This window comes from Psychrobacter sp. I-STPA10, from assembly GCF_021012795.1.
Taxonomy (GTDB): Bacteria; Pseudomonadota; Gammaproteobacteria; order Pseudomonadales; family Moraxellaceae; genus Psychrobacter.
The window spans coordinates 1-57,671 of the sequence record NZ_VFYU01000027.1 but is presented as its reverse complement, the minus strand read 5'-3'; the positions used below and the strand labels follow the sequence as shown (position 1 = coordinate 57,671).

The following is a 57,671-nucleotide window of genomic DNA, read 5'->3' as shown; positions in this document are numbered from 1 at the left end:
AGCCTTCCATTTCATCTTGCTCGGTTTGTCCAAGCTCATGGTCAAAGCCGAGTAGGTGCAAAATGCCATGTACCAATAGATGAGTTAAATGCTGCTCGGTGGTTTTGCCTTGTTCGTCAGCTTGTGTTATCAAAACATCATGACAAATAATTAACTCGCCAAGTGGCAATTCTGGCATGACCTCAATGAGTGAAGTTGGTAAATCACTGGGATAAGATAAAATATTAGTGGCGTAGTCTTTGCCCCGAGCATCTAAGTTTAGCTGTCTGCCTTCTTGCATATCGGTGATATAAATATCTAACACTTTATCTTTGCTTTGCCAAATTTCACTATCCAAATCTGCATAATCAGGCAGGGTTAACCCTGTGTTTATTAGCTCAGAGATATAGACCAGTGTGGTTTGGGCAATGGGGGTGATAAAGTTATCTGTATAATACTGTGCTATCACATCATCACAAATGCCATCAGCGTGGCTGACGCTGATGGCAAGGGTTGGTTGTGGCGTTAAAGGTGCGTTCATAAACCTCATTTTACATCAAATGGCTATTATAAAATTGCGTCGCTTGGTTTAGATTTTATCATTTTCAGCTTGTTTGCGTGCTTGCTCTTCAAGTCGAGCTTGTTTGCGAGCCTCTTTGATTGCCTCTTGCTGCTCATCAAAGACATCATAAGCTTCAACGATTTTTTGTACTAACTGATGACGTACCACATCTTTTGAGTCAAACTTGGTGATGTGAATCTCTTCAATCTTACCCAAAATTTGCAGCGCTTGCGCTAAGCCAGATTTATGTCCACGTGGCAAATCCACCTGAGTGATATCGCCGGTAATTACTGCTCGTGAGCCAAAGCCTAAGCGAGTTAAAAACATCTTCATCTGCTCTGGTGTGGTGTTTTGCGCTTCGTCCAAAATCACAAATGAGTTGTTTAATGTACGACCACGCATATAGGCAAGTGGCGCAACTTCGATGATTTGACGCTCAAGTAGTTTACCCACTTTTTCAAAGCCAAGCATCTCATAAAGGGCATCATATAAAGGACGCAAATAAGGGTCGATTTTTTGAGTTAAATCACCCGGTAAAAAGCCCAGTTTTTCACCTGCTTCCACCGCAGGACGTACCAATAAGATACGCTCGATTTCATTACGCTCGAGCATATCAACGGCACAGGCAACGGCAAGATAAGTTTTACCAGTACCCGCAGGACCAACACCAAAAGACACATCTGAGCTTAAAATGCGTTTCACATAGTGCTGTTGGTTACCACCACGAGGCACAATTTTACCTTTACGAGTACGCAGGCTAATGGGTGTATAGTTATGCGAATTATCTTCGCCGTCTACTCCTTCTACGCCATCTACGTTGTCATTATCTGCAAGTTGTGCTTCTAGTGCCTCACGGGCTTCAGTAACACGAGACATGCTAGATTGAATGATTAAATGCAACTCTTCTGGGGTAATGTGCGTTGCTGTCAGTGCTTCATCTGCCAGTTTGTTTAAAATGTTTTCGCCACGCTCTACCGCCGTCAAGTCACCTGATAAGGTGAATTTGTGCTGACGTTGGTTAATGGTAATATCCAAACGGTCTTGGATATATTTAAGGTGATTATTGTATTCACCCAGCAGGGTTTTTAGTTGTGATGAAGTTAAAAAGTCTAGATTTACTTTACGAGTAATGGTATCAGTCAATTGAATATCCTTTTGTTGGTGAGCCTTTTTTATCATATAACAGGCTTGTGACCATTTATGTCAATGTTTTTGTATTTTTGCTGACATTGCTGTGGTTGCAATGGTTATTTCATGTTGTTGTAGATAGTTATATTTGGGGGTATATCACAAAAGTTAAGTTAAAAGTAAATTGATTTATTAGTGTAAACCAGTGACGTATACCAGTGAGGTATAAGAGCCACACTGTCTTGTATTATGGTTATTTGTGATTAGAATTCAAGCGATGCTTGATATAACTTACGTCGTTTTTTGTAAAGGCTGATTATTTGGGCTAATGTGGCGAAGTGATAATATTTGAGTATAGGTTACTTGAGTATGGGTGATATCTGCTTGATTACTATGCGACAATATAGCAACACTGCGCTATGATAGATTGGATATATTTATAGTCTGCCTACTATAAATCCACCACGGTGTTAACCTCGCTAGATGGGTATACTATCTGCACTCGGTTGCCTTGTGGTGAACTTATATTAGATTGACTATATTAAAGATATGTAGCAAATAAAGATAGGCAGTGATAAAACTGCCAACAATATCGTGAATCGTTATTATTAATAGTTATTGATAAACAAGTGGGCTAATAAAGTGAGTAATGATATGTCTATGTCAGATATAAAATCCAGTGATAACAAAACATCAGCCGCTACTACAAATGTCTTGGATTATGCCATTAGTGACCAAAATGTGCTGATTGTTGGTGGCGGGCATGTGGGTTTATCCTTCGCCTTGTTACTAGCGCATCAGGGTATTGCCAGTACGCTGATAGAAAAAAACCGTTATCCAAGTATTAGCCCCAACGAAGATGTGAAGCGTAGCCATTATTTAGATTGCCGTAATACAGCTTTGTCACGACGTACGGTGCAGATTTATCAGCAGATTGGACTATGGGAGGCGCTACAAAGCCATGCTTGCCGTATTGATTCGGTGCAGATTAGTGAGCAAGGTAGTTTTGGTCATGCCAAGCTGAATAAAGAAGAGGAAAACGTCGAGTCGTTTGGTCAGGTGATGGAAAATGCATGGCTTGGGCGTAAGTTGTTACTGGCAGTGCAAAATAGCCCTTTAATCAATATCATTGATGGGGCAACCGTCACTGAGGTTGTTCAGTCGCAAACCGATGTGACGTTAATTTATGACAGTGAGGCAGGCAACGAGCAGCGTTTAGTGGGTAATTTATTGGTGGCGTGTGATGGGCGAGATTCAACCGTACGCAATTTGTTAGACATTGGCACAACCAACTATGATTATCAACAATGTGCCATCGTCGGTGTGGTACAAACCGACACCCCACATCAACATGCTGCCATTGAACGCTTTAGCCCAGCAGGACCTTTGGCAGTATTGCCATTAACTGATGCCGCAGGAGATGGCAACGAGCCCCATCAAGCAGGCTATCGCCGCTCGGTAGTCTGGGTATGTGCAAAAGGTGAAGAGCAGCCCTATCTTGAAGATGAAGCATTGTTTTTGCAGGCATTACAAAAGGCATTTGGTCAGCGAGCAGGGACATTTGTGAGGGCAGGTAAGCGGGGTGCTTATCCTTTAACTCGGGTATTAGCACAGCAGCAAATACACGGACGCTGTGTGATTATGGGTAATGCTGCCCACACCTTGCACCCAGTAGCAGGGCAGGGTTTTAACCTATGTATGCGTGATGCTGAGGCGTTGGCAAAAATGCTGGCAAGGCAAGTGATGCTCGGTGAAGATATTGGCGATGGTGCGATGTTGGCAAGCTATGAGCAGGCGCGCAAAAAAGACCAAAAGCGAGTGATTCGCTTTTGTGATGCGGTGGTGCATGGCTTTACTAACCCGAATCCTGCGGTCAAAATTGCGCGTAATCTGGCATTAATCGCCTTTGATAAGCTGCCTAATGTTAAGCCGTTGGTCGCTACTTATGCGATGGGATTAAAGTCTTAGTATCATGGTTTAAATAGTTTAATTAAGCTGTATAACAATTGATACTAAATAAGTAAAAAATGGATAAAGATAATAACCATGACAAATATAAATAAAGCAGTGAAAAATGACCATAGCCTCATTATTGGTGGTGGCATCGTTGGGGCAGCATTGGCACTAAAACTTGCGCAGGCAGGACATGGCGTGACCTTAATAGATGCACGTCCTAAGATGTCAGCAGAGAATTGGCAACAAAAGCTGACCCAGCGTGATGCCAGAGTGTATGCGCTTAGCCTTGCTAGTATTGAGCTATTAAAAGAAGTGGGTGCATGGCAGCTTATCTGTCACTCAGGACGTAAAGCGGATTACAATCAAATGCTGGTATGGCAAAAAGATGGTCATGGTGAGCTGCAATTTGGCGAAACTAAGGGCGTGCCGCAACTACTTGGCAGTATGGTTGAGCCAATTGTTATCGAGTATGCACTTTGGCAGCGTATGCAAGATGCGCAAATCAGCCAGAATTTGCAGGTAATACGAGGACAAAAAGTCACAGCTATGGACTGGTTGGGTAGTGAAGATGGCTATCAAATCAGCTTAGATAATGGCGAGAAAATCACTGCACCATTAGTGGTTGGGGCAGATGGTCGTGGTTCATTTGTGCGTTGTCAAGCCAGTATTACGCTCGATACATTAGATTATCATCAGACAGCCATTTGCTGCGCTATTCATACCGAAAAGCCACATCAACATATTGCCCGTCAAGCCATGTTGCCCACTGGAACATTGGCACTGTTGCCACTTGCTGATATTACTGATGAAGATAAAGCCAATCCACAACATTGGCAATCAGTGGTATGGACATTGCCCAGCAATCAAGCATTGGATATGCTAACGGCTACTGATGAGCAAATAGCTAATAACTTGGCTGCTGCCAGTGGCTATGAGCTGGGTAGTATTGAGCAAATTGAATCAGTTGCTAGCTTCCCACTGACGGCACAACAAGCCAAAAGTTATATTAAAGAGAACTTGGTATTGGTCGGAGATGCGGCGCATGGCGTGCATCCGCTGGCAGGGCAGGGGCTAAATTTGGGCTTGCTTGATGTGGTAGCTTTGTATGACTTATTACGGCAAGATTATCAGCGTAGTGGTAAACGTCTTTGGGGACACTTGCAAACTCTACAGCAATACGAGCGTCAACGTCGTCCACACAATAGTCTGATGATGCATAGCTTTTCGGCGATGAACTGGCTGTTTGCAGGTGAGTTTGCAGCACTGCGACCTGTACAACAACTACGTAGTGAAGGCATGTATCAGGTGGGACAGATTAAGCCATTGATGCGCTTGTTTACAAAAAAAGCAAGTGGATTATGATATTCGGTAGATTATTAGCAATGAAATGTTTTTTATAGTTAAAAAAATATAATATGGGATAGAAAGCTGGTGGTGGGTAGAATATAATGTACACTTGTACATAAAATAAATTGTTTAAGAAATATGAGTGGATAAATAGCCTAAATTATTATGTTTATACTTTATTTCATCAGATAGATATGTCGTTTGGACTTGTTGTTTTATTTCTTATCAATTTATTTTATGAAACTAAAACTGAAAAGAATAATCAGTATGACTTAAAGACTTTGTATCTTAAAGACATTGTATAAAGGATTATGCAGTGAACATCATATTGATGATATCTTAATAGGCGAGGTTTGTATGAACAGTTTTATGAACAGTGAACCAAGAAAGTTATCTACACAAGGCAAAATATTCTGTACTACTAAGGGTCTCAAAGCCTTAAATGAGGACAGTAAATTAAAAGGACGAGAGCGACAATACTGTTTGTTATTAAGTCGTGGTGATGACATGAGCCATTTTATTAGTGAACAGTTGCGTCAAAAGGTTGATTTAGCCCATCTTTTAGAAGAAGGCTATATTGAAATAGATGAAACAGATGAGGTGGAAATTCAGTTAAGTAAATCGTCCCCTGTAAGTTTTGCCTTGGATAATAACGATAAGGAAAAGGAAGAGGAAGAGCAAAAGCCAGAGGTTGATGCGATATTACGTCTTTTAGCTGGTAATATATAATTAATTTATTATTGGCATATATTGAGTAGTTACAATTAAATCCTTAAGATGTCTATGTATAGTAGAAGAAGGATTTAACACATGCAGCATATTTTAATTGATTATGAAAATATTCAACCAAAAAACTTTGATGGTGTTGATGTCAATAATTGCCACATTTGGTTGTTTTTAGGCGTCAATCAACAAAAAAGTTTGCCTTTAGAATTGGTGGAAACTTTATTACAATTTGACAATAAGCATGTGCATATCATAAAAATGCAAAACTCAGGTAAAAACGCTTTGGATTTTTACCTGAGTTTTTATTTGGGAAAAATATCTGAACTTGATAAACAAGCAAGTGTGTGTATTTTAGCAAAAGACAGTGGTTATGATGTGTTGGTGACCCATCTAAACAGTGTCTATGATGGTATGAATATCATACGTTTAGCAAATCCTGATAATGTTAGTGTGATTGATGAGATTGGTACAGATGTGACTACACAAGCTGTCACCAAGATTCAACAGCAAGTTATTAAAGAAGAAGGTGAACCGACATTAGATGTCATTAGTGACATTAAAAAAGAGTTAAAAGAGGACATTAGCAAGCCGTTTATTCACCACTGTTATGGCTTGGTATGTGCAGAGCTTATTAAAGAAAATGCTTTTTTGCCAACTTATAAACATAATTTATTATCTGCTATTAAAAAGTATATTTTAGCCAGTGAAATGACAAATTATGATGAAGATGAGCAGAATTATATCATTGAAGGTATTTTTGATAAGTTGGTGAATTATGGACTGATAACTATAGAGAATGGCAGTAATCAATTAACTTATCATGTAGATTCAAAGGCGATTTTAGAACTAATTGTGCAGTATGTGTTAAACAATCAAGTGAAGACGATTGATGAGTTACATAATATGATTCGACAGCGATTAAAGATATATCAACAACAAGAGGATGAAAGTAATGTTGGATTAATTATAAAGTGGTTAAAAAAAGAAGGGATTATTAAACAGAGTCAAAAAGACATATATTATCCGAGCATACAGTATGATTATGATGATTTATATGTCAATTCATTACATATCATCAAGGATATGCCAGATAAAATCAGACCTAAGAAAAAAGATAGTTTAAGGAACTTTTTAGAAAGTCGATTAAAAATTTCTGATGTGATGTTGCTTGATAAAATTCTCAAGGAGTTCATTACAAATAAGCTAATTATGGTTGCGGCAAATAATAAAATTAGCTATAACTTATAACTTACATTACCCCAATGCCGAAAATCCAACCATAAGTACAGGTGAGAAGATATTAATAATAAAACCAAAACTAATCGCTAATGGTACAACTTGCAAGCCACCTGACTGCTGAATAATCGGCAAGGTAAAATCCAAACTGGTTGCCCCACCTAGTCCCACTGCTGCTGATGGATAGCGGCGCATAAACATAGGAATACATAGCAACGCCGTAAATTCACGCAATAAATCATTAAACAGTGCCACACTGCCCCAAATTGCGCCATACGCATCGGTCATGACAATGGCGGAGAGGGAATACCAACCAAACCCTGATGACAGTGCCAAGCCTTGCGTTAATGAGACCTCATCAAACAACAATGAAAATACTCCTCCACTGAGCAGCACCGATACAGTGAAGATGATACTGGTTTGCACCCCACGTTTATTTAATAACACTTCTCGTAAGCTAATACCTGAGCCTTTTAAGCCGATACCAACCAATAATATCAGCAGCATCAGTAGGGCTGTCATGCTGTTTTCTGGTGGCATGGCAGAGGGTGCATAGACTGGTAATAGCTTACCAATGGCATAACCGATAGCGACGCATGCCACTTGAATTAGGCTGCCGCGAAAGCTGACAGGGTGCGCAAGTGTTTGTGTTTTGTTGTTGCTGTGCCAAGGGCGTAGGCGGTCAAATATCATCAGACCTGCCAATCCTGTGCCTATGGTTAATACTGCCAATACCAGTACATATAAGGCAATATTGAATACCTGTTCACTCAAGCCAGCCACTTGTGCCAGCTCAATGCCAACTAAGGTTAAAATGATATAGACCAAATAACCTAATATTTTTTCTGACCAGTGTAATAAGGTAGCATGTGTTGGTAGCACAAAGCCAAGAAACAGTGGGGTTAATACTAATACTAAGGTAATTAGACTTTGTAGGCTTTGTGCGCTTGGCATAAGAGATAACCGACTTCAAAAAAAACAGCGATTGTAGCACAAACATTCTTTATCACGCTGGTTGTGTGGCTATTTTGCTTGGCGGTTGATGGGTTGGTGTAACTATATGAGCATCAATATCAGCAGTAGCATCAACATCGTCACTAACATTGTCACTAACATTGTCACTAACATTATCAACACTGCTAATAATACTGCTTAAGGCAGTATGGTGGCTATCTGGATAATCGTGTCGATAATGTCCGCCTCGGCTCTCTAGTCGGGTTAATGCAGATTGTAGCAATAAGGTAGCAAGGGTCAGTAAGCGTTGCCAGCGTCGGGCGGCTAAATCTGCTGTATTTTTTATATCAACATGCTTTAGATAATTGGCGTTAGGGCTGATTTTGTATTGTTCTTGCCAAGCCAATATTTGCTGTTGTGCTGCTTGTAGCTGTTGTTGTGAGCGCATGATACCCATATTTGAGGTCATCAGTTGTTTGAGTGACTCAATGGGATAATGTTGTGTAGCCGTGTTATTTTTATCCGCCTCTGCTTGCCAAATACTGCTAGGCTTAGTTAAGGCTTTATTATTTTGCTTATTGGTTTGCTTATTATTGTTGCTGTGCGTGCTAATAGCAACGGCTAGAGAATCTGTTGGTGTGGTTGGGTATTGCCACTGTGCGTCTGCTTGCAAATAGCGAGATAGGTGCTGGGCAATGTTGCGACCCACCACCACACATTCAAGCAGTGAGTTACTTGCCAGACGATTGGCACCATGTAGCCCTGTATGAGCCACCTCTCCCACAGCATAAAGACTGTTGATGTCTGTTTGTCCTTGTGGGGTAGTCATCACGCCGCCACAAGTATAGTGAGCAGTGGGGGCAACAGGAATGGGGGTTGTGGTCATGTCAATGCCTAGTTTTAGGCAATGGGCATAAATATCAGGGAAGTGCTGCTGAATAAAGCTGGCTTCAAGGTGGGTAATATCAAGATATACATAGCCGAGTTGGTTATTGCTAATTTCATGAGCAATGGCTCGGGCAACGATATCACGGGGTGCAAGCTCTGCCCGTTTGTCATAATCGGGCATAAAGCGTTTGCCAGTAATAGGGCAGCGTAGCAATCCACCTTCGCCACGTACGGCTTCAGAGATTAAAAAATTACTGTCATCTTTGGCAAGTCCTGTTGGGTGAAACTGAATAAACTCTAAGTTTGCTAAGCGGCAACCTGCTTCCCATGCCATCATCATGCCATCTCCCATGGCAATTGAAGGTGCGGTAGCGCGTTTAAAAAGCTGCCCCAGTCCACCGCTGGCAAGTACGGTAGCATGGCTATAAATCGTAAAAGTAGTGTGTTTGCTATGGTCGTAGACTTCAGCCCCCAGACAAGAATTGCTACTGGGTAAGGGGTGATGTATGGTATTGCCATCAGTTTTATTGATGTTATTATTACCATTATCAGTGTGGTCATAAGGTGCACGGAGTAACCGTAGTGCCTCATGCTGGCACAGCAAGGTGATGTGATTGGCTGCCTGTGCTTGTTGATGCAAAGTGTGCATAATATGCCTACCAGTGGCATCATCGGCATGTACTACCCGTCTTTGACTGTGTCCACCTTCTTGGGTCAAATGTAGAGTGGTTGCCTGTGGCGCATGGGCAAAGCTGGCATTGCTTTGCTTAGTAGTTATGTTTTGCTCAGTGGTAAAAGGCACGCCCATAGCAGCTAGCCAGTCGATGGCATCGCTACCATGAGATAAAATTTCAGTTGTTGCCCTTTTATCACACAGTCCATCACCCGCCACTAAGGTGTCATTGACATGTTCTGCCACACTGTCTTGTTCATCAATACAAGCAGCGATGCCGCCTTGGGCATAATGGCTAGAACAAGTGCTCAAATCCTCTTTTGCCAGTATGATAATGTTGAATGTCTTGGGTAGAGACAATGCAACACTGATGCCTGCCAATCCTGCACCGATGATAAGCACATCACAATTTAAGTCATGACCTTGAATGATAGAGATAGGGTTACTAGGCATAGTTTGAGCAGTATCAATCTTATTGTGATGCAAATTGGTAGTATTGATGGTTGCTTTGGTTTGGCTCAGTGTCATCATATTTTTACCTTATCAATGGACTGGCAGACATGAAAATGATGGTGTTATTCGTGTTGCATGTTAACTTAGGCTGCACCCACTTTTTCAAACAACGGACGGTCTTTAACAATATCACCACTGGCGGCGACACGGCGTTTTTGCTGCTCGGCAAAGTCAAGCATACGCTGTAGGGGTTTGAGTGCTGCTGCTGCTAAATTCGGCTCTAAGTGAATTTCACCTGTGCCATTTTTTAGACAATCTTCAATGCCTTGTAGCCCATTCATTGCCATCCATGGACAAAAAGCACAGCTTTTACAAGTCGCACTTTCTCCTGCTGTTGGTGCTGCCAAAAACCGTTTGTGTGGTGATTGTTTTTGCATCTCATGTAAGATGCCTAAATCAGTTGCCACAATAAAGCTGGGTGCGTCCATCTCTCGGCTGGCATTTAATAGCTTGCTGGTTGAGCCAACCACATCTGCCAACGCCACCACACTATCAGGTGATTCGGGGTGTACTAATACTTTAGCGTCAGGATTCTCAGCTTTGAGCTGCTCAAGCTCGAGGGCTTTAAATTCGTTATGCACAATACATGAGCCTTGCCATAGCAGCATGTCAGCCCCAGTTTGTTTTTGGATATATTTACCCAAATGGCGGTCAGGTCCCCAGATGATTTTTTCACCTTTGGCATGTAGATGACTGACAATCTCTAATCCAACCGATGAGGTTACTACCCAGTCTGCTCGGGCTTTTACTTCTGCGCTGGTATTGGCATATACCACTACGGTACGCTCAGGGTGGGCATCACAAAAGGCACTAAATTCTTCAATGGGACAGCCCAAATCTAATGAGCATTCAGCTTCTAAATCTGCCATCAATACCGTTTTATCCATGCTTAATATTTTGGCTGATTCACCCATAAAACGTACCCCAGCAACCACAAGCGTTTGTGCAGGGTGGGCTTGACCAAAGCGTGCCATCTCTAAAGAATCACCGACACAACCACCTGTGGCAAGTGCCAACTCTTGAATAAAGGGGTCAACATAATAATGCGCAACTAAAACGGCATTATTTTGCTGTAGTAAGTGTTTTATATTTGCTTCCACGATTTGTCGCTCACTGCGGGGCAGCTCAGCAGGAATTTTTGCTTTGGCATACTCAATATCAATGACAGGCGATAAAGAATGCTCTGGAGTGAGTGTGGGCATATCATAGGGATAAGTATTGGTAGCTGAGGTTTTCGTTGCTAAGTTTTGCTTTGAAGTCGTTATTGACATAATAGGCTTCCTCTGCGGTGGCTATCGTGTGGATATGTGATAGTGGCAAATTTTTATGGTTTCTTTTTTTTAATTATGCTCATTTTGAGTTTAAATACAAGTGTTTTATTGCATTATTTTATTTTTTATCGTCATGACTATCATTACAGGTAAGCAATGCGATTTATATACTGTTCGGGTTATACTGTTTTTTTTATTATCTTTATCATTAAAATTACATAGTCATGATGGTGATAGTCACTATTATTATAAAAATCTAGTTAAATAATCTGAGAGTTCTATGAGTTTGTCTTATACCCATGCCCATTATCAAGGCAGTGGCACAACCGAAGTGGTGGCTGTCTTGGTCGCCATTACCAATGATAGCGCGCGTGTACTGACTGTTGATGAGGGGAAATTACTGCCCAATGGACCATTGATGCCCTTGCATCGCTCATTACAAGCAGGGGTACGTCAATGGGTAGAGGAGCAAACACAGCACCCACTTGGTTATATTGAGCAGTTATATACCTTTGTTGATACCAATCGCCGTAATGCCGCAGGGCATGCGTTGGTGTATGTCAGTTATTTAGGCTTGGTGCAAGAATCACAGCTAAGTCCATTATCATCACAAGCCACATGGCAAGATTGGCATGTGTATTTTCCGTGGGAGAATCATCTGAGTGGTACACCAGAGTGTATCTTGTCGCACATTGCACCTGCATTGTTACAGTGGGCGTATTCTGCCACAGATAAAGTGCAGCAAAAAAGGCGTTGCCAGCGAGTGCGTTTATGTTGGGGGATAGACTGGAATGAGGCAGTAGCAGACAGTCAGGCTGATGGCAAAATAGTGAATATAAAAGACATAAATCAACTAGATATCCGTATGACAGACTGGATTGCAGAACATGCCCTACTACGTTATGAAATGCTTTATGAAGCAGGGTTAATTCCTGAATCACCTGCCTATCAACCTAATAAATTTGCCAGAAAAATTGAGCTTTGTACCATGATTGGACAGCCGATGTATTATGACCACAGACGGGTGATTGCAACAGCCATTTCCCGTTTACGTGCCAAGATTGAATATCGTCCGCTAATATTTGGCTTGATGCCTGAGCAGTTTAGCGTCTCACAGTTACAAAAAAGTGTCGAGGCGTTATCTGGAGTGCCTCTGCATACGCAAAATTTTCGCCGCTTGATAGAGCATCAAAACTTGATTGAGCCAACAGGTCAAAGTATCAGTGCCAGTCGTGGTAGACCTGCCAAGCTGTATCGTTTCCGCTATGATATGGAGCTACAAAGCTTGCTGATGGACAGTAAGTTGCCTAAGCAAAAGTAAGGGCAAAGTTTGGTAATCATTCATTTATATAAGAATATAAGCCAATTATTTCTATAAATAGTTTGCAGAAAGGATAATATTTGCGCTATATTTACACTCATATTGAGTTTAAATGTAGCGCAAATTAGGAAGTAAGATGATGATAACCAGCGTAGTCAAACAGCCAGTTTTTGCCAGACAGCAGCCAAGTTTAGATGATGTATTGCTTACCCCATTGGTCACAATGGCGTTGCAAGAAGATTTGGGACGTCGTGGTGATGTGACTTCACAAGCGACCATACCTGCTGATAAAACTGCCAAATTAGAAATTAAAGTACGTGATGATGGTGTGATATGTGGTATGGATTTGGCTCGGCTGTCTTTTGCTTTGGTTGATGCGAACGTACAGTTTGTCGCTCATGTCGCAGATGGTGATAAAGTACAAGCAGGTGATAAATTAGCAACAGTGAGTGGCAATGCTCGTCATTTATTGACCGCTGAGCGAACGGCGCTGAATTTTATGACCCATCTAAGTGGTATTGCCACAGCAACTTGGCAAGTGGTTGATTTGGTAGCAGACTATCACGCCCAAATTACCTGTACCCGTAAGACCATCCCCGGATTACGCAGCCTACAAAAGTATGCGGTGCGCTGTGGTGGTGCGCGTAATCATCGTCTGGGCTTAGATGATGCGATATTAATCAAAGACAATCACATCGCCATTGCTGGTGATATCGCCACAGCCATGCAGCAGGCGCAAGCATTGGCTGGGCATCTGGTGCCAATAGAGATTGAGGTTGATACCCTAGAGCAGCTTGAGCAAGCATTAGCGGCAGGTGCAAAGTTGGTGCTATTGGACAATATGAATATGGATACGTTGTCACAAGCGGTTAATATGTGCCGAGGTCGAGCATTAACCGAAGCGTCAGGTGGTGTAACACCAACAACCGTTGTTGATATTGCCAAAACAGGTGTTGATTTTATTGCCATGGGTTATCTGACCCACAGCAGCAAAGCGTTGGATATTGGGTTAGATTTTATTAACTGATAAGTCAAACAGGGTATTTATTTATGCCAATTGAGATGTTGTAAAGCTAAAAAATAAATTTTTGTTAAATTTTTTAATTATAGGTTTTGTTTTCATAGGCGTGTTACTGATGCTGTGATAAAATCGCCCTTTTTTCTAGACTCAGTATTGGGGTGGTGGTGATGGACACCGAAATTATCAAAATCATTCTGGCATTTATGGTGTTGATTAACCCATTTAGTGCATTAACATTATTTTTAGACTTGACCCGTGGTTACTCTATGACCAACCGCCGTAAAGTCGCTCGTATTGCCAGTACCACTATTTTTATTACCATTGCCTTTTTTACCATTGCTGGTGAGACGCTGCTTAAAGTGTTGGGCATCTCAATAGGCTCTTTCCAAGTGGCTGGGGGTATTTTGGTATTTTTAATTGCCATTAATATGATGAATGGTGAGGGTAATCCAGTGAAGCCTGACCAAGACAACTTTGACTTTGAGCATGTGCATGAAGTGATTCCTAGTACTGCCTCAGCCGTTGTGCCATTAGCGATTCCAATGATGATAGGGCCTGGTGGTATCTCAACAGTGATTATTTATTCCTCACAAGTCAGTGGTTGGCTGCCAGTTACTTCCATCATTGTCGCTGGCTTGTTGATTAGTATCTTTTGTTATCTTTGTTTGATGGCGGCAGGGCGTATCAGTCGTTTCTTAGGGGATACTGGGCTTAATATCATGAGCCGTATCATGGGTATGTTATTGGCAGCAGTTGCCATTGAAATTATTGTCAGTGGGCTACGTACCATATTTCCAGATTTATTGTGAGTCAGGTTTTTTGTTAAGAGCTAACAAGTTAAGAACTTGTCTTTATCCTTTAGATGAATGCTTCTATATGAGTATATGAGTGTTTTTATATGAGAGCTAGATAAATGCCAGTGTGGATAGTTAAAGATATTGTAACAGGGGAGTTGTAGTGTGCGTTTTACGCACCGTTAGATAAAGGTGCATAGAATGCACCCTACGCACATCGTGTTTTTGCGTAAGTCCTAAAACATTTAAACATAGATAATTAATATGAATATTTAAATGTTAAATAATGATCAAATACAGTTTCTTATAGTCAATCTAATATAATTTCACCACAAGGTAACTGAGTGAAGATAGTACATGTAGTACATTAAGCGAGGTTAACACCGTGGTGGATTTATAATAGGCAGACTATAGTTACCATATAGTCATCACATAATTAACTCAATCCTAAATGCCAAGCCAAATATAGCATCAATATCCCGACAAGCGCATCTAATACGTTCCATGCTTTAGGCTTTGCAAATAAAGGTGATAATAATCTTGCACCATAACCCAGTGCAAAAAAGAACATCACTGAGGCGCAGATTGCACCCAGTGTAAACAGTACCTTATTTTGTGCTCCAGTAGACACCATGCCTACCAATACCAATGTGTCTAAATATACGTGAGGATTGAGCCAGGTAAAGCCAATACATAGCAGTAGTGATTTTTTTAGGCTACTGACACCTTCTCCAGAACTGTTTAGCGCATGTGACTTAGTGACACTGGCATATAAGCTCATCAGCCCATAGACCAATAAAAAAAGCGCGCCTGCTATTTTTGCCCACATGACCAGATTAGGATAACGGGCGGTAATTGCGCCAAATCCTGCCACCCCTGCCGATATCAGTATCGCATCTGAGAGTGCACAAAATAGACAGATTGCAAAGACATGTTCACGTTTTAGCCCTTGTTTTAATACAAATGCGTTTTGCGAGCCGATTGCCAGAATCAGAGAAATACTTAATGCCCAACCTGCGATAAAATCTGTCAGTATCATTGTGTTACTCGCAAATATTGTAAAAACTGTTAAGATAATATAGTTATTTACTGACAGCAAGCAGTTATTGAGTATAGGGCTAATACAAAAAAACAATGATTAATTAAATAATAACAAGTTGTTGGATATAGTCTGCCTACTATAAATCCATCACAGCGCACTGTTTTAGTTAGCGATACTTGCTGTTTTTATTTTTTATACTGAGGCGACTATAAAGAGTGCTGCTATAAAGAGGTGATATGGCCGTTAGTTTATCAAGATTATTTAAGTCATTTGCATATCCTGAAAGTAGTGGGAGTAGCCATGTTGACACTGAACAAAACGCTGAGTTATTACCACCCATTCACTATCCTAGTGCAGAGGCTGAGAGTGAAGGTCAGAATGAAGATAACTTGAGCCAAGATACCAAAGATAACAACATACAAGAGCGTGAAAATCAACAACTCAGAGCGCAGCGAGTGACGCACGCAGTGAAACTGGTTAATAATACCCAAGTACCCACGCCACTGACAGATCGCTATTTACAATTACAAAAAAACCGTCGTCACCCGAATAGACCGCCTTTTGATCCTGATACGCTGTGGACATTAAAACATGGGAAATGCCCAATTATGACTGAACTTGTTGATGTAGTAGATGAGTCTACCTTAAATGCCATGCCAATCGAAGCAGTGGCAGTTTTAGATCGTATTAACCATAAATTAAGCCGCTATCGGGAGTGGTCAACGGAGCTAAATGACAGTCAAGAAGAGTGGGTATGTGAGCGTAAATATGTGATTAATAAGCTCATTCAAGAAAGTATCCCCGAAGCACTGAACTATTATGAACAGCTATTACGTTTTAGCCCACATCGTACTAAAAATAACATTGTTCAAGGTAATATGACCGCAGGAGATTTATTGACTGACCTGTTTTTAGAGATAGATTATGAGTTAGATGAATTATTAGATGAGCTACATCAAATGGTGGTCAGTCGGCTAGCTTCTACGCATCGCTATGTTAAAAGCCGTACTCAGAACTAATTTTAGCCTAAGTTAGGATACCTACTATGTCACAATTAACTGCCATGTTTTTGATGTTTGTGTTGTATGGTCTGCTGCCTATGGCAGGACTTTATGCAGGCTATCGGGGCTTTAAAAAATTAACCCAGCCAAAGATGCTGGAGTACAAATCCATGCCTCAGCTTGGCTATATTCCCGAAAAAAGTTTGCCTGCCGATGTAAAGCTTACCTTAGAAAAAATTAACCAAAAAGGTGAAACATTGCGACTGATTTATGGGGATAGCAATAATGATGGGGTGATTGATGATAAAGACACAGTTAGTGAAACTTATGTGATGATTAATAATTTGATGCAAACGCATGTGCCACAAGCTGTTGCTGACTATCGTCGTCTGCATGATTTAGATGGTTCACGGGCAGATACCACCAAAATTAAAAATTCCAATGTAACAGGTAAAGAAGCGTTATTAGAAGTTTTAAATACTGTCAATGCACAGTTTGATGAGTTATTAGAAGCTTCCTATCATCAAGATGGTCAAAAGTTATTGGTTGCCAATCGCTACCTAAAGCAGCGTTTTGAAAATCGCACATAAAGCCCATTTTTGATTATTTAAACCATAAAACCTAAGCACACTATCATGATAATATCGCTAGGCGTGGGTCTAGTTACCCTATTAACAACGGTATATGTCGGTAAAAAAAGCTGGCAGGCATTTCATCGTATGGTGGGCATCACTCCTGGACAAATCACCTATATTGAGCCGTCAAATACGAACAAAGATGAATCAAAAGACTTAGCATATACCTCAGTTATTTGGCAGCAACTACAGTTAGATTCTCACTATTTAAAGTATTTGCCAGTGGCACAAATACAGCATTTACAGCGTATTGATACAAAAATGCAGGCGTATGATAGTTGGCAACAACCCTCACCTGATATGGCTGCCAAACAGCGCAGACCACCACCATTTGTAGCATCTAATGTGGTCACAGAAGAGACATTTTTGCTGCAAAAACTCATTGTAGAACGCTTGCCAGAAGCATTGGCTAGGTATCATTTGATTGCTAAAAGTCAGGCATTGACCACAGCAGTTAGTGCACCTGTTGAGTCATCACAACATTTAGCCGAAGCGTTGCAGGTGGTGCAGGCATTACTTGAACGTATTGAGAAGAACTTGGATAAAGTGCTGAATCAATATCAACAAGAGCAACTACAAAACTTACGTGCAATGCAGCGTTATTTGGATAGTCGAGAAGATTAATAGATACTTTTTTATTTGTGGCTTACTTTTTAAATTGGGTTCTATTTTTAGTTTGTGCATAGGCATAGTGGGGTTTAATAAATTAGGACTTACGCAAAAGTACGATATTTGTCTTAATCAAGCGGCTGGGAATTATTTACGAAGCCTCTGCAACTACGTACAGCCAGCGAGTAAATGATTCCCAGCCGCTAATAATCTATGAAACTGCGTAAGTCCTATAAATAAAGGGCTATTTTGTAAATAGCCCTTTATTTTTATTTATTATTGCTGGTATTTAGGTAGTCGATATTTTAGCGTTGTTTGTTATTAGTACGACCACCACGACGCGCTTTTAGTGGTTTTTTCTGTATGCGTTCTTTTTTACGCTTAGCCGCACCTTGTAGTCCTGTACCTTGGCGAGGACGTAGATTGACCAAATCTGTTAAATCATGAATCTCTTTTTTATCCAGTTCAATAAAACGTCCCGTGCGTAGTTCTTTGGGCAAGCTCACTGAGCCGTAACGGGTACGCAACAGGCGGCTAACCTTTAAGTCTTGTGACTCAAATAAACGGCGTACTTCACGATTGCGCCCTTCTTTGAGCTTAACGTGATACCATTTATTGACACCACTACCACCACCTTCTTGTACATCATCAAACTTTGCTAAGCCATCTTCAAGCTCGACACCTGCCGTTAATTTGCTGGCAATCTCAGGCGTGACATCACCGAGAATCCGTACCGCATATTCACGCACAATCTCATTTGATGGGTGCATTAAACGGTGTGCCAGTTCGCCATCATTGGTAAATAATAACAGCCCTGTGGAGTTGATATCCAAGCGTCCTACCATCACCCAACGATCATGGGTGAGCTTTGGTAGACGATCAAACACCGTTGGGCGACCTTCTGGATCACTGGCAGAACAAATTTCGCCTTCAGGTTTGTAATAAGCCAATACACGACGACGTTTTTCTTTCTCTGATTTGTATTTAATTAGACGTCCATCAACCCGAATTTCATCGGTTTGGCTAACCCGATCGCCAATGGTTGCAGGAGTGCTATTGATGGATACTCGCCCAGATTTAATCACCTCTTCCATCTGCCTTCTTGAGCCTAATCCCATACGAGCCAGCGCTTTTTGCAGTTTTTCTGTACCAACTGTGCTGGTTGTCGCTGCGGTATTGTTATGGTTAGAGGGGGCGTGTTGGGCAGTTGTGGGCATCTCATTTGCAGAGGTTGATTCATCTGTGTGAGAGGGGTTTGAATGATCGGACATGGTTATTTCCTTGAGTCGGTTGGGGATACATTTCGCAATGTATAAAAAATATCAATATAAGCTTGAGTATTCTACGCTAATTTGTCCCATTTTAGTATGGTTGTGCGTCTGTTGCCTCTAAGCAGTATGAATATTGCAAAATCCTCATTATTATCATTGTAGTATCTAAGTTTTTACTTGTGTTAATTTGTAAACTTTATCAAAGTTAGTACATTTATTTTTATCACCCGTCACTGTAAAACCCTGCCGTTTAGGGCAAGGATATAAGGCAGCATTTGGTGTTGCATAACATCTCATACCACTTGCAAATAAACAATGGATTTGTCAAACTAATTCAATGAAAACCCTCAAGCTACGTATCAAAGACAAACACGCAAACCAGCTCAACAAACTAGCTGGCAGTGTTAACTATGTGTGGAACTATGTCAATGACTTGAGTTATAAATACTTAATGCGAACAGGTAAGTTCTTTTCAGCATATGAGCTAAATGCTTACACCAAAGGCAGCGGTGAACTACTAGGCTTACACTCACAAACTCTACAAGCCATCAACGAGACCCACACCAAAGCCCGCAAGCAATTCAAAAAAGCTAAACTCAACTGGCGAACAAACCGACCTGATGCCAAGCGTAAAAGTCTAGGCTGGATACCGTTTAAAAAATCAGCCATCAAACTGCTAGCAACAAGACAAAGCGGCAAGAAATCACTCAAATCAACCCTACAGCTTAGCCTAGCCAAAGGCAAAAAACTCATCATCGAAGTATGGGACAGCTACAATTTAACATTGTATGACCTAAATACCTGTGAATTAGTACAAGACTCAAGAGGTAGATGGTATGCCTGTATCACCGTCAAAAACCATCTAAAACAAATCTGTGGTACTGGTAGCGTCGGTATTGATTTAGGACTAAAAGAATCTGCCACCACCTCAAATGGTGACAAACTCACCACCAAACAAACGCAAAAATGGGCAAAAAAACTAGCAGTTGCTCAAAGAGCTAAAAACAAACAGCGTGTTAAAGCCATACACGCCAAAATCAAAAACACAAGGCAAGACTTAATTCACAAATTCACCACCCAATTAGTCAAAGACAATGCTCTAATTGTGGTCGGTGATGTGAAATCACGCTCATTCACAAGCAAGAAAACCAAACTGGCTAAATCAACATACGATGCAGGTTGGTTTGAACTCAAACGACAATTGGAGTACAAATGCAAGTATGCAGGTTGTCAGTTTGAGATTGTGGGTGAGAGTTACACCACCCAAACTTGCTCGTGCTGTGGCGATATGTCCAGTAGTCCGAAAGGTAGAGCAGGTTTGCGAATGAGAGAATGGCTATGTGCTGGGTGTGGCATATGGCATGATAGAGATATCAATGCAGCAAATAACATTCTTGCGGCAGGGTTTTGCCGTCTCGTTGGAGAAATCGCCACCTGATAGCGATGTTGCTATGAAAAGTGAGGGAATATCACTTTAGGGAGGGGAGGAAGTCAAATGCTATAGTGGCAATATTGATACATAATAAAATTTAGGAGATAGGAAATGAAAGGACGAGTGTTAAGCTTTTATACTCAGCAAAATCAGGGCGCAATATTAGGAGAAGATGGCAGACAGTATTCTTTTATGGGTACTCATTGGCAAGAGCAAGTCGCTCCAAGAGAAGATGACCAAGTTGAGTTTGCGGTGGATGCAACAGGTCAAGTGACCAACATCACCTATGATACGACAGCAACATCTGCAATTAATCTTGATAAGCCGCAACAGTCTGCACAGCCTCAGTATGCTACTGGGCACAGTCATACAACACAAGAACAACCAACTTTAGATAATGTTTATGCGTCACCAACCTCGCAGGTGTCACCCTCACCCACTTATAACTCTGCTCAAGATGCCTTATATGCTGAAGAAGAAGGCTATAACATGATTGACTGGACAAAAAAGTGCATGAGCAATTATGTTAACTTTAATGGACGCGCCCGACGTAAGGAGTATTGGTTTTTTTATTTGGCACAGATATTGATCTCTATGGCTATTGGTGCAGTTTTAGGCATTATAAGTGGGGCTATTGGTACAGATCTTACTATGATGAGCAATTTGGTTGGATTGATTTTTCTTTTACCCACACTTGCTGTTGGTTCAAGACGATTGCATGATATTGGCAAGTCGGGCTGGTGGCAGTTATTATGGTTAGTTCCTATCATTGGTTGGATATTATTAATTGTATGGTTTGCAACTGATACGACACCAGAAGTTAATCAATGGGGTGCACCAGCCAGACGGGTTTAGTGAAGAGTTTCTTGCTAATTTATAATACTTTGAAAAGAAAACCATCTTTCTTACAAGATGGTTTTTTTATTTTTTACATGAAAGTAAAAAGTAGCTGTATCTGTTGTAAATATCAGCTTAACGGGGTGAAACTTCAGAGAATGCAGGCAATTCGGGTAACTCATCCAAACTTGCCAATCCAAACGCATCTAAAAACTCATCCGTGGTATGCAGTAGGGCAGGGTGACCAATGGTATCTTTGTAGCCGTCCTCTTTTATCCAGCCTTTATCAAATAATTGACGCAAAATATTACTTGATAACGTCACCCCACGGATTTGCTCAATATCGCTACGAGTGACAGGCTGTTTGTAAGCAATCACACTCAGTGTTTCAAGTAAGGCTTGGCTCAGGCTTTCTAAGCGTTGCGGAAATACTTGCTGAATTAAGGGGCTGTATTGATTGTCAATCTGTAAGCGATAGCCACTGGCAGTATTATTGAGCCTAAGCACGCCATGAGACAGACGTTGTTGTAATATCACCAAAGCGGTCTCTAGCTCTTGTTTGGATAGGGATAAATGCTTTTTAAGCTGACTATCTGTTAATGGCGTTTCAGAAGCATGCAGTAATACTTCGATATGACGACTTAATTCTTCATAACGGGCATGAGATTGGGCAATTTCGGTATGTTTCATAGGTTGGCTTATAGATTCATTTATAGCTTAGTTCATGGTTTGGCTTTTTGATTTTACAAGATTATCAATATCTAATAATAACTGACGGGCAGGGTAATATTTCCAGTTTTCAATTATCCTAAATTTTTGATTAGCAGTGGCATGCATGCTTCGATAATATATGTCCCAATAGCTTGCCATTCTACTTTTTTGTCTTTGCCAAAATACTGGATTTTGCTGGATAAAGTCAGCAATTATCTTTGGATGTCTTTGAATAAATGGGGCTGTGTCTAGTTGAATTTCCAATACGTATTCACCCAGTAATCTGATGACAAAAGGAACAGCAATATCTGGATACTTGGTATCAGTCAGTAGATTTAAATGCTTTTGTCGAACAAAGCCATCATGATGGCGAGTGTATATACAGTGTATTATGGTTTGCTCAATCTCATTGAAATTTATCCACGAGATATTAGGTGAGGCATATTGTCGATAAAAAAGACAGAGTGTTTCACCTTGATAATAGACATATTCATTTTGTGAGTCAGAAGATGATGGTGAGCCATATTTACCAAGTTCATGTTTTATCAAATATTGCTCGACTTTTTTAGCAGATAAATGATATTGGCTTAAAAATGCAGTGGTTATCATATTGGTTTTACATATATTTTTGAGTTACGCCATCCACTTTAAAGTGAGTGTATTAAATGAGACTTCATGCACTTCGTTATCAGGTATTTCGGCAAGTCCAATTAAATGCCGTTTCATCAGCTCAAGCACTGCTACAAAACTCACCACCACCCCCAATTTACCTTGAGCAGGGTCAAGAAAATCGCTAAATTTACCACTGCCTTGCTGTGCCAACTGACGGCTAATACTAGCAATACGGTCAGCTAAGGGGACAGGGTCAATTTTAACGGTGTGCATTTGATAATCGGGTTTAAGTTGCATTTTTAGCAGACTTTCTACCAAAATCTTTGGAGCATAATTGGGTAGCTGTTTTGCCATCACCTCAGGGTCAGGCAGGCTTGCCAATGCTAAAAATACATCTCGCTCAAGGCGTACCAATTTATCCAATCGCTGACTGGCAGTTTTGATTTGCGCGTATTCCTCAAGGCGATGTATCAGCTCAGCTTTGGGGTCTCGTTCATCTTCAGGTAGCTCAGGGGCAGGTAATAACAGTTCAGTTTTGATGGCAATTAAGGTCGATGCCATTAGTAAATAATCCCCTGCCAACTCAAAATGGTCAGCGTCAAGCTGTTGAATATAGCTTAAATACTGCTCAGTAATCGGTAAAATGGCGGTATCAGTGATGTCAAAGTTATTCTTTTTGACTAAATATAATAAAAAATCTAAAGGGCCTGCAAACTGCTCTAACCAAATGGCAAACGCTTGCGGAGGAATGTATAAATCCTCTGGCAGGCTTTCGATGGGGGTTTGGTAGATACGGATATCATGTGGCGTTTCGAGTGCGGTGATCATATATAGTTAACTTTGTCGGACAGCCATAAATAATCCTGCCCCGATGGGCAGTGTGCTACATAGATAACGAGGGTCTTGTTTAAAAGTGGTTATAAAGTCTGCGACTTCATCGGCATGAGATATCACATTATCTACCACTAATATATGACTCTCACTGAGAGCATGGTGTAAATAATCAATATAATGCGAATAAAATTTGCGCTCTGCATCTAAAAAAATAAGCTCAAAAGTTTGTTGGTTTTGTTTTAAAAAGGTTTTGGCATCAATGACTTGCAAATCTACTTGATGCGATAAACCAACAGCTTGCAAATGTTGCCAAGCAATCTGGCTACGCTCGCTATCAATATCTAATGAGATAAGTTGGGGTTGCAGATTTATTTGTGAGTCTGACTGTGCAAGATTGTTTAACGCATAAGCCAACCATAAGGTAGAAAAACCTGTTGATGTACCGATTTCTAGAACCCTAAAAGCTTGTTTGGCAATCACCAAGCTGGCTAAAAATTTAGCAGATTCAGGCTCAAGGTGGCGATGGCGTGCCAGTCTGTCTGTTTGTTTGTCATCAAACGCTTTATTTTGCTGATACATATTTTCGCAATAATGAATAAAGCGTTGGGTATCAAAAGTGCTGTTAGAACTGGTTATGCTCATCGCCTTCTCACAGTTTACTTTAATAGCAAAATCTAGCTACTTCTTTAACTTTGCCAATGGTTTGATACCAATGGCTCGGCGGGTTTTATCCAGTTGCTTACGGCTATGACGGCGTGCTTTTTCTGCTCCCATTAGCAAAATCTCTTCAAGCTCAGCAGGGTTTGCCATGAGATGTTCATAACGCTCACGGAATGGGGCAATTTCACCGTTAATCTTATTAAATAAAATCTCTTTTGCCTCACCCCAACCAATGCCTGCTTCAAAGCGGGTGCGTAACTCGTTAATCTCATCAGCAGTGGCAAAGGCTTTATAAACCTCAAAAATGGTTGATTCGTCAGGATTTTTTGGCTCTTCGGGAGCTTGTGAATTGGTAACGATACGCATAATGGCTTTGTGTAGTTGCTTTTCACCATTAACTTGCGGATTTGGTTCACCAAATAATGGAATGGTATTGCTATAACTTTTGCTCATCTTACGCCCATCAAGCCCCGTTAATAAAGGCATGTCATCATTGACCATCTCTTTGGGTAGGGTAAATAGCGATTTATATTTATGGTTAAATGTCCCTGCAATATCACGAGCCATTTCAAGATGTTGTATTTGGTCACGTCCAACAGGTACGTGAGTGGCATTAAACATTAAAATATCAGCCGCCATTAACACTGGATAGCTAAATAACCCCATGGTAATACCGTGGTCGGGGTCAACGTCATTTTTTTCCATATTAATATCAACGGAGGCTTTATAAGCATGTGCTCGATTCATCAAGCCTTTGGCACAAGAGCAGTTTAAAATCCATGCTAATTCTGGAATCTCAGCGATGTCTGATTGACGATAAAATACCACTCGCTCTGGGTCTAGACCGCAGGCAAGCCATGTAGCGGCAATCATTTTGGTTGATTGATGAATTTGAGCTGGGTCAAAACATTTGATGATGCCATGATAATCGGCTAAAAAGAAAAACGCCTCATCATCACTATTTTGTACGGATTGTATGGCAGGGCGAATAGCACCCACATAGTTGCCTAAATGGGGAATACCTGTGGTGGTGATGCCTGTTAAAATGCGTCTTTTTTCTGCTTGCTCATTTGCTTGTTGGCTGTCTAACGGCTGATTGCTCATAAATTCTCTCTATTTACTTTGTTAAAAAGGTAAAAGTTAGAACCTGTATTCACAACCCATAAAGGTGGCTTTTTGCCTAAAATAGACGTACTACTGTGTTAAATTGTGGGTTAAATAGAATAACTATTTGCCCCCAAATTTGCCTTGTATTACGCCATTTTAGTCTAAAAATACTCTAATTTTGGATTATGAATGCAGGTTCTTAAAATAATCTTTTAGGGTGGATGGTCGCTTGCATGATAGTTTCTCTTACTTTTTCGCCTAACAAACATTATAACAAACTCACTGATTAAGTCAGTCATAATAGCGTGTACCATCTGCCTGATTTTTAAAACGGCGATGAAACCACATATATTGGGTGGGGTCGATACGAATAAGCCCCTCTAATAACTCATTAATTTTGTTTGCATCGGCGACTTCATTATCACTGGGGTAATCACTCAAAGCTGGAGTAATGGTAATGTGATAATGGGGACGTTTGCCTCGAGGTAGATTATCAGGAGTTTGCCGATAAAAATGCACCGCCATCACCGCAGGTGGGTTGTTTTTATCACCAAGTTTGGCAAGTCGACGTGGGGCAGTAATGGTGGCGGCGGGTACACCAAAAAACTCTGCCATCACCCCGTGAGCAAGACCAAAATCTTGGTCAGGTGTGTACCAAATCACATGTCCTTCTTTAATACTTTTAACCAATTGACGCATGTTTTTATGGTCAATTTGTGCATCAAAAATATGACGGCGGGCATTATAAATTAGCCATTCTAATAGGGCATTATTTTGTGGACGATAAACGCAATCCACCGCAAAAAACTGCGTACATAACCGACCACCCAAGTCTAACATGGTGTAATGAGCACCGAGTAATAGTACTGCTTTGCCTTGATTTTGGGCATTGACCAAATGCTGTAAGCCAGAGATGGACATAGTACGGGTAAAGATATTGGGACGAAACCATGCACACAGTGTCTCAAAGATACCAATGCCTTGATTAACAAAGACCTGCTTTGCCATCAGTATCCGTTCAATCTCAGGCTTTTCAGGAAAAGCAAGTTTTAGGTTGGTCAGTGTATCTTGTTGACGGCTTTTGACGAGGTGGTAAATACCGATCCCCAGTTTTTGCCCAAGCCAAAATTGCCAGCGTAAAGGCAGATAAATGAGCGGTAAAATAAGGGCAAGTAATAGCCAAATTCCCCAATATTTGGGGTGCAAAAACTGCCATTGAAAAGGTTGTTCGTTAGCAACATGTGTTTGTTTGTGGTTATCAGTGATGCTGGGCATGCCCTTTGGAATGGGCGGAGAGGGTGGCAGTTTGGCTTTATTATGTTGTTGGTTGGGTTGTTGTTGGATTGTTTGTGATACTCGGGCAGAAGAAGGAGTCTGCTTGGGATCAAATTGCTCAGGAGGCTTGATATTTGGTGTCTTTGACATGACTATTTCAAACTTAATGATACGGTAGATATATCATGGGGGCAATATTCATTTTATACAAATGCAAGCAGGGTTTGATTGTCATTGTATAGGTCAGGTTTAGCTCAGTGTTTTATATCACCCCCATATAGTCAAAGAATGACTAAACGGCTTTGGTGTTGCTTTTGGTTGTCATCACTTGCCTTATGTCCATTTTTTTTCTATGACTATATGCAGTATGTGTTTTAAATTTTTAGTCTTGCTCTAATTCATCCCAACGTTCCAGTTTTTCCATTAATAGCTCATCAATCTGGGTCAATCGTTCACTGGCAGCCATCGCTGCAACTAAGTCTTTAGTAAACCATGAGCCATCAGCCAGTTTGCTTTGTAAAGTTGCTTGCTCTTGTTCTAACTCAGCAATTTGTTTTGGGAGTGCATCAAGCTCACGTTGTTCGTTATAGCTCAATTTTCTTTTATTCGCAGTTGCCGTTATTGGTTTGGTTGAGGTTGAAGGCGTGGTTTTTTCAGCATTTTTTTTACGATCTGCTGCTTGCATCGCTTCTTCACGTTGCTGCTGACGCAAATAGTCTTGATAACCGCCGACATACTCTTTGACGATGCCTTTTCCTTGGTCGTCTTTATCAAAGACCCAAGTTGAGGTGACAACATTATCCATAAAAGCACGGTCATGGCTGATGAGTAAAATTGTGCCGTTAAAGCTGGCAACCGACTCTTCTAGTAGCTCAAGGGTTGCCATATCCAAGTCATTGGTTGGCTCATCGAGTACTAAAATATTGGCAGGCTTGAGTAGCTGTTTAGCAAGTAACACACGGTTTCGCTCACCTCCCGATAAGGCTTTGACAGGGGTACGCGCACGCTCAGGGGCAAATAAAAAGTCTTGCAAATAACTCATAATATGGGTTTTGCGCCCAGCAACTTCGATAAAATCTGAACCTTCAGAGACGTTTTGCGCCACGCTGGCTTCAAGGTCAAGTTGATCACGTAATTGATCAAAAAAGGCAATTTGCAGATTTGTACCCAGTTCAACACTGCCTGTTTTGATCACATCATCATCGGAGCGATCTAATATGGCATTAATTAGGGTAGTTTTACCGACCCCATTTGCACCAACAATACCGATTTTATCGCCCCGAATGATATTGGTACTAAAGTTATCGACCAATACATCACCGTCATACTCAAGATGCAAGTTTTTGACTTTACACACCAACTTGCCACTTTTTTCGCCATCGCTCATGGTGATATTAACATTGCCTACTTGCTCACGGCGGGCTTTGCGCTCTTCACGCAAGGCTTTGAGTTCACGTACACGCCCTTCATTACGGGTGCGACGGGCTTTGATGCCTTGACGTATCCACACCTCTTCTTGCGCCAGTTTTTTATCAAAGTTGGCATTGTTTTTTTCTTCGGCAAGCAATTGTTGCTCTTTTAGCTCTTGATAACGGGCATAACCGCCAGCACCTTGCGTCACATCATAGCTTGAGAGTTTGCCACGATCGAGCTCAACAATACGTGTGGCAAGTTTATCGACAAAGGCTCTATCATGGGTGACAAACAATAAGGTTAAGCCTTGCCAATCTTTTAAAAACTGCTCTAACCACTCAATACTCGCCACATCTAAGTGGTTGGTTGGCTCATCTAGCAGCAGTAAATCAGGCTTGGTAACCAATGCTCTAGCCAATAGCACACGGCGTTTACGTCCACCAGAGAGTGACGACAGGTCATCGTTAGGATCTAGTCCCATATTGGTCAGCAAAGTGGTTGCTTCTCGTTGCAAATCCCAGCCATGTACCGCATCAATTTCATGTTGCAGTTCTGCCATTTTCTCACAGGCTTTCATATCACCATTGCTACAAGCATCGACACTGTTTTCATAATCGATAAGTAGCTGAGCGGTCTGTTTACTGCCTCCCATCACAATGTCTAAGATACGCCCTTCACTTTCAGGTACATCTTGCTCTAACATGGCAATACGAATACTACTATTAATAATTACTTCACCACTGTCTGGTTGAATGTCACCATTGATGAGTTTAAATAAGGTGGATTTACCTTCACCATTGCGTCCAATCAGACATACTCGTTCGCCAGTATCGATACTAAAATCAATGCCGTCTAGGATGGGCGCAACACCAAAAGCGAGGTGAATGTTTTTTAGATGAATCAATGCCATAGATAATTTGTCTTACGTTGGGTTAAAATTGTGTTGCAGGGTGGTTGTGTGGGGTTACAATTGTGCCAATTATAGCATGCTCTGATTACTATCGTGCTATCGCATATCGTTTAATGTCTATTTAGGATACCATCATGACAGATTATATGAATGAACAACTGATTGCACTGCAAACAGCGGTTGCGCATCTAGAAGATAATGTTGACCGTTTAGATAAAGTAATTGCCAAGCAAGACCAACAGCTACAAAATATGCAAAGGCAACTACAACTGATGTATGCGCATCTAGATAATAAGAGTGAGCAGGGAATAGCCCCTTTTGATTTACTTGCTGATCGTCCGCCACACTATTGACTATTAATCACAATTAATTATTGGGATTTATTTTTATTTAATATGAAGGTGATGTGTTTATGGAGAATACAGAAACTCATAGAATGAATACAGAGTGTAAGTTATTTCTATTGATGTGTTGTTTTTGTATGTCATATAAATTACTATAACCAATATCATGTTTTATTTAGTAACTTTTTATTACTGATACCTATATTACGATTGGATATATTTGTTTTATATCATCTTTTCATATAGGGACACTTTTGGAGCAATATAATTTTCGTACTTTAATCTGATTAAAGTATAGTTTTTATATTCAAATAATTGTTAACAATTAGGATGTTTGGAGTACATATATAATGTCAATCCCTTCTTTTTCACTCAAAACTTTGGCAGTTGCAGTTGCTTCTTTTTCTATGGCTTCTGTTGCTGGAGCAGCAGGACTTGATCGTTCTGGACAAGATGTCACAGCATTTTTGCAAGACGGTACTTATGCAGAAGCTACTTATACCTATATTGATGCTGATGTCACAGGGTATGACAATGCAGCAGTACCTAACCGAGATACACCTAATAACTATAAACAAGGTAGAGAAATTGGTGATATTGCTGAATCTTATGACTTTTTCCGTTATGGGGTAAAAACAGATATCAATGATACCTTTAGTGTTGGTGTCTTATATGATGAGCCATTTGGCGCAGCAGCTGCGTATAGTGGTAGTAATAACTTTGTTTCTGGCGACTTAAATGAAATTAACTCAATGGTTAGTCAATTAACAAATGGTAAAGTTACCAATGTGAGTCAGTTACCAACGGTGATTAGAACAATAGGTATTGGTGCACAACAAGCTGCTGCTGCTGCTCAAACGGCTGCTACTGCCGCTGCCACTGCACAGCAAGCAGGTAATGTTGCTGATGCCCAAAAGTTTGCACAACAAGCACAAGCATATAAAGAAAAAGCAAAAGAACTAGAGAAACAAGCGAAAGATTTAGCTGGGCTAGGTGCAGTTGCAGGTGGATTGGCAGATTCGCAAAATGAAGCCACTCAAGTCGAAGTGCGTAGCTATAACTTAACTGGTTTGGTTGGCGCTAAAATCGGCGATAACTTCCAAGTATATGGCGGTCCTGCTTTACAACGGGTTGAAGGGGAAGTGGCGTTACGCGGTCCTGCTTATCAAACAGCGGCTGGCTATACAGCACGTATTTCGCCTGACAATACACTTGGTTGGGTTGCTGGTGTGGCATTTATGAAGCCTGAAATCGGTCTTAAAGCAGCATTAACCTATCGTTCTAAAATTGAGCATAATAATAGTATTGATGAGTCCATGCCTGCATTGGATTCCTTACCTGAACCAGTAAAAACAGCTGCTAAACGTGCTGTAGCTACTAATGAAGCTGGTAAAATTGATATTACCACTCCAGAGTCTTATAACTTTGATTTTCAAACAGGTATCAACCGCACTACTTTAGCGACAGCAAAAATACGTTATGTGCCTTGGGGAGATTTTGCCATTGTGCCACCAATGTATAATGGTGCATCCAAACTAAGTTATGGTAAAGACGGATTACCCTTGGTGAGCTATGACAAAGATCAATGGCAGGTTGAATTGGGTCTGGCAAAACGCTTAACGCCAGCTTTGGCAGTATCTGGTACTGTGGGTTGGGACAGTGGCGCAGGTAATCCAACTACTTCATTAGGTCCTATCGAAGGCTACTATAGTGTTGGTGCAGGTGCAAAATATAACATCACACCAAATTGGGCAATCTCTGCTGGTGGTAAATACTTAATGTTTGGAGACTCTAAAGGTGTAGTACCAACAGGTCAGGTCGTGAGTAACTTTGAAGATAATGATGGCTATGCGTTTGGTGTAAAATTATCTTATCAAGATAAATAGATAATAAATTGTTAGTTAGATGTGAGGTGTTAGCCAGATTTTTATTTTCTGGCTAATGAACAAAAGGTCAGATAGAAAATGGTACATTTGCTTACCGTTTCTGGCTAATCCTTATAATCTAAAGAATTCATTAAAAAACCACCTTTTTAGGTGGTTTTTTTTAATGGATTAATTAAAAAAATCTGCCATTGTATACAAACTTGCTTATGATTGTTATCTTCGATAATGGATTATTTCTTTAATGTAATTATAAGTAAATAAATAAAATACCAATATATATACCAACATATAGCTGTAATGATGAAGCTGAACAATTTAACTCACTAATTAGCGCATCATGACATCATGGAGGATTTCAATGTCAAAAGCTTTTACCCTATCAAATATGACTTGCGCCATTACCACTGTATCCATCACTTCAATCGCGGGCGCAGCAGGGTTAGATCGCACCAGCCAACCTAGTGCGCAGTTTAGTGAGAATGGTACTCAGGCTTATATCAGTGCATTTCATGTGACACCAAAAATTTCTGGGGTAGAAGAAGACGGAAAAATTATCGATAGTGTTTCTAAAGACTATACTGTATATAGTTATGGTGCTAAAACCGATGTGAATGATACGGTTAGTGTGGGTGTGTATTATGAGCAGCCGTTTGGTTCGGATGTTTATTTTGAGGGTGAAAATACGTTTGTCGATTACTCTGATAAAAATAATATTAAATCCAGTGAAGCGATTGTACGCAGTGATAACTTTACGGGTTTAGTCAATGTGAAACTTGGCGACAACTTTCAGGTATATGGTGGCCCAGTATTACAAAAGCTTGAGGGCAGTTTACAAGTACATGGCAATCCTCCCAAAACGCCTAAAGAAGCAAAAGAGAGTAAGCTTGGTGTATTAAACAGCTATGAGCTAGATATCATCAAAAATACAGAATATGGTTATATGGTGGGTGCGGCGTATAGTAAACCTGAAATTGGTTTAAAGGCGGCCATTACCTATCGTTCTGCCATTGATCATGATATGACTTATGCCGAATCCATGCCACTTGTCAAAACACCTGCGTTGCAACCTCTTAATCTCAAAGATTCTCAAACGGCGAAGGCAGGATTGGAGTTGCCACAATCGGTAAATATTGATTTTCAAACTGGCTTAAATCGTACTACTTTGTTAACTGCCCGTGCACGTTGGGTGCCTTGGAGTAAGTTTGCCATTGTACCGCCACTATTAAATGAAAATGGTAAGTTCTTATCAAAGGTAGTCAAAAATAAAGTGATTGATCAAGCACCAGTTTTGGCATATTCAGATGATTCTTATCAGATAGAGCTTGGGGTAGCCAAACGTCTAAGTCCACAACTGGCAGTATCGGGTAATATTGGCTGGGATAGTGGTGCAGGTAACCCTGTATCACCGTTAGGTCCTATAGAAGGTTATTACAGTGTTGGTGTGGGTGCTAAGTATAATATTACACCAAACTGGGCAATCAGTGGTGGTGCAAAATATTTGATGCTTGGTGATGCAGAAGGTCAATTATCTGCCAGTAAAACAAATGTTGGTAAGTTTGAAGGTAACAATGCCTATGTGGTTGGTTTGAAGTTATCCTATCAAGCTAAATAAGCAATTTTGCGATAAGTGAAAGATAAAAAGACAAAAAGATAAGGAACAACCGTTTTTTCGCCTTTGAAGAGTTAAAGATGGGATACATACTTTTTAGAATAACTATTTTTTAACTCTCAAATGACCCTATTTTTAAGATTCAATCACTGCCAAATCACGCACCATAAGTTGTACAGACTGACTGCCATTCCATTCATTAATATCAAGCTCAAATAATATATGCACTTGTTTAGCTCGGTAGTCCCATGTACTGCCATCATAATTAAACCAAATGGCATTAATGGGGTATTGCACATTGGGATAGTGCAAAGTCAGTTTTAGGTGTTTATCTTTTAAGATACGATGTTCAGCAACTGTAAATATGCCATCAAATATTGGTGGTGCAAAGCCATTACCCCAAATACTGCTTTGTTTGAGCATATCAGCAAAAGCTAAACTAAAGTCCTGTGGTTGCAACTGCCCATCAGTGAATTTTTGCTCATTAAATAATGCAGAATCCATTTGCTGCATCACCTGATCAAAAGCTTTGGCAAATTCTGTAAAATTCTGCCGCTCAATACTTAAACCTGCTGCCATGGCATGTCCACCAAAGTGGCTAATCAGATTTGGATGTTGTTCGGCTACTTGCTCAATGGCATCACGAATATGTATACCAGCAATAGAGCGGGCTGAGCCTTTAATCAAATCAGTTGCTTGAGTTTTTTGTGGATCAGCAGGCGCAAATACAATACTGGGTAAGTAATAAGATTCTTTGAGCCTACCTGCGACGATACCAATCACTCCTTGATGCCAATCATCTTGATACAGTATCAGGCTTTTGGGTGAGGCGGGGGTAGGTGTGTCATCAGTATTGGCAGGTGCAGTAATGGCTAGCTGTGCCACAATGGCATCTGCCTGTTCACGCATATCCCCTTCGACATGACGACGGGTACGGTTGAGTTTATCTAGCTCAAAGGCTAGTTGTTGAGCTTCTTTAGGATCATCAGTGGTTAAGCATTGTATGCCAATACTCATATTATCCATACGACCAGCGGCGTTAATACGTGGACCTAAAACAAAGCCAAAATCTTGTGCGGTAATTTTGCTATGATCTCGTCCTGCTTGCTCAAGAAGCGCCAATATACCAATGCAGCAGCGTCCTTGGCGTATGGCATGTAGACCATGATGTACTAAGATACGATTGTTATGGTCTAATAATCCCACATCGGCTATTGTGCCTAATGCGACCAAATCCAGATATTGACTCACTTGAACTGTGGTTTTACCTGCATGACGGCGTAATTTTGCCAGCCTTCCAAGTAGATAAAATGCCACACCAACGCCGACTAATGACTTACTGGCAAAGTGACAGCCGAGCTGATTGGGATTGACAACGGCATCAGCTTTAGGGGTGGGTTTGGTCGTTAGATGATGATCAGTAATGATCACATCAATATTAGCTGCTTTGGCTTTATCAACCCCTTCATGGCTAGAGATACCATTATCGACAGTGACTATTAAATTAGGTTGGTAGTCATCAATGGCAAGCTGAACAATTTCTGGGGTAAGACCATAGCCATATTTAAAGCGGTCAGGGACAACAAAGTCTACCACTGCGCCCATCTGTGTTAATACTCTTAACATAAGTGCAGTGCTGGTCGCACCATCGCAATCAAAATCACCGACAATTAAAATCTGCCGCTGTAAGTCAATCGCTGTATCTAAAATATGAGTGGCTTTATCAATATCAAGCAGATCATCAGCGGATAACATGGCAGAAAAGTTATGCGTGAGTTCATCTGCTGAGGTAATACCACGGCTGATAAATAATCTGGTTAGGGTCGGGGCAGTTTGTGCCAGATTAGATAAATCTTCAGGTATCTTATCTGCCCAATTATCTGTATATCTTGGAGTTAAATTTAGCATGCAGCTATTGTACTGGGGTTGTTGGTATTTATAAATATCTAAATTCAAAAAACCAAAATTTTCTTTATTTAACCCCAAGTTTCATATTGGCTAGAGTCTGCATAGATAGAGCAATATGTGTAAAAAATAGTAATAATTTACAAAAACCCTAAATAGATACTATCTTAGATGGGTAATTTTGGCATTTTGCATACAAAGCATTGCTTGTGCTATTGGCAATAACAGGTAAAATATGCTTCAAGTTTTGGAACAATTTATTCGTTTATCTTAACTTATAATTCACTTAAAAAGGACTATGTCATGCAAACAACACCAGATTTAGAAAAATTACCAGATAGCATTGATCCAGATTTAGATTTGGATAGAGTAAAAGAGCAATGCCGTAAGTTGGTCAAAAAACGTGCTAAATATTCAGCGGGTGTTGCAGTTGTGCCTGTTCCATTTTTAGATGTGGCAGTCGATGCAGGTTTGTTGACCCAGCTACTACCAGAGATTAGTGAGCGTTTTGGTTTGATCTCTGAGCGTGAGTCTGCCATTGATTTGCAATCAAAGGAAGTCCATTGGGCAGAAATGAAAGATAGAGCCATTGAGTTTGCTGGTTTAATGGCGACTCGTGGTATCGTTAAAAAGACTATACAGGGCTTTGGTGGACGTATCGTTGCCAAGCAAGTAACTAAGTTTGTACCTCTAGGTGGGCAAATTGTGGCTGCCTCAATGGGTTATATGATTTTTAAGAAAATTGCATTTGATCACATTGACCAATGTTATAAGCTTGCAAAGGAGATTCAGCAAAAACAGCACAGTAAAACGGTCAATAGTGCAGCAAATACAGCCAATGCCAATAAAGCTGATACAACTAACTCTGAAAAAAAAAGTGTAGAGGATTCTGCCGACGATAAATCAATTGTCGATAAAGTCATGGATAAAGCATCAGTTGCGATTGATAAAGCTTCGGAAAAAGTAAATGAGGTGATGAATAAAGCCTCAGAGAAGGCATCTGAAGTGGCAGATAAAGCGACTGATGCTGCCGAGCAAGCTTCAGAAAAAGCAGAAGAAGTTGCTGATAAAGCCTCAGAAAAAGCATCTGAAGTAGCAGACAAAGCGAGTAATGCTGCCGAGCAAGCTTCAGAAAAGGCAGAAGAAGTTGCTGATAAAGCCTCAGAAAAAGCATCTGAAGTAGCAGATAAAGCGAGTGATGTTGCCAAGCAAGCATCAGAAAAGGCAGAAGAAGTTGCTGATAAAGCCTCAGAGAAAGCATCTGAAGTAGCAGATGAAGCGAGTGATGCTGCCGAGCAGGCGTCAGAAAAGGCAGAAGAAGTTGCTGGTAAAGCCTCAAAGAAAGCATCAGAAAAGACAGCGAATGAAGACTCTGCAAAAAAAGCAGAAGAAGTTGCGGATAAAGCGGCTGCTGCGATTAAAAAAGCTTCATACCATTATAAAAATTACTCAAAATCAAAATAAGTTTGGGTGATAACAATTTGAATGTTTTTTTAAACAATCTTAAAATATAGAAATATAGGTAGGATAATAGCTTGTAAAGTTAAGCCCTCTAAAGTCAGGCTTTAGAGGGCTTTTGTATGGATAAACTGTTTGGATAGCGCGCTAGAGTAGATAATTAAGGAGTAAAAAGCTGACAGCAGACATAGCAGCAGCAGCAGGTAAGGTAATGACCCAAGCTAAGCCGATGGGTTTCATAAGAGACCAGTTTGTATTGTGGTTTACCATACCAATACCGAGTACAGCACCAACCAATGTGTGTGTGCTTGAGATGGGCAAGCCAAGCAAAGATGCGCCCATCACCACCGCAGCCGCAGATAGCTCAGCAGAAAAACCTGACGCAGGGTGCATCTCTGCCAAATCAGTACCAACAGTTTGAATGACATCTTTACCAATAAACCATAAGCCAGCGATGAGTGCGATACCAAAGGTAATCATCACTGTACTAGGCACAGCCGCATCGGCGGCAATGGCGTTATTGCGAATAACATCCATAATGGCAGCAAAAGGTCCCACCGCATTGGCAATGTCATTTGCGCCATGACTAAATGCAAAGCCTGATGCAGTAAATACTTGCATCCAACTAAATAAAATAAACGTAGTACGACCCAAATCTTCGGTTTGTTTACCACGTAGGCTTTTGATATAGATGAATGTGGTGAGCCAAATTAATGCACCGACCATACTGATAATCAAAAATGCATGTAATGTGGTTAGGCTTAGATGAATGTTTTTAAGACCTTTAAATACCACCATGGCGGTCATAACCATGCCACCAAAAGCAGCAATCAGTGGTACCCAAGTTTTTATTGCTTTGAGGGTATCAAGGGTGTTACGTTGATGCTCGATATCGTATAAGCTTTGGTAGTAATCAGTCTCAAGCTCATCTCGGCTAATATCGCTATGTTTATACATTTCTTGGTCACGTACCATCGCCGCAGTATATGCCAATTGTAATGATTCAGATAGCTGATTAAAAAAGTGTTTATGTTGTTTTTTTAATGCTTTTTTGGCAACTTTAATCTCAGCCAATTGAGATTGTGCACGCTCATTGTAGGTTAATATGTTGGTTTTGATTGTGCCATACAACATATAAGCGAGAATACCACCTAATAATGGTGACAGTACCCAAGATAGGGCAATCTCGCCAATTTTTGACCATTGAACAGTACTTAATGCTTGATCCGTACCACCCAAATTTAATCCTAATACAATAGAGCTGCCAACTACACCACCAATGATGGCATGGGTTGTGGAGACAGGCAGCCCTTTTTTTGTGGCTAATAGTAGCCAAAATGCCGCTGCTATTAGGGCAGAGAGCATGATATAGATAAATTGAGTGGGCTCAACGGGCAGACCACTTAAATCGACAATACCTTTACGAATGGTGTCAGTGACTTCGCCACCTGCCAAGATTGCCCCTGATACTTCAAAAATGGCAGCAACCGCTAAGGCTTGTGGAATGGTCAGTGTGCCTGCACCGACCGAAGTACCGAAGGAGTTGGCAACATCATTACCACCAATATTAAATGCCATAAATACGCCAAATAAAGTGGCAATGACAAATAACAGGGTTTGTTGGTATAAGGTATAGTTCAGCCCCCAATATAAAAAATAGCCAGTCATTGCTATCAATAAAATGGCAAAGAAGGCATTGGTACCTGTTGGGGATTTGGTTTGAGCGTCTACTGGTATGGCATTAGGAAACTTCTTTGGGGTTTTTGGCATAGTATTGTGGCAGCTATTGACAACCCAAGAAGGGGTTGTGTGAATGAGAAAAAAGAGCGTCAATAAGGCAGAAAATTAGTTAGCGTATATCAGCCTAAGCATATTTTTCTACTTGTTTACTTAAGACTTTTGCTCAAGCGGCGCAATTTTATCATTAACTTTGTTTATATGCCTAACAAAAAGGCATATTTTTAGCAAAAAATAGGATCAATTGTTAAATAATATAAAAAATAATCATGATTTTTAGTTTAAAATTCAATCATAACAAACACTTTTATAGATTTAATTTAACCTAACTTAATTCGCGTCGTAGCTGAGTGATGGCATGCTCAAGCACTTCTAGACGCGCGGTGCGTTTATCATTGGTAGCGACGACATGCCACGGTGCCCGTTTGCTGTGGGTTCTGGAGAGCATGTCTGAAGCAGCTTGCACATATTGTGACCATTTATCTCGATTGCGCCAGTCATCTTCGGTAATTTTAAACTGCTTATGTGGGGTGTTTTGTCGTGCATCAAAGCGTTTGAGTTGTTCTTTTTTATCAATGGCAAGCCAGTATTTGATGACAATATAGCCTGAATCACACAGATCTTGTTCAAAGCGCACGATTTCTTCATAGGCACGTTGCCAGGCAGGATTACTGGCAAAGCCCTCAACTCGTTCGACCAATACCCGTCCATACCAACTACGGTCAAAAATAGCAACACGGCTGAGACGATGATCATTATCTTTTGGTAGCCGTGTCCAAAATCGCCATAAATACGGATGTTGTAATTCAATATCGGTAGGCGCAGCGATGTTATAAATTTGATATTCTCTTGGGTCAAGTGCAGAGACCAAACGCTTGATAGCACCGCCTTTGCCAGCAGCATCCATGCCTTCAAACACAAAGACAACATGGCGTTGATCGTTTGCTGAGTCTGATCTTGAACGTAATAGGGAAGCTAAGGTTTGTTGTTTTTTCTCTAACTGATTTTTATAGTCTTCTTTGTCCATATCTGGGTCAGTAATATCAACCAACTCATCAGGAATATCTGCCCATTCAAAAGTCTTAAATTGTTGTTGGTAGTGATTGTTACTGATAGTTGTACCATCTGCTTCTGGACTTTGGCTATTGACAATGGCTTGCTGCATTGCTTGTAACACTTCATGGGCAAACTGTCTTTCGGCGGCTTTACTGTCCGTGCCATCAATAATTATCCAATCCTCTTGAGTACGTAGTAATGTACGAGCCACTTTGTTAAAGTCAGCGAGCGCTTTTTTATCCCTCCAATCAAGATGATAGAGCCAAGTAGGATCAGCGATGTCATCATTGAGCCGCTCATTGAGGGTGTTTTCGTCGATATGAAACCAGCATTTAAGTATTTTGGTGTGGTTATTGGCAAGGTCTGCCTCAAAGGCTTGTAGTTTATTGAGCTGTTGGATGAGATAATCTTCCCAATCATTTTTACTGGGTAAGTGGTTCGGTAGTGTCGTTTTTTTGTTTTTTTTACCAGTTTTTTTTGTACCACAGTTGTTATTATATTCTGCGCTTCCCATCGCAGCTAATACAGTATAGATTAAGTCAGCATACCAATTACTAAAATAGGTCAAAACATTGCCATGGCGTGGCAGTTGTGAGACATGAGGTTGCCAAACTGGTTCACTGGGGGAGGGAAATTGGCTGATGCTGGCTTCTACTTTGAGCAGACGAGGATCAACCCATTGGCGTAGTTGGGTGACTGCACTGCCTTTTGCTGACATCTCCATACCATTTACCAGTATCAGTAGACTGGTGGGTTGTCCTTCGAGGCGAGTTTGGCGTAACGCATATTGCGCTTTGATCAGAGCAAGGCGTAGGGCGTCGTCATCAAGGCGAAACTGGCTTAAAGGATCAGTATGAATGTCTAAACTGGCGAGATTAGGATTGCTAAAGTCCTCAGGTTTATCCTGAGAGTTGTGATTATCACTACTGTCACGATTGTGTTTTTTTGCCATGATGATTTCCTGTCGGATTAGATCTTAGGATTCGGTTTGTTATGAGTAATATGCCATAAAATGGTTAAAGCCTGTCAATGATGATATTGTGTCAGTTGTACCTTATAAACCCACTATAACAGACACACTATTACAGTTTGCCATTTGAATTGTAGGTATTTTTATTTTATCTTGCCATGTCAGTCGTACTTTATTTTATTAGGATGAATGCTTTATGTCTTCTTTGTCTGATTTGCAAATCTATATTCATGATTTTTGGCAGCTACCATATCATAATGATGCAACCTTAGAAAAAAAACTTGATGAAGTACAATCATGGCAACGAGCACGTATGGCAAAAAGCCATGAGCGTTTGTTTTCTGAGCCTAACAATCAACCCATGGCACAATATTTTATGCACAAGTTGTATGGAGGTGAGGATTTTAAAGTACTTGCTAAGCAACTTGAACGTATTGCACCTAAGGCACAAAAATTAGAAAAGTTTGCCCCTGCATCTGCGCTCGAAACAGGGATATTAGGTATCCAGTCTGCGATTACTGCCATTGAGCTGGACATGCACCTTGCGCAGTGGTTATTGGCACAGGATGACGAGGTCAATGAAGCCAATATGCTCAAAGCCTATCTTGCCGTCAATGAGGGCGAGCAAAGGCGTGAGCAGATTTATGCGGTCAAAGATCTGTGTTATCGCACCGATAAATATTTGAATTCGTTTATGCTACAAAAGGCGTTTGCATTGGCGAAGGGTACGGCTTATCGTTATAACTATCAGCCTTTGTATGATTTTATTGCTGCTGGATTTGCGGCAATGAAACCACTACGTAGTGTCACCCAGTTTATTGAGCCATTTTGTGAGCGTGAGCTTGCCATTATTGATCATGTGCATGACAGTGAGCGGGTACAATATGACGGCAGAGTAGATCCTTTTGCTGTATGATAATGGTCTAATTTAAGATACTTTATTTTTAATTTTATTTTGAATTTTTATATGACATATTTTAGATAGGACAATAACATGAGCACACAATCTGAGCTACCTGACGCAACGTCAAGCACCCGCCAAACCGATGGCATTCAGGATACCTTAGTAAAAGATAGTATCAATAAGGCACAAACGCTAAATAGTAAAGTACAAGATAGCTTGCAAAGTTCGGTAAGTGACAGTCAATTTACTGATGTCAATGAGCTACCAAAAGGTACGCCACAAGGGCAGCAGCAGACGCAAGCAGGTTATGTGCCGCCATCAGAAGATACTTACAATGCAAATCAGCAAAGTAGTCAGCCTCGTTTCAACCCTCGTGATGACATCAATAACCCACACACCCCTGATACCGATGGATTAGAAGAAACCCACTTTGGTTTTCAAAAAGTCAAAAAAGCGGAAAAACAAGCAAGGGTTGCAGATGTGTTTTCATCGGTTGCGAAAAAATATGACATCATGAATGACTTGATGTCGTTTGGTATTCATCGCTTATGGAAACGCTATGCCATTAGCTTATCTGGTGTGCGTGCAGGACAACAGGTATTAGACATTGCAGGTGGTACGGGTGATTTGGCGAAAGTGTTTAGTCGTGAAGTTGGTCGCTCAGGTCATGTGGTGTTATCTGATATCAATGAAGCCATGTTAGAAGTTGGGCGTGAACGTCTAATCAATGCTGGTTGCAATAATGTGGATTTTGTACTTGCCAATGCCGAAACGCTAGCACCCTTTGCTGATAATTCGTTTGATTTGGTGACCATCAGCTTTGGTCTGCGCAATGTGACCGATAAAGATGCAGCCCTACGCTCTATGTATCGGGTGCTTAAGCCAGGTGGGCGTATGTTGATATTGGAGTTTTCTAAGCCAATATTTGAGCCACTATCTAAGGCGTATGATTTGTATTCATTTACTGCGCTGCCATTAATGGGTAAAGTGGTGGCAAATGATTCTGAAAGCTATCGTTATTTGGCAGAATCAATACGTATGCACCCAGATCAGCAAACATTAAAGCAGATGATGCAAAATGCAGGCTTTGAAAATTGTGATTATCATAATTTAACAGGTGGTATCGTTGCGGTACATCGTGGTTTTAAAAAATAGATTATCCACGAAAGTAAAAAGCTTAGTTGTTTGTTACTAACTGTGTTTTGACTAACTATAGATGGATATAACACCATAACAATAAATAAGGCGATAGAATTATGCTCACTGTATTATTATTAACTGGCATTGAAAAGCTGATTAATCTTGCCATAGCCAGTGATAAGATTACTCAGTCAGGCTTGCAGCCGTTATCAGGTAAAGTACTACGTCTCAATATGCAAGTACCGAAACTGAGCATTGATGTACTATTTAATGAAGATCATCTGCGCTTTGAGCCAGTGGTAACAGACAGTGTTTTTGAGCCCAAAGGCAGTGATTTATTTACAGAGGATACGGCTGGTACTGTTGATATGAATACGCTGCATGAGCGCAAGCAGGCACAGCAAAGCTATGCTTCGCTCGGACATGATGAGCCTGACTGTACCATCACTGTCGCCAATGTAGCGGAACTATTAAACCTGATGCGTGCACCTGAGGGTAATTTGCCTATTGAAGGTGATTATAAGGTATTGATGCAGGTCAAACAGTTGATTGCAGGTTTTGACCCTGATATTGCAGGACAGCTTGAGCCGTTGATTGGTGTACCATTGGCAAGTCAGTTAGGACTGCTGATTAATCAGCTGAAAGGCTCAGTAAAACAAACTGCCAAACACACCTTTGCTGATGTCAGTGATTGGGCAAATGAGGTGGCAGGTAATGCGAAGGTTGACCCCGAGCAAGAAGCAGAGGTCAATGATTTAAAGCAGCAGCTCCTTAGATTGCGCGCGGATATTGAGCGAGAAGAAGCCCGCCTTGCTGCTATTAAAGCTGAGCAGCAAAAATATCGCCAAGACTAAAATAAAATCTATTAATATCAATAATTTATATTGATACAAAAGTTTTATTAAATTGCCCAATATCTAAGAACAATCTTTAAGACCCAAATTTAAGACCAATAAACCTATGCTTTTATCTCACCGTCAACGTCTGCTTAGCTTATGGCGCATCGCTGCCAAACATCGACTGGATACGCATCTGCCTGTCACCGAAGTGCCACAGTTACAGCCCATTGCTCGTGCCATTAAATCCCACCCTGCGGCATGGGGTAAAAAACACCAAGACAATGGCGTGAAGTTGGCTATAGAGGACATGGGAACACTGTTTTTAAAATTAGGGCAACTGTTATCCACCCGTCGAGATTTAGTGCCACCTGCGATTATTGAGCAGTTGGTACAATTGCAAGATAAGGTCAAACCCTTCGCTGCTGAGATCGCGGTGGCACAGATAGAAAATAGCAAAGAGGGGTTAGGGCAGCCGATTGACAAGATGTTTGCTCGTTTTGATATGAAGCCATTGGCGGCAGCGTCGATTGCACAAGTACATACCGCTGCTTTTCATGATGGGCGTGAAGTGGTGGTCAAAGTGGTGCGTCCTGATATCCGTACCACCATCATGGCAGACTTTGAGCTATTACGAGATATGGCACAGTGGGCATCGGCACGCATTGAGGCAGCAAGGGCAGTGCGTATCATTGATTTGGTAGAAGATTACCGTCAGGTGATGCTCAATGAGCTGGATTTGACCTTGGAGGCTGCCAATACCACTTTGATGCGGCAAAATTTCTTAGGCTCATCGCTGATGTATGTACCCGAGGTATATGCTGCCAGTAAAAGTGTGATGGTGATGGAGCGTATTCAAGGCGTACCAATTTCCCAGACACAAGTATTCGATAGGCTTGGCTATGATCGGGCAGCATTGGCAGAAAAAGGGCTGACCATCTTTTTTACCCAAGTCTTTCGGGATAATTTTTTTCATGCCGATATGCACCCTGGAAATATCTTTGTTGAGGTATTGCCAGAAAACATTGAAAATCCAAACCCACGTTATATCGGTCTAGATTGTGCCATCATGGGTGAGCTATCAAAAGCTGACCAGATGATAGTGGCACGTATGCTATTGTCAGTGATGAACAATAACTTTACGGCATTGGTTGATATTGTTAGCCGAGCAGGCTGGATACCTCCCAATACTGACAAACATGCGTTAACTCGAGACATGCGCCGTACCGTGTCGCCGATGCTTGCCAAACCGATTAATGAGATAGATTTTGCAGGCGTGCTGATGCAAATTCTAGACATTGCCCGTCGCCACCATATGAGTATCCCACCACAGCTTATGCTGCTACTTAAAACCTTAGTGCATGTGGAAGGATTGGGGCGAGATTTGTACCCTGAGCTGGATATTTGGTCACTGGCAAAACCCATTTTGACAGGTTGGGTCAAAGAGCAGCTTGACCCTGTACGTCATATGCAGCAGATGCGTGAGCAGTTGCCTGAGCTACTATTGGCAACTGCCGAGATGCCAAAGCTGGTTGACCATGCTTTACAAAGCATGGCAGCACAAGGGGCAAGACAAGATGAGCAGCTAAGAGAAATACAGCTAATACGAGCAGATATGCTCAATGAGCGCAGACGAGATTGGATAGCTTTGATTGGCGTTGTGGTTAGTATTGCCATTGCTACGCAAGTGGTGGGTTGGTTATCGCCTGTATTTTATATCTTCGCAGTATTGTTTGTATTATGGCGATTGTTGGGATAGCCATAGCGTTCACATGGCGGTGGTTAACGCTGTTTACGCCGCGCCACCAAATCAATCTCGGGGAATTTCCAATCGTAGCGAATGGCTAACATGCGTATGACAAAAATAGACAGCATGGTAGAGATATCAATCAACCACTCTGGTAGAGCCATTGCGCGCATCACAAAAAATACCCCACCACCTAATAAAGCGGCAGTGATATAAATTTCTTGCTGTAGTACCAGTGGAATCTCATTACATATCATGTCACGAATGATACCACCAACAATAATAGTAATCACCCCAAGAAGCAGTGCCACAGGGATATTTGTGCCCATACTTAAGGCAACTTTGATACCAATTAAGGTAAACGCAGATAGCCCAATGGTGTCCGATAACTTTAAAAACCAATCGACATGGCGTGATTCTGGGTGAAAAAACACTTGGAAGAGAATGGAAGTAACAGTGATGACGATTAGATAGTTCATATCTATCATCCAAAATAGAGGATGACGGTCTAAAATCACATCACGTACTGTACCGCCACCAATGGCAGTGACCATCGACACCAGTAGGCAGCCAAAGACATCAAAGTTTTTGTGTTTAGCAAGGATAGTTCCAGAGACACTACAGGCAACAATACCAATCATATCAAACAAAAAAATCAATGATTTTGGGTCAAAGGTCGTGCCTAAGTATTTGGGAAGCTCGCTATTAAGTGGATTACCCAACATGGCAGCAGACATAGTAGACAGGGTGTTGGGCGTGCTGTCTGCTAATATGGGCATGGCAGTATATAAAATAGTAGACAATAAAAGCATGTTATTTTACCAAGCGAATAGATGGCAGATGCCAGTCAAAACGCAGTGCCAATATCCGCACCATAAAAATGACACCAAGCATAATAAAATCATTTAGTCCTGTATAAATACCAAAATAATCTAACAACAAATAAACCAGCGCACCGATGACACTGGCAGTAATGTAAATCTCTCGCTGTAATACTAACGGAATTTCATTACAAATGATGTCACGTATCATGCCACCAATGATGGCTGTCCATACCCCCATCATAATCGCAATAAGTGGTGATGTACCTTGGGCTAAGGCAACTTTAAAGCCAATCACACTAAAAGCAGCTAAGCCAACCGCATCAAATATTTTTACCGCGGTGTCTATTTTGTGATAAAGGTGAAAAAATATCTGTAATATTAGGGAAGTAATGGTGATGACAATGACATAGTTTAAATCCGTCATCCAAAATAGGGGGTGTCTGTCTAGTGCCATGTCCCGCAAAGTACCACCACCAATGGCATTTGCCATTGATACTAAAATACAGCCTGAAATATCAAATCCTTTATGCTGAGCCAATAGCGTACCAGCAATGGCACATGCAATCACGCCCATCATATCAAATAGATATAGCAAAATATCAGGAGTAAAAAAATTATCAGGCATGAGTAATAGTCAGCGTTCGCAGCGATAAAAAACCGCTATGGTAGCAAATAATAAGGTGAAACATAACCATAGATACTGACTATGAGTTATTAATAACAGGTTGTACTAGGTATTTGTTGGGTGCATTGGTGTACTTAGCCTTGCTGTTGTCGCCATTTAAGCAGTTCTGATACGTCATTTTTGATACCCGCTTGCAGTGCTTGCAAATCTGTATAATTGCGCTCAGCATGTAAAAAATGCAAAAAACGTACATTGAGGTTTTTATTGTATAAATCGCCACCAAAGTTGGGAAAATGCACCTCTAGTCGCCAGTCGTGCGGTTTGTTGATGGCAGGGCGCACCCCAATGTTGGCTGCACCAAATAAACTGTGCGCTCGTAGCCCTGCAATACCGTTTTTCTCAGATTGTTCAGATTGCTCAGAATTGTGATAAAAGCCATTTTCGATGACATTGCCATCATCATCGACCACCACCACATCGACACCATATATGCCATGTAGGGCAGGTTTGATGCGATTGAGGGCAACATTGGCAGTGGGAAATGCCAATGTGCGTCCGATTTTATCACCTGAGATGACTTGTCCGGTGATGCCATAGTCATAGCCAAGTAGGTGGTTTGCCGTTGCCAAATCTCCTTGTTGTAGACATTGGCGAATACGGGTGGAGCTGATGCGATTATCGATTGTTTCATTAGCCATTTTATTATTCGCATTATTAGTATTGCTAGCAGGGGCATCGGTGACAGTATGTAGATTGGTCACTGGTAAACCGTAATTGCGTAAAAAAGTGCTGTCGCCTGTGCGGTCATGACCAAAACGAAAATCATCACCCAATACCAATGCCTGTACGCCAAGTCGTTGCAGCAACATATCGGCAAATTCACTGGCAGATAACGAGCGAAATGCATCATCAAATCTGGCGACAATAACCATATCGACACCATTTTGCGCTAACAATCGCTGTTTTTCTTGCAAGGTGCTGAGACGAGCAGGGGCGTTATCAGGCATGCCATTGAGGGTGGCAAAATATTCGCGTGGCTGTGGCTCAAATATCATGACAGCGGTGGCAAGTTGTAATGGCTTAGCGATACTGCGTAGCTTGGCAAGCATGGCTTGATGCCCACGGTGCACACCATCAAAATTGCCAATGGTCAAAGCACTGGCTGGCAGGGTGTGAGCGTCAATCAGCGCATCAAGATGATAGGTTTTCATAGGCAATAAAAATTTAAAATAAGTGAAAAAAAGCACAGATAAGCAGAGAAACTGATACTACTTATAAAGACATAAGATAAAAGTGGTGCTCATTATAAAGTAAAATAGGTACTGCCGACTAATTTGTAGTACAGGTACGTTGATAAAATTATGGTGAGCGATAAAATGGGACATAACCGCCTAAAAAATACAAACAAGCGATTGCAATTAAATGATGCATTGGCGATTTATCATGCTGCCGAGTCAGACTTAATGCAGATTGTGGCGATTTATAATCAGAGTATTGCTGGCAAGCAGTCTACTGCAGACTTGCAGCCAGTGACGCTAGCGCAGCGGCAAACATGGTTTGAGCAGCATCAGCCAGAGCATTATCCTATTTATGTGGTCAAAGATAAACAAGGTAATATGACAGCGTGGGGCAGTTTTAGCCAATTATATCAACGTCCTGCCTATCACATTAGCAGTGAGATTAGCATCTATGTGGCAGATGAGTATCAGCGTCAAGGCATTGCTCGTCAGCTATTGTTGTGGATGTTACAGCAAGCACCGAGTCTGGGCATTTACAATATTGTTGCACTAATATTTGCGCATAATGTGCCCAGTATTCGCTTATTTCAAGCATTAGGATTTGAGCAATGGGGCAAACTGCCACAAATCTGTGATATGAATGGCTTTTATGCCGATGTGTTGATGCTTGGCAAGCAGGTATAATCAAGCAGACATGACAGACACCGTATGGAGTCTGCTACAGCCTGCTTGTTGTGGTTGGCTGCTAATTCACTAACTGCCATGACGTTATTTTCCAACTGCCATTATCCTCTTTTATGAGCTTAAATTCAGCTTCTTTTGCTGTGCTACTGATACTAAGATACACTTGCGCCTGCACCTTAACTTGAGTTTTATCTGCATTATAATCAGCCTTAGTTAATACAACCTGACGCGTATATTGCTGTAATAAGGGCTGAAACTTGCTGAGTTTTTGGGTCAGATTGGGCGTGTTATTATCAAAATAGCCCAAGGCTTTGGCAACATCAGCATAATAAAGCGTATTTAAAGCCTGCATTAGCGTTGCTTCGGGTGAACCTTTTAAGAAAAAATTAGTCTTTGCATCTTCTATGTTCAGTCGATTAATCACAATATTCATGGCGTCCATGGGAATCATGCTGCTATCTGCACTAACTGCTGTATTATCTGATGTGCTTTGTTGTTGTGCTTGTTGCGTTTGCTGTGTGGCAGTCACGGTTGTTTGATTGACTGGCATTGTATTTTGGCAAGCAGTTAAGGATACACTGGCAAGAAAGAGGGTGCTTAATACATAAAGCTTAGAAAATGGCATTGTTGTCCCTTAAAAATAATGGGTTTAGACGTAAAATAGCGTTTTAATTAAGTCTTGAATCTAAGAATTATTAAAATGCTATTTTACCCAAATTTTGGCTTAACGTGTGTTTGATTGCAGACTACTTAGTATCTGGCTGGGTATCTTGGCTGGTTTACCTCAATTTTATTGCTTAGCCATGTTTTAGTTGACGAGGACGAAACCCAGTTGCTAGTAATACCACTCCATATACCACGGCACCTAACACACAGATAATCAATAACGCAATGATGCGTTGCCACTGTGCGCCATGCGTTGGGAAGTAGGGAAGGGCAAAATAAAGCGCCGTCACCATGGCAATGTTGGAGAGCATAAATTGCCCCAACATTTTTTTCCAATGCGCTTCAAAACGAAAGATGCCCTTTTTTTGTAAAAAATAATATAACAAGCCAGCATTAACAAATGATGCTCCTGTGGTTGCCAGAGCTAAGCCGCCATGTAATGGTAAATCAATCAGGTAAAATAAACCAATAAATATTAAGCTAAATATCATATTAGCCACCACTGAAATCACACCAATTTTCACTGGCGTTTTGATGTCTTGGCGGGCAAAAAATGCAGGGGCAAAGATTTTAATCAGCATAAATCCCAAGATACCACCCGCCATACTACGCAGAGCTAAGCCACTCATACCTGCATCAATCAGCTTAAACTCTCCTCGCATAAATAATGCCTGCATCAATACATCTGAGAGCATAAACATGGCAGTGGCAGCAGGAATACCCACTAAGATAATCAGTCTAGCTGCCCAGTCTAAGGTTTTTTTAAAGCTGACATCATCTTTTTTGGCTTCACTAGCAGACAGGCTGGGCAAAATCACTGTACCAATCGCCACACCAATCAGCCCTAAAGGCAGTTCACTTAAACGCTCGGCAGCGTATAGCCATGACACCGATCCGCTCATCATCAGTGATGCCAAAATGGTGTTAAGTAGTAGGTTAATCTGAGTGACGGATACCCCAAAAATTGCAGGTAGTATCAAGCGCAAAATACGCTTCACCCCTTCGTGTTTAAAGTCAACTTTTGGAGCGACCAATAATCGCTGTTGCCAAAGCTGAGGCAACTGAATCAGTAGTTGTAGTAGTCCAGCCGCAGCGACTGCATAGCCAAGAGCCATGATGGGTGTATCAAGCATTGGTGCAACTATCAGCGCAGCACCAATCATACAAAGATTTAATAGTACGGGGGCAAAGGCAGGGGCAGCAAATCGACCATAGCTTTGTAAAATACTACCTGCAAAGGCTGTCATCGAAATAAATAATAAATAAGGGAAGGTTAAACGTAGCAGCTCACTGGCAGTATTAAACTGTACTGGATTGTCTGCAAATCCAGGTGCAAAGAGGGTGATGACCCATGGTGAGGCAATAATAACAATGGCGGTCAACAGTGATAAAATGAGTAGCAGTGCGCCTGAGGTGCGACTGATAAGAATCTGTACTTCTACTAAGTTAAAGCGTTCTTTGTACTCGGATAACACAGGCACAAATGCTTGGCTAAATGCCCCTTCTGCAAATAAACGGCGCAGAAAGTTGGGGATTTTAAAGGCGACCAAAAACGCATCCATCAAGCCACCTGCACCAAAGACGCTCATTAGTACCATGTCTCGTACCAATCCTAAGATACGAGATAGCATGGTCATGGTGCTAACGACCATGGTTGAGCGGAACAATCGACTTTTTGCCATAAAAAACCAATGCCTTGTATATTAAAGAATTGAGCGGATTATAGCACCATATATAAAGGTAATGATGGATTTAGTGTGGAATGAAAATGCACAAACTGTGAAGTGATGATTGGTGGTGATGCAAATGCTGCAATGCACTTTAGTTATGTCAGTTATGTCATTAGCTCTGCAACCATTTTTCTGAGTTTTGCCCATGCAAAAAATTCACCAGGGTCAGTTTTGCGTATCGGTGCGATGTCGCTGTGTCCTGTTAAGTGGCGGCGTGTTTTAGGGTAGGCTTGATAAATCGCCACAATAAGCTGTGCTAATGTCTCATATTGTGCATCAGTAAATGGCTGAAAGTCTGAGCCCTCCATCTCAATACCAATCGTATAATCATTACATTCAGGCTTGCCTAAATAACTAGAACGCCCGGCATGCCAAGCTCTATCGTTAAAATTAACAAACTGGGTGATGCTGCCATCTCGCTCAATAAAAGCATGTGCTGACACTTCTATACCTTCGATACTTTTAAAATAAGGGTGTGCCTCCCAATCTAAAGTATTAGTAAACAAGGCTTTGACATAATGCAATCCATTGGCATCGGTTTGTGTAAATTCATCGGGTGGTAAGCTGATATTGTGAATCACGATGGCATAAATATCACCATCATTAGGACGGCTATTGAAGTTGGGAGAAGGCAACCATTGTAAAGAGTCGTGAGTCGCTTGTAGCTTGCCATCTATGATGTGCATGTTGTCTTTTTTTTGTGCTGTTATCGGTTTTTGGCTATTTTTTGGCATGAGCTTTATCAGTCATTGTTAGTGGTTATAATCAGTGGTTATGTTAGAGGTTATGTGTTTAACAGGTAAGCGTATGAACAATGGGCTAAATAAACGGGCAACAGTGGATAAGCTTAGAATAAAGTTGCTGTGATTGTAAGTTAACTGCTTAGTTTTTATTTATTTTATCTGCGTCTAAAACTTGTAACAATTGCAAACAGTGATAGGACAGTATGGCTACCATCTTCTATAATATAGTCTGCCTAATGTAAATCCACCACGGTGTTAACCTCACTCGATGTACTATTTGTACTATCTTCATTCGGTTGCCTTGTGGTGAAATTATATTAGATTGACTATATCCTAATAAAAACTTAATCACTTAATCATCAGTAATCCGTCACCATTATAACGCCAACCGCTCCTATTGAGTGTGAGTTTAACTTATGCCACCATTTTTTAATAGCAAACACACATGCACGGCTTTGGCTGTCCTATCTATCATGTTATATAGCAGTATCAGTCATGCACAATCATCGCAAAATCAAGCAGCTATGGAAGTGATAGCCAAGGCGCAGCGTCTGAATTTAGCAGCCACACCCACGTGGCGGCAGATGTTGTATTTTTCTACATCAGCAGCTAAAGACAATGCAGCAGCCAATACGGCAACCAGTCAAGCGCGAAACTCTCCTGTCAAGCACAATTTTTTTGTTAGTGTTGAGGGGGAAAATAATCCGCAAGCTGAGCTAGATGCCATGCTTGAACAGCTACTGTCTGCCAGTGATGCACAAAAAGGAGATGATTCGCTGCAATGTCGTTTTCCTGCACGTACCCATTGGCTACGTCAGCAGCTAAATTTGACTGAGACACAATTGCCATCAGCAAACTGTGCCAAATTCGATGCTTGGATGGCAACTATAAATCCTTATCAGTTATCCATTGTATTTGCTGAAGAGTATTTAGATAACCCTGTGTCTAGCTTTGGGCATACAGTGATGCGGGTAGATTCACCCCAAAGTGCCGCTGATAGGTCACAGCTTGCTGATGCCCATGCAATTAATTATACCGTTAATGGTAATAAAGACGACCCCTTTATTTTATATAGCATTAACTCGATGAAAGGTAGTTATCCAGGTGAATTTAGTGTGCAAAGTTACACCGATAAAATCAAGCAATATCAGCAAGATGAAGGACGAGACATTTGGGAGTACAGCCTAAATTTAACCCCTAACGAGGCGCGTCAAGTGATGCGCCATGTATGGGAAATCAAAGATTTGTCTTTGCCTTATTATTTTTTAACCGATAATTGTGCTTATGAGCTGCTACATCTGATTAATATTGTGCGTCCCCAGATGGATTTGACTAAAGATTTTGCTACTGTCACCATTCCTGCGGATATGGTGCGTACACTCAAGCAGCAAAATTTGATTACCGCAACACATTATTTACCTGCTGCGCAAAGTTTGGCACAAGCACAGCAAAATCTGCACTATTATATGCCACGCTCAAAATCTGCCGTAGTGACAAATAATACCAACACGCCTACCATTGTTGCTGCCAATAATAATCCACTTGATGCACATGAGTTAAAGCGTTTTTCGGTGGCAGTTGGGCAGCAAAGTGGCAAAGCTAACTATATGGAGCTTGGTGCACGGGTAGGCTACCATGACCCCCTAGATGCTCCAGCAGGATATCCCAGCTATTTTGATTATGAAGTGTTGTCTGCCAAATTACGCCTATTTGCTGACAACAGTCATACTTCTAAGCAAGCAGACAATCAAGCGGTAGAAGTCGAAGCGTTAACCTTAATACGGGGGCGATTATTAAATCCAGTTAATGGGGTTAAAAAAGGCAAAACATGGGGGCTGAATATACAAGCACGTCAGGTCAGTGAAGGGGTAGGGGAGGTAGATTATAATCGCCATCTTGTTGCCAATTTGAGCGCAGAAGTGGGTAAGTCTTTTGCTTATGGTGCACCTGTGGCAGATATCAGTGATAATCAAGTGACCGCCATTTCTGCCGAGCCACCACCGAATGTGTGCTATGGGTTAGCAACAGCAGCAACTCAAGTGGGTAAAGGGCTTGCCAATGGTTATCGTATTGGTACAGGGGTGCTGGCTGGCTGTAGGCAGCAATGGACGCCGCATACCCGCAGTACAATAGAAGTGGCAGCACCCTATTGGTATCATGGCAGCCATGCAAAAGCAGGCAGCAATGGTTATTGGCAGCCCACTGCCAGTATTGGCGTGCAGCATGATTTAAGTAAAAATTCTGCCATCAGACTCAGTGCCACACACACTTGGCAGCCCAATGATTTGGCAGATAATAGCGACATACAGCTATCGTATTTACACCACTTTTTTTAACATATATTAATCACGATAATTATTTATCATAAAAACAAAAAGAGGCAGATATGGCAACAAATTTTTTGATTATAGGGCAAGGGGATATTGGTTTACCTGTGACCAATGCCTTGGCAGCACAAGGCAAAGCAGTCACAGGGCTGGCAAGAGGTGTGCAAACAAACTATGAGTTGCATGCTGCTGCTCAGTTTTTACAAGCCGATGCGACACAATTAACCGCTGAACAATTGCAGCCATTTAGCCATATTGCCATTATTGTTACCCCGAATGAGTATTCAGAAACAGCGTATCGTCATACCTATCTTGGTATTGCTGAGCATATTGCTGACTTGGCAGATCATTTGCCTAATTTGCAACGCCTTGTGTTTATCTCCTCGACTGGGGTATATGGACAAGATGCAGGTGAATGGATAGATGAAACCGTACAGCCACTACCGCCAAAACGTCAAGGCTCGCAATATATCTTAGCTGCTGAGAAGACACTGCAAAACGCATTTGTCAACAAAACTATTATCATTCGTCCCAGTGGCATCTATGGTAAACAGCGTTTGATGCGTATCCGTCAAGCTCAAAAAGCAGATAGTATCATATTGCCAGCGTATGAGTGGACAAACCGTATTATCGATACCGACTTGGTAACGGTTATTGTGAAGGTATTAACACTGACCGATAATACCAGACTAAAACCCCTATATATCGCCACTGACTATCGTCCTGTGACTTCTTATGAGTTGACCTGCTGGCTGTGTGAGCAGCTAGGGACAGCACAGCCAAGTATTGATATGACAAAAGGCGCAAGTGGCAAACGCTTACATAGTAATATCCCGCTTGACTGGCTAAATTATCCTGATTGGCAGTTGGGTTATCAACTTATTTTAGCTACATTATAAAATGTGCTTTATAAAAAGTGTAATCTATATTACTATTACTTATTAGCAACCATTATCATATTGATTAAATTTGTATCATTATACAGAGAGTTCATTTTGATAAGCCGTATATCTTTGCTACACTAGATTGGTTTTAAACTTAGTAAGACAGTTTGGTGAGTAGAATATTTGATCTAAATGTGCAACTTAAAATCACTTTAAAGAATTTTAAGTATAGGAAGGGAAAGACACATGTCTGCAGATAATAAAAATGAAAAAGCTGATGATGAGTATTCAGTGGATTTGCCACCATTAGCACAAAGACGTGCAAATATCAGCATGGAAGCTGCGCATAATGTGACTAAAAAATCATCCAACCCTTTTCTTCAACAGCAACAGCAAAAAAATCAACAAAAACAAGCACCTTACGTTACTATTAACCCCAAACAAACTGAGCCACCAATTAATCACCCTAACTTTCATAGTGACTGCCAACCATTAGATCCTGATCGTCCTTTGAATGACATACCCATGCCTGCTCCACGGCAGATAAATCCGATGATGCAGTTATATGGCATCAATATTGAGCGTCAAACGTTGCAAGAGGATAATCTGCTACAAAATGAGTATCGTAACAATGACGAAGCGCAAGATGCTAAGCCATTATATTCACAATGGCAGTTAATTGACTCACCTGCACTGGCATCTTATTTGGGGTTACTAAAAGCAGGTGGGCTTATCAATATACCTGCCAGTTTTTATCGTCACCCCAATCCTGACTCTGCAAAACCATTGCTTAAGCCATTATATCCTTTATCGGCGCAAGCGGTAGCACTGGACATGGCAGATATTCATGCAGCCATACAGCAATACCCGCATCTGACTCGTTATGGTTTACAGTCAAAACCTCAGTACCATCATAATCATCATCATGCAGCAAAAAAATTTGCTGCTGGTTTAGCACAATTGACAGACTTAACACAGCTTGCTTTGGCCATGCCAGAGATGCTCAATGATGGTTTTGCACCTAACTGGGAAGTCATTTTGTATCCCGAACGCTTTGATAATGGTGTTGACAGTTTAGCCACCGACTTACTGGCATGTCGTTTGGCTGTGCATGTACTTGGGCAATGTGAGATGCGTCAAAGCATCAATCGCAAGCTTTGTGCACAGCAGATATGCCAATATATGCGCAGTTATTTACTCAGTCAGTGCCGTCTATCGGGTCACAGTGCTGATGATTATCGTCATATACGCCTGTATGCTGGACATGTGATTGTTGCTGCTATTTACTTAGGATGGCAAATACAGGTTAGTGAGAATAATTGTGTGTATTTTGCTGTTTCATCACGCTCTGCCTTATTTACACGCTATCCTAATTTATTTGAGTATTATATTGATGGTTGGCAGTAATAAAATTAGGTAAAATAGCGCACTTAAAGTAAACATCATCATTTATTCATGCAATCCGTTCATTTAAACTCTCTTCTGTAAACACCTAAATTGTTTGCGACTTGATTTTGCAACTAATATAAACTAACCACTCATAATCATTTATATGCTAGCCATTTATAGTTAGTCACTATTGCTATTTCTATCAAATAATCAACTAAGGATCATCATTATGACAAGTACAGAGTTTTCACCAACAAAATTTATTGAGCTGGCACTGGACAACCATGTGCTAAAGTTTGGTGAATTTGTTTTAAAATCTGGGCGTATCAGTCCTTATTTTTTTAATGCAGGGCTATTAGCCACAGGTGAGATGCTGTCAGTACTTGCCAAAGGTTATGCTGATGTATTGGCGCAGCAGATAAAAGCTGCTGACCATCAAGCAAATCCAAATAATGAGTTGGTTATTTTTGGTGCAGCTTATAAAGGCATTCCGTTTGTGGCAGCCACAGCACAGGCATTATGGTTGCATCATGGCATCAATACTGAGTGGGGCTATAACCGTAAAGAAGCCAAAGACCACGGTGAAGGTGGCAAACTTGTGGGGGCATCGCTGGCAGGAAAATCGGTTTGGGTGTTAGATGACGTGATTACCGCAGGCACTGCCATGCGTGAAGTGGTAGAGATTTTGACCGAAGCAGGTGCTAGTGTTGCTGGTATTTTGGTTGCCTTAGACCGTAAAGAGCATGGACAGCAACAAAGCTCAGCCATTCAAGAGCTGTCAGAAACGCTTAACGTTCCTGTACAAGCTTTGGTAGATATTGATGATATTATTGAGTATGTACAAAAACATGGCAATCAAACTCAGTTAGCAAAAATGCGTCATTATCGTGAGCAGTATGGAGTTTGATACAAATATACTAAAAAACAGTGTCGATAAATAGCATTGATAACGCCACTTTCAATGTCAACCCCCTCCTAGCCTCCCCCTTAAAAAATAGGTAGGAGATGGCTTTTAAGCACTCTCCTTAACTCAAGGGGAGGGTATGGGAGGGGGCATATATAACTGTAGAAAATAAAGTTGAGAGTGGCGTATTGATAGATAATAAATACAATCAGTAAAAAATTAGGAAACCTTATGTCAACTTCCGTTGAATCTCAAACGCCCAGCTTAAATATTTTGGTGGTGATGGATCCAATTGAGCAGGTCAATTATAAAAAAGACACCACCCTTGCAATGATGTGGGCAGCCGAGGATAGAGGGCATCAACTGGCATACTGCCAAATTCATGATCTGTGGTTGGATCAAGGCGCATTAAAAGTTGATGCGCAGCGTTTACAAGTACAGCGTGATCCGGCTAATTTTTATCAATTAGCAGACAAAAAGACGCAGCCAATTAGTGAGTTTGATGTCATTTTGATGCGTAAAGATCCACCATTTGATATGCGTTTTATCTATGCCACTTATTTACTCGACCATGCCAAAGCCGCAGGCGTGCTGGTAGTCAATGACCCACAAGCGATACGTGATTGTAACGAAAAGCTATTTGCCACATGGTTTAGTGAATATATGAGTCCGACCATTGTCACAAGCAAGCAGACACATATTCGTAAGTTTATTGCTGAGCAGACAGACGTTATCGTCAAGCCTTTAGATGGAATGGGCGGCACAGGTATTTTCCGTTTGACTAAAGACAGCCCCAATATTGGTGCAACCCTAGAGATGCTCACCGAGCTTGAGAGCTTGCCGATTATGGCGCAGCGGTATTTACCACAAATTAGTGAGGGTGATAAACGCATTTTAATCGTTGGCGGCAAACCAATTGACTATTGCTTGGCACGTATTCCTAGTCAAGGGGAGACACGAGGTAATCTTGCAGCAGGTGGGCGCGGCGTTGCCATGCTAGTCAGTGAGCAAGAGATGGCGGTTGCTAACGCAGTTGCACCTATCTTAGTTGATAAAGGCTTATTGTTTGTGGGGCTAGATGTGATTGGCAATCGTATTACTGAGATTAATGTCACCAGTCCTACATGTGTGCGTGAGATTGATACTCAGTGTGGTACAAACATTGCGGCAGATTTTATCAAAGTGGTTGAGCAGCAATATCGGGCAAAAAAACAAAACGCTTAGTGGCTGTTTGTTTTTGTTTTATATACCTCACTCTCAACTTCAACTCCCTCCTAGCCTCCCCCTTAAAAAAGGGGAGGAATAAGTTTTAAGTCCTCCCCTTACTTCAAGGGGAGGGTTTGGGAG

General features: G+C 41.1%; 48 protein-coding genes and 1 pseudogene (1 of these 49 running past the window's edge). 26 read left to right on the top strand and 23 right to left on the bottom strand.

Annotated features, from left to right (window positions below):
- On the bottom strand, positions 1-520 hold the 5' portion of the coding sequence (gene ybeY, locus FHK89_RS13400) for an rRNA maturation RNase YbeY (RefSeq protein WP_230661296.1). It extends 50 nt beyond the left edge of the window; the window shows 520 of its 570 coding nt (coding positions 1-520); it begins with the start codon at positions 518-520; its stop codon lies beyond the left edge, outside the window.
- Positions 521-568: 48 nt separating this feature from the next.
- Positions 569-1,684 (bottom strand): PhoH family protein, encoded by a 1,116-nt coding sequence (locus FHK89_RS13395; protein WP_230661294.1) that lies wholly within the window; start codon positions 1,682-1,684, stop codon positions 569-571.
- A 645-nt stretch (positions 1,685-2,329) separates the two neighbouring features.
- On the opposite strand from FHK89_RS13395, the gene FHK89_RS13390 reads away from it, so the two are divergent.
- The 4 genes from FHK89_RS13390 to FHK89_RS13375 all read left to right on the top strand — a co-directional run bounded on the left by FHK89_RS13390 (position 2,330) and on the right by FHK89_RS13375 (position 6,946).
- On the top strand, positions 2,330-3,637 hold the full coding sequence (locus FHK89_RS13390) for an FAD-dependent monooxygenase (protein WP_230661292.1): 1,308 nt from the start codon (positions 2,330-2,332) through the stop codon (positions 3,635-3,637).
- 78 nt (positions 3,638-3,715) lie between these two features.
- Positions 3,716-4,987, top strand: coding sequence for an FAD-dependent oxidoreductase (locus tag FHK89_RS13385; RefSeq protein WP_230661290.1), 1,272 nt, complete (start codon positions 3,716-3,718; stop codon positions 4,985-4,987).
- Positions 4,988-5,329: 342 nt separating this feature from the next.
- Complete coding sequence (locus tag FHK89_RS13380) at positions 5,330-5,701, top strand: hypothetical protein (protein WP_230661288.1); 372 nt, start codon at positions 5,330-5,332, stop codon at positions 5,699-5,701.
- Between the two features lie 81 nt (positions 5,702-5,782).
- A complete protein-coding gene (locus FHK89_RS13375) occupies positions 5,783-6,946 on the top strand; it encodes a PIN domain-containing protein (protein WP_230661286.1) in 1,164 nt (387 codons plus the stop codon).
- Positions 6,947-6,952: 6 nt separating this feature from the next.
- Here the strand turns inward: FHK89_RS13375 and FHK89_RS13370 are convergent, their stop codons facing one another.
- The 3 genes from FHK89_RS13370 to nadA form a co-directional block, all read right to left on the bottom strand.
- Complete coding sequence (locus FHK89_RS13370; RefSeq protein WP_230661284.1) at positions 6,953-7,888, bottom strand: lysine exporter LysO family protein; 936 nt, start codon at positions 7,886-7,888, stop codon at positions 6,953-6,955.
- A gap of 52 nt (positions 7,889-7,940) precedes the next feature.
- Entirely contained in the window at positions 7,941-9,980 is a 2,040-nt protein-coding gene (gene nadB, locus FHK89_RS13365; RefSeq protein ID WP_230661281.1) for an L-aspartate oxidase, read from the bottom strand.
- 65 nt (positions 9,981-10,045) lie between these two features.
- Complete coding sequence (gene nadA, locus FHK89_RS13360) at positions 10,046-11,164, bottom strand: quinolinate synthase NadA (protein WP_230661347.1); 1,119 nt, start codon at positions 11,162-11,164, stop codon at positions 10,046-10,048.
- Positions 11,165-11,513: 349 nt separating this feature from the next.
- On the opposite strand from nadA, the gene FHK89_RS13355 reads away from it, so the two are divergent.
- From FHK89_RS13355 to FHK89_RS13345, 3 genes are all read left to right on the top strand, one after another.
- Positions 11,514-12,554, top strand: coding sequence for an NUDIX hydrolase (locus tag FHK89_RS13355; protein ID WP_230661278.1), 1,041 nt, complete (start codon positions 11,514-11,516; stop codon positions 12,552-12,554).
- Positions 12,555-12,690: 136 nt separating this feature from the next.
- Positions 12,691-13,581 (top strand): carboxylating nicotinate-nucleotide diphosphorylase, encoded by an 891-nt coding sequence (nadC, locus tag FHK89_RS13350; RefSeq protein ID WP_230661275.1) that lies wholly within the window; start codon positions 12,691-12,693, stop codon positions 13,579-13,581.
- Between the two features lie 161 nt (positions 13,582-13,742).
- A complete protein-coding gene (locus tag FHK89_RS13345; RefSeq protein ID WP_230661272.1) occupies positions 13,743-14,384 on the top strand; it encodes a MarC family protein in 642 nt (213 codons plus the stop codon).
- Positions 14,385-14,805: 421 nt separating this feature from the next.
- On the opposite strand, the gene FHK89_RS13340 is transcribed toward FHK89_RS13345, so the two are convergent.
- Positions 14,806-15,408, bottom strand: coding sequence for a LysE/ArgO family amino acid transporter (locus FHK89_RS13340; protein ID WP_230661269.1), 603 nt, complete (start codon positions 15,406-15,408; stop codon positions 14,806-14,808).
- Between the two features lie 239 nt (positions 15,409-15,647).
- On the opposite strand from FHK89_RS13340, the gene FHK89_RS13335 reads away from it, so the two are divergent.
- From FHK89_RS13335 to FHK89_RS13325, 3 genes are read left to right on the top strand one after another with little or no spacing between them, the layout of a single operon-like run.
- A complete protein-coding gene (locus FHK89_RS13335; RefSeq protein WP_230661266.1) occupies positions 15,648-16,430 on the top strand; it encodes a hypothetical protein in 783 nt (260 codons plus the stop codon).
- Positions 16,431-16,456: 26 nt separating this feature from the next.
- Positions 16,457-17,002, top strand: coding sequence for a hypothetical protein (locus FHK89_RS13330; RefSeq protein ID WP_230661264.1), 546 nt, complete (start codon positions 16,457-16,459; stop codon positions 17,000-17,002).
- Between the two features lie 45 nt (positions 17,003-17,047).
- On the top strand, positions 17,048-17,671 hold the full coding sequence (locus FHK89_RS13325) for a hypothetical protein (protein WP_230661263.1): 624 nt from the start codon (positions 17,048-17,050) through the stop codon (positions 17,669-17,671).
- Positions 17,672-17,961: 290 nt separating this feature from the next.
- Here the strand turns inward: FHK89_RS13325 and rluB are convergent, their stop codons facing one another.
- Positions 17,962-18,873, bottom strand: coding sequence for a 23S rRNA pseudouridine(2605) synthase RluB (gene rluB / locus FHK89_RS13320; RefSeq protein WP_442966604.1), 912 nt, complete (start codon positions 18,871-18,873; stop codon positions 17,962-17,964).
- A 391-nt stretch (positions 18,874-19,264) separates the two neighbouring features.
- Here rluB and FHK89_RS13315 point away from each other — a divergent pair, with 391 nt between their 5' ends.
- Together FHK89_RS13315 and FHK89_RS13310 are read left to right on the top strand one after the other, a co-directional pair.
- Positions 19,265-20,365: an RNA-guided endonuclease InsQ/TnpB family protein gene (locus tag FHK89_RS13315; protein ID WP_230661260.1), complete on the top strand. Its 1,101-nt coding sequence runs from the start codon at positions 19,265-19,267 to the stop codon at positions 20,363-20,365.
- A gap of 105 nt (positions 20,366-20,470) precedes the next feature.
- Entirely contained in the window at positions 20,471-21,214 is a 744-nt protein-coding gene (locus tag FHK89_RS13310; protein WP_230661257.1) for a DUF805 domain-containing protein, read from the top strand.
- 117 nt (positions 21,215-21,331) lie between these two features.
- Here FHK89_RS13310 and scpB read toward each other — a convergent pair whose 3' ends face one another.
- The 7 genes from scpB to FHK89_RS13275 form a co-directional block, all read right to left on the bottom strand.
- Positions 21,332-21,886 carry an SMC-Scp complex subunit ScpB gene (gene scpB / locus FHK89_RS13305; protein WP_230661254.1) on the bottom strand — a complete coding sequence of 185 codons (555 nt, stop codon included), beginning with the start codon at positions 21,884-21,886 and terminating at the stop codon, positions 21,332-21,334.
- Between the two features lie 27 nt (positions 21,887-21,913).
- Positions 21,914-22,516: a hypothetical protein gene (locus FHK89_RS13300; RefSeq protein ID WP_230661251.1), complete on the bottom strand. Its 603-nt coding sequence runs from the start codon at positions 22,514-22,516 to the stop codon at positions 21,914-21,916.
- A gap of 24 nt (positions 22,517-22,540) precedes the next feature.
- Entirely contained in the window at positions 22,541-23,347 is an 807-nt protein-coding gene (locus tag FHK89_RS13295) for a segregation and condensation protein A (protein ID WP_230661248.1), read from the bottom strand.
- Between the two features lie 6 nt (positions 23,348-23,353).
- Positions 23,354-23,995 (bottom strand): O-methyltransferase, encoded by a 642-nt coding sequence (locus tag FHK89_RS13290; RefSeq protein WP_230661245.1) that lies wholly within the window; start codon positions 23,993-23,995, stop codon positions 23,354-23,356.
- 36 nt (positions 23,996-24,031) lie between these two features.
- Positions 24,032-25,117: a tryptophan--tRNA ligase gene (trpS, locus tag FHK89_RS13285; RefSeq protein ID WP_230661243.1), complete on the bottom strand. Its 1,086-nt coding sequence runs from the start codon at positions 25,115-25,117 to the stop codon at positions 24,032-24,034.
- A gap of 294 nt (positions 25,118-25,411) precedes the next feature.
- A complete protein-coding gene (locus tag FHK89_RS13280) occupies positions 25,412-26,395 on the bottom strand; it encodes an LpxL/LpxP family acyltransferase (RefSeq protein ID WP_230661345.1) in 984 nt (327 codons plus the stop codon).
- A 382-nt stretch (positions 26,396-26,777) separates the two neighbouring features.
- A complete protein-coding gene (locus FHK89_RS13275; RefSeq protein WP_230661241.1) occupies positions 26,778-28,718 on the bottom strand; it encodes an ATP-binding cassette domain-containing protein in 1,941 nt (646 codons plus the stop codon).
- Positions 28,719-28,852: 134 nt separating this feature from the next.
- Here FHK89_RS13275 and FHK89_RS13270 point away from each other — a divergent pair, with 134 nt between their 5' ends.
- The 3 genes from FHK89_RS13270 (at position 28,853) to FHK89_RS13260 (ending at position 32,560) form a co-directional block, all read left to right on the top strand.
- On the top strand, positions 28,853-29,071 hold the full coding sequence (locus tag FHK89_RS13270; RefSeq protein ID WP_230661238.1) for a SlyX family protein: 219 nt from the start codon (positions 28,853-28,855) through the stop codon (positions 29,069-29,071).
- A gap of 341 nt (positions 29,072-29,412) precedes the next feature.
- Positions 29,413-30,948 (top strand): outer membrane protein transport protein, encoded by a 1,536-nt coding sequence (locus tag FHK89_RS13265; RefSeq protein ID WP_230661235.1) that lies wholly within the window; start codon positions 29,413-29,415, stop codon positions 30,946-30,948.
- A gap of 358 nt (positions 30,949-31,306) precedes the next feature.
- Entirely contained in the window at positions 31,307-32,560 is a 1,254-nt protein-coding gene (locus tag FHK89_RS13260; protein WP_230661232.1) for an OmpP1/FadL family transporter, read from the top strand.
- Between the two features lie 132 nt (positions 32,561-32,692).
- Here the strand turns inward: FHK89_RS13260 and recJ are convergent, their stop codons facing one another.
- A complete protein-coding gene (recJ, locus tag FHK89_RS13255; protein ID WP_230661229.1) occupies positions 32,693-34,465 on the bottom strand; it encodes a single-stranded-DNA-specific exonuclease RecJ in 1,773 nt (590 codons plus the stop codon).
- A gap of 300 nt (positions 34,466-34,765) precedes the next feature.
- Here recJ and FHK89_RS13250 point away from each other — a divergent pair.
- Positions 34,766-35,278, top strand: a pseudogene (locus FHK89_RS13250) (hypothetical protein); the annotation flags it as partial.
- Between the two features lie 789 nt (positions 35,279-36,067).
- Here the strand turns inward: FHK89_RS13250 and FHK89_RS13245 are convergent.
- Both FHK89_RS13245 and FHK89_RS13240 read right to left on the bottom strand, forming a co-directional pair.
- Entirely contained in the window at positions 36,068-37,690 is a 1,623-nt protein-coding gene (locus FHK89_RS13245) for an inorganic phosphate transporter (protein ID WP_230661226.1), read from the bottom strand.
- A 292-nt stretch (positions 37,691-37,982) separates the two neighbouring features.
- Complete coding sequence (locus FHK89_RS13240) at positions 37,983-39,665, bottom strand: ATPase (RefSeq protein ID WP_230661223.1); 1,683 nt, start codon at positions 39,663-39,665, stop codon at positions 37,983-37,985.
- 214 nt (positions 39,666-39,879) lie between these two features.
- Between FHK89_RS13240 and FHK89_RS13235 the strand changes: the two genes are divergently transcribed.
- The 4 genes from FHK89_RS13235 (at position 39,880) to FHK89_RS13220 (ending at position 44,322) form a co-directional block, all read left to right on the top strand.
- Complete coding sequence (locus FHK89_RS13235; RefSeq protein WP_230661221.1) at positions 39,880-40,599, top strand: FFLEELY motif protein; 720 nt, start codon at positions 39,880-39,882, stop codon at positions 40,597-40,599.
- 204 nt (positions 40,600-40,803) lie between these two features.
- Positions 40,804-41,742 carry a bifunctional demethylmenaquinone methyltransferase/2-methoxy-6-polyprenyl-1,4-benzoquinol methylase UbiE gene (gene ubiE, locus FHK89_RS13230; RefSeq protein WP_230661343.1) on the top strand — a complete coding sequence of 313 codons (939 nt, stop codon included), beginning with the start codon at positions 40,804-40,806 and terminating at the stop codon, positions 41,740-41,742.
- Between the two features lie 101 nt (positions 41,743-41,843).
- Positions 41,844-42,581 (top strand): ubiquinone biosynthesis accessory factor UbiJ, encoded by a 738-nt coding sequence (locus FHK89_RS13225; RefSeq protein ID WP_230661219.1) that lies wholly within the window; start codon positions 41,844-41,846, stop codon positions 42,579-42,581.
- Between the two features lie 106 nt (positions 42,582-42,687).
- Positions 42,688-44,322 carry an ABC1 kinase family protein gene (locus tag FHK89_RS13220; RefSeq protein ID WP_230661217.1) on the top strand — a complete coding sequence of 545 codons (1,635 nt, stop codon included), beginning with the start codon at positions 42,688-42,690 and terminating at the stop codon, positions 44,320-44,322.
- A gap of 23 nt (positions 44,323-44,345) precedes the next feature.
- On the opposite strand, the gene FHK89_RS13215 is transcribed toward FHK89_RS13220, so the two are convergent.
- From FHK89_RS13215 to ribF, 3 genes are all read right to left on the bottom strand, one after another.
- Positions 44,346-45,035 carry a trimeric intracellular cation channel family protein gene (locus FHK89_RS13215; protein WP_442966603.1) on the bottom strand — a complete coding sequence of 230 codons (690 nt, stop codon included), beginning with the start codon at positions 45,033-45,035 and terminating at the stop codon, positions 44,346-44,348.
- Between the two features lie 88 nt (positions 45,036-45,123).
- Positions 45,124-45,759 carry a trimeric intracellular cation channel family protein gene (locus FHK89_RS13210; RefSeq protein WP_230661213.1) on the bottom strand — a complete coding sequence of 212 codons (636 nt, stop codon included), beginning with the start codon at positions 45,757-45,759 and terminating at the stop codon, positions 45,124-45,126.
- Positions 45,760-45,893: 134 nt separating this feature from the next.
- Positions 45,894-46,970, bottom strand: a complete 1,077-nt coding sequence (gene ribF / locus FHK89_RS13205; RefSeq protein ID WP_230661211.1) for a riboflavin biosynthesis protein RibF — start codon at positions 46,968-46,970, stop codon at positions 45,894-45,896.
- A gap of 150 nt (positions 46,971-47,120) precedes the next feature.
- Here ribF and FHK89_RS13200 point away from each other — a divergent pair, with 150 nt between their 5' ends.
- Positions 47,121-47,681 carry a GNAT family N-acetyltransferase gene (locus FHK89_RS13200; RefSeq protein WP_230661208.1) on the top strand — a complete coding sequence of 187 codons (561 nt, stop codon included), beginning with the start codon at positions 47,121-47,123 and terminating at the stop codon, positions 47,679-47,681.
- 61 nt (positions 47,682-47,742) lie between these two features.
- Here FHK89_RS13200 and FHK89_RS13195 read toward each other — a convergent pair whose 3' ends face one another.
- The 3 genes from FHK89_RS13195 to ampD all read right to left on the bottom strand — a co-directional run bounded on the left by FHK89_RS13195 (position 47,743) and on the right by ampD (position 50,763).
- The gene (locus FHK89_RS13195; RefSeq protein ID WP_230661205.1) at positions 47,743-48,306 is read right to left on the bottom strand and encodes a hypothetical protein; all 564 of its coding nucleotides are present in this window, start codon (positions 48,304-48,306) and stop codon (positions 47,743-47,745) included.
- Between the two features lie 172 nt (positions 48,307-48,478).
- Positions 48,479-50,029, bottom strand: coding sequence for a murein biosynthesis integral membrane protein MurJ (gene murJ / locus FHK89_RS13190; RefSeq protein WP_230661202.1), 1,551 nt, complete (start codon positions 50,027-50,029; stop codon positions 48,479-48,481).
- Between the two features lie 152 nt (positions 50,030-50,181).
- On the bottom strand, positions 50,182-50,763 hold the full coding sequence (gene ampD, locus FHK89_RS13185) for a 1,6-anhydro-N-acetylmuramyl-L-alanine amidase AmpD (RefSeq protein WP_230661339.1): 582 nt from the start codon (positions 50,761-50,763) through the stop codon (positions 50,182-50,184).
- A 473-nt stretch (positions 50,764-51,236) separates the two neighbouring features.
- Here ampD and FHK89_RS13180 point away from each other — a divergent pair, with 473 nt between their 5' ends.
- The 5 genes from FHK89_RS13180 (at position 51,237) to gshB (ending at position 57,548) form a co-directional block, all read left to right on the top strand.
- Entirely contained in the window at positions 51,237-53,156 is a 1,920-nt protein-coding gene (locus tag FHK89_RS13180; RefSeq protein ID WP_230661199.1) for an Lnb N-terminal periplasmic domain-containing protein, read from the top strand.
- A gap of 50 nt (positions 53,157-53,206) precedes the next feature.
- Positions 53,207-54,046, top strand: a complete 840-nt coding sequence (locus tag FHK89_RS13175; RefSeq protein ID WP_230661196.1) for an SDR family oxidoreductase — start codon at positions 53,207-53,209, stop codon at positions 54,044-54,046.
- Positions 54,047-54,277: 231 nt separating this feature from the next.
- Complete coding sequence (locus FHK89_RS13170) at positions 54,278-55,438, top strand: hypothetical protein (protein ID WP_230661194.1); 1,161 nt, start codon at positions 54,278-54,280, stop codon at positions 55,436-55,438.
- A gap of 211 nt (positions 55,439-55,649) precedes the next feature.
- Positions 55,650-56,327, top strand: coding sequence for an orotate phosphoribosyltransferase (gene pyrE, locus FHK89_RS13165; protein WP_230661191.1), 678 nt, complete (start codon positions 55,650-55,652; stop codon positions 56,325-56,327).
- Positions 56,328-56,555: 228 nt separating this feature from the next.
- Positions 56,556-57,548, top strand: a complete 993-nt coding sequence (gene gshB, locus FHK89_RS13160) for a glutathione synthase (protein WP_230661189.1) — start codon at positions 56,556-56,558, stop codon at positions 57,546-57,548.
- The last annotated feature ends 123 nt before the right edge of the window (positions 57,549-57,671 follow it).

Bases quoted from the DNA above. Each gene is read 5' to 3' on its own strand.
- FHK89_RS13345 (WP_230661272.1), top strand. From the start codon at position 13,743: ATGGACACCGAAATTATCAAAATCATTCTGGCATTTATGGTGTTGATT.
- FHK89_RS13170 (WP_230661194.1), top strand. From the start codon at position 54,278: ATGTCTGCAGATAATAAAAATGAAAAAGCTGATGATGAGTATTCAGTG.
- FHK89_RS13295 (WP_230661248.1), bottom strand. From the start codon at position 23,347: ATGATCACCGCACTCGAAACGCCACATGATATCCGTATCTACCAAACC.
- FHK89_RS13180 (WP_230661199.1), top strand. From the start codon at position 51,237: ATGCCACCATTTTTTAATAGCAAACACACATGCACGGCTTTGGCTGTC.
- FHK89_RS13265 (WP_230661235.1), top strand. From the start codon at position 29,413: ATGTCAATCCCTTCTTTTTCACTCAAAACTTTGGCAGTTGCAGTTGCT.
- FHK89_RS13390 (WP_230661292.1), top strand. From the start codon at position 2,330: ATGTCAGATATAAAATCCAGTGATAACAAAACATCAGCCGCTACTACA.
- FHK89_RS13300 (WP_230661251.1), bottom strand. From the start codon at position 22,516: ATGATAACCACTGCATTTTTAAGCCAATATCATTTATCTGCTAAAAAA.
- FHK89_RS13275 (WP_230661241.1), bottom strand. From the start codon at position 28,718: ATGGCATTGATTCATCTAAAAAACATTCACCTCGCTTTTGGTGTTGCG.
- FHK89_RS13335 (WP_230661266.1), top strand. From the start codon at position 15,648: ATGGCCGTTAGTTTATCAAGATTATTTAAGTCATTTGCATATCCTGAA.
- FHK89_RS13385 (WP_230661290.1), top strand. From the start codon at position 3,716: ATGACAAATATAAATAAAGCAGTGAAAAATGACCATAGCCTCATTATT.
- FHK89_RS13330 (WP_230661264.1), top strand. From the start codon at position 16,457: ATGTCACAATTAACTGCCATGTTTTTGATGTTTGTGTTGTATGGTCTG.
- FHK89_RS13260 (WP_230661232.1), top strand. From the start codon at position 31,307: ATGTCAAAAGCTTTTACCCTATCAAATATGACTTGCGCCATTACCACT.
- FHK89_RS13240 (WP_230661223.1), bottom strand. From the start codon at position 39,665: ATGGCAAAAAAACACAATCGTGACAGTAGTGATAATCACAACTCTCAG.
- FHK89_RS13175 (WP_230661196.1), top strand. From the start codon at position 53,207: ATGGCAACAAATTTTTTGATTATAGGGCAAGGGGATATTGGTTTACCT.
- gshB (WP_230661189.1), top strand. From the start codon at position 56,556: ATGTCAACTTCCGTTGAATCTCAAACGCCCAGCTTAAATATTTTGGTG.
- rluB (WP_442966604.1), bottom strand. From the start codon at position 18,873: ATGCCCACAACTGCCCAACACGCCCCCTCTAACCATAACAATACCGCA.
- FHK89_RS13225 (WP_230661219.1), top strand. From the start codon at position 41,844: ATGCTCACTGTATTATTATTAACTGGCATTGAAAAGCTGATTAATCTT.
- FHK89_RS13325 (WP_230661263.1), top strand. From the start codon at position 17,048: ATGATAATATCGCTAGGCGTGGGTCTAGTTACCCTATTAACAACGGTA.
- ribF (WP_230661211.1), bottom strand. From the start codon at position 46,970: ATGAAAACCTATCATCTTGATGCGCTGATTGACGCTCACACCCTGCCA.
- FHK89_RS13215 (WP_442966603.1), bottom strand. From the start codon at position 45,035: ATGTTGGGTAATCCACTTAATAGCGAGCTTCCCAAATACTTAGGCACG.
- FHK89_RS13195 (WP_230661205.1), bottom strand. From the start codon at position 48,306: ATGCCATTTTCTAAGCTTTATGTATTAAGCACCCTCTTTCTTGCCAGT.
- FHK89_RS13380 (WP_230661288.1), top strand. From the start codon at position 5,330: ATGAACAGTTTTATGAACAGTGAACCAAGAAAGTTATCTACACAAGGC.
- nadB (WP_230661281.1), bottom strand. From the start codon at position 9,980: ATGATGACACTGAGCCAAACCAAAGCAACCATCAATACTACCAATTTG.
- nadC (WP_230661275.1), top strand. From the start codon at position 12,691: ATGATGATAACCAGCGTAGTCAAACAGCCAGTTTTTGCCAGACAGCAG.
- FHK89_RS13245 (WP_230661226.1), bottom strand. From the start codon at position 37,690: ATGCCAAAAACCCCAAAGAAGTTTCCTAATGCCATACCAGTAGACGCT.
- pyrE (WP_230661191.1), top strand. From the start codon at position 55,650: ATGACAAGTACAGAGTTTTCACCAACAAAATTTATTGAGCTGGCACTG.
- FHK89_RS13355 (WP_230661278.1), top strand. From the start codon at position 11,514: ATGAGTTTGTCTTATACCCATGCCCATTATCAAGGCAGTGGCACAACC.
- FHK89_RS13270 (WP_230661238.1), top strand. From the start codon at position 28,853: ATGACAGATTATATGAATGAACAACTGATTGCACTGCAAACAGCGGTT.
- FHK89_RS13340 (WP_230661269.1), bottom strand. From the start codon at position 15,408: ATGATACTGACAGATTTTATCGCAGGTTGGGCATTAAGTATTTCTCTG.
- FHK89_RS13210 (WP_230661213.1), bottom strand. From the start codon at position 45,759: ATGCCTGATAATTTTTTTACTCCTGATATTTTGCTATATCTATTTGAT.
- trpS (WP_230661243.1), bottom strand. From the start codon at position 25,117: ATGAGCAATCAGCCGTTAGACAGCCAACAAGCAAATGAGCAAGCAGAA.
- FHK89_RS13280 (WP_230661345.1), bottom strand. From the start codon at position 26,395: ATGCCCAGCATCACTGATAACCACAAACAAACACATGTTGCTAACGAA.
- nadA (WP_230661347.1), bottom strand. From the start codon at position 11,164: ATGCCCACACTCACTCCAGAGCATTCTTTATCGCCTGTCATTGATATT.
- FHK89_RS13370 (WP_230661284.1), bottom strand. From the start codon at position 7,888: ATGCCAAGCGCACAAAGCCTACAAAGTCTAATTACCTTAGTATTAGTA.
- FHK89_RS13315 (WP_230661260.1), top strand. From the start codon at position 19,265: ATGAAAACCCTCAAGCTACGTATCAAAGACAAACACGCAAACCAGCTC.
- murJ (WP_230661202.1), bottom strand. From the start codon at position 50,029: ATGGCAAAAAGTCGATTGTTCCGCTCAACCATGGTCGTTAGCACCATG.
- FHK89_RS13310 (WP_230661257.1), top strand. From the start codon at position 20,471: ATGAAAGGACGAGTGTTAAGCTTTTATACTCAGCAAAATCAGGGCGCA.
- FHK89_RS13235 (WP_230661221.1), top strand. From the start codon at position 39,880: ATGTCTTCTTTGTCTGATTTGCAAATCTATATTCATGATTTTTGGCAG.
- FHK89_RS13220 (WP_230661217.1), top strand. From the start codon at position 42,688: ATGCTTTTATCTCACCGTCAACGTCTGCTTAGCTTATGGCGCATCGCT.
- ampD (WP_230661339.1), bottom strand. From the start codon at position 50,763: ATGCACATCATAGATGGCAAGCTACAAGCGACTCACGACTCTTTACAA.
- FHK89_RS13290 (WP_230661245.1), bottom strand. From the start codon at position 23,995: ATGAGCATAACCAGTTCTAACAGCACTTTTGATACCCAACGCTTTATT.
- scpB (WP_230661254.1), bottom strand. From the start codon at position 21,886: ATGAAACATACCGAAATTGCCCAATCTCATGCCCGTTATGAAGAATTA.
- FHK89_RS13375 (WP_230661286.1), top strand. From the start codon at position 5,783: ATGCAGCATATTTTAATTGATTATGAAAATATTCAACCAAAAAACTTT.
- FHK89_RS13200 (WP_230661208.1), top strand. From the start codon at position 47,121: ATGGTGAGCGATAAAATGGGACATAACCGCCTAAAAAATACAAACAAG.
- recJ (WP_230661229.1), bottom strand. From the start codon at position 34,465: ATGCTAAATTTAACTCCAAGATATACAGATAATTGGGCAGATAAGATA.